The following is a 56,953-nucleotide window of genomic DNA, read 5'->3' as shown; positions in this document are numbered from 1 at the left end:
CGGTGACCCGTTCGTCGTCATCATGTACGGCAGCCCGCCGTACGACCGCAGGACAGCCGAACAGGAGCCGGACCATGAAGTACATGATGCTGATCAACGGAACCCCGGACGACAACGGAGACGCGGAGGGCTGTACCCCCGCCGACTGGATGGCCTACGACAAGGAGGTCAGGGAGGCCGGGATCCTGGTGTCCGGAGAGTCCCTGGCGGACCTGGTGACCGCGACCACGGTCCGGGTCGCCGGCGACGGGCGGCGCACGGTCACGGACGGACCGTTCGCGGAGAGCCGCGAGGTGCTCGGCGGGTTCTACGTCATCGACGTGCCGGACCTGGACGCCGCTCTCGACTGGGCGGCCCGGTGTCCCGGGGCGCGCGGCAGCGGCTCGGTCGTGGTGCGGCCGGTCGCTGACTTCGGGGCCTGACCATGCCCGACGAGGTGCCCGCCGGGCGGGAGGCCGGTGCCTGGGTGGAGTCCGTGTTCCGCGAGGAGCGCGGGCGCCTCCTGGCGTCCCTGGTGTCCCGCTTCGGCGATCTCGATCTCGCCGAGGAGGTCACCTCCGAGGCTGTCGAGGCGGCGCTCGTGCACTGGCCGGCCGAGGGTGTGCCGGCCAGGCCCGGCGCCTGGCTGCTGACCACCGCGCGCCGCAAGGCCGTGGACCGGCTGCGGCGCGACCGGGTCTATGCGGACCGGCTCGCGGTGCTGCGGGTGGAGGCGGAGCGGTCGGAGCCCGCGCCTGCGGCGGATGCGGACGGTGAGCTGCCGGACGACCGGTTGCAGCTGTTCTTCACCTGCGCGCACCCCGCGCTCGCGGAGGAGGACCGCACCGCGCTGATGCTGCGCTGCCTGGCGGGTCTGAGCACGCCCGAAGTGGCGCGGGCGTTCCTGGTGCCGGTGCCGACGATGGCGCAGCGCATCGTGCGCGCCAAGAAGAAGATCCGGGAAGCGCGGATACCGTTCCGGGTGCCGGGGGCGGACGAGCTGCCGGAGCGGCTGCCGGGTGTGCTGCAGGCGGTGTATTCGGTCTTCACCGAGGGCTATGTGGCCAGCTCGGGTCCGGATCTGCAGCGGCTCGACCTGGCGGAGGAGGCGATCCGGCTCTCCCGGATCCTGCGGCGTCTGATGCCCGGTGAACGGGAGGTGGCCGGGCTGCTGGCGCTGATGCTGCTCGTGCACGCGCGGCGGGACGCGCGCACGGGTCCGGACGGTGCGCTGGTGCTCCTGGACGACCAGGACCGTCTCCGCTGGGACCGGCCGATGATCGAGGAGGGCTCGGCCCTGGTGGTGACCGCGCTCAGCGGCGGTCCGCCGGGGCCCTACGGCGTACAGGCGGCGATCGCGGCGCTGCACGACGAGGCGCCGGACGTGGCGGGGACGGACTGGCCGCAGATCGTGGCCCTGTACGAGGTGCTCGGTACGCTCACCCCGTCGCCGGTGGTGGAGCTGAACCGGGCTGTCGCGGTGGCGATGCGGGACGGCCCGGCGGCGGGCCTCGCGCTCCTCGACGCGCTGGCCGACGCGCCGCAGCTGCGCGGCCATCACCCGTACCGGACTGCGCGGGGCGAGCTGCTCGAGCGTCTCGGCCGGTGGGCCGAGGCGGTCGCGGCGTACCGGGAAGCTCTTGAGCTGGCCGGCACGGGTCCCGAGCGTGAACAGCTGCGCAGACTGATCGCGGGAGTGCGGGCGAAGGCCGACGAGGGCCGGGAGGAGCACCGGGACGGGTGACACCGCGGCGCGCACACGTGAACGGCGGCGCGCCCAGGGCCAGTTCGCGACGGAGAGCCGGCGTACGGGCGAGCCCGCGGGGTCAGCCCTGCTGGAACAGTTCGGCCGGCAGCGGCTTGAGCAGGGCGTAGAGGTCGTCCGTGATGGGGCGGTCCCAGGCGGCGATGGTCACCAGGACCTTGTCGCTGCGGTCGAACTGGACGCAGGAGATACGGCTCTCGGAGAGCTTGATGCGCTTGACGATGAGCAGGTTGTCGCCCTGCATCACCGGGACGTCCTCGGTCTCGACGACCTCGATCTCCTCGTCGTTCTCGAGTGCCAGGAGGAGTTGGGCGACCTCGAAGGGCACCTCCCTGTCCTCGAGATCGCGGGCCGGCGAGCCCTCCGGCAGATTGCCGATGATCATCGCGGGGCCGCGGCCGCCGAAGAGGTCGTACCGCAGGAACACGCCCTGGCAGCTGCCGTCCGGCGCGGGCAGCAGACCTGCGCCGAGATTGCCGGGCCAGTCGCCGGGATCCATGGCCAGGACGTCGAAATCCGGTCCGGCGGGAGTGGCGGAGCTGCGGCGGCGGAGGAAGGACATGCGGCAATGGTACGTGCCTCGCGGGGGTTCGCCGGTCCCGGGTGCCGGGCGTCAGGCGGCTTTGTGGGCGCTGTGGGGGGCGTGCGGAGCACGGTCAGTCCCGTCGGCCGACGAGGTACTGGGTGAGGCGGGCCGAGGTCGCGAGGAGCGCGGCGGCGACCGCTGCCATGCCGGCCGCCGGGGCGAGCAGCGCGGCGGAGTCCGGCGCCTGGGACATCAGATGGAAGAGCCGGTTGACCGGCGGCAGGCCCTGGACGAACAGCAGGGCGAGGACCAGGGCGAGCGCGGTGGCCAGTGCGTATCCCTGGCGGCGGAAGAGCAGCCGGGAGCAGGGCAGTCCGATGGCGGTACCGGCGAGCGCGCAGACCAGTTGCGCCTCGGCACCGAGCAGCAGATCGGCGGAGCCGACGTCGTACGAGCCGATCCACAGGGGGAAGAGCAGGCCGGCCACGGCCAGGGCGCCGGAGGCGAGCAGGGCGGTGCACACGGTGCCGGCCAGGACGCGCGCGCCCCGGCCGGCGGCGGTCGTGACGACGGCCCGCTGGGTCGGGTCGTCGAGGCCGGCGAGGACCGAGGTGAGCCAGGTCTGGCAGACGAACAGGGCGCCGGCGGAGGCCGCGTAGGAGGGCGGCAGGGCGCCGGAGCCGTTGACCGTGAGGATGCCGATGAGTCCGGCGAAGAGCAGGACGGGGGCGAGGTAGCGCTGGCTGTGCAGCAGGGTCGCGAAGGAGTAGCGGACGAGGGCGGTCATACGGTGCGGCCTTCGGGAGGAGCCGCGGGGGAGGCGGACGCGGGGCAGGGGGTGTCCCCGCGCCCGGGTCGCGGCTGATCTGCGGCCGGCGTACTCGGCGGCGTCGCGTCCTTGCCGGTCCGCGTCACCGACGCGGCCGACCATCCGTCACGGAGTGCGGCGAACAGGACCGCGTCGGCGTCCGCACGGTCCACGGCAAGCACCAGGTCCTCGCCGCGTTCGGTCACCGACAGGACTCCGGGGGTCCGGGTCCATACCGGTGACTCGGCGTCACACGGCGAGATGTCCCGGGAGTTCAAGTCCCCAGCCCTGGAAGGACGCTGAAGGACGAGTTCGGTGAACAGGCCTGCCGCGCACGGGGGTTCGGGGTCGAGGGGTTGCAGGCGCCCGTGCGCCACCAGATGAGTGCGGGTCGCGGCGGCACTGCGCGCGGCTGCGCCGTGACCGGTGAACACGACCGAGCCGCCCGCTGCGGCGACCTCGGCCAGGATGTCGGCCAGCACTCCGTGCGCCGATGTGTCGAGGCCCGACCAGGGTTCGTCGAGCACGAGCAACTCGGGTTGCACCAGGAGGGCTTGGGCGAGTGCGACCTTTTGCGCGTTGCCTTTGGAGAGGGTGCGCAGTTCGGCGTGCGGGCCACCCGCCAGGGCGAGCCGGTCGAGCAGCGTGTCCGCCCGGCTGCGGGCATGCCGGGTCGACAGGCCGCGGATCCGGCCGAGATGGGTCAAGTACCCGCGTGCGGAGAGGCGTTCGGGCGGGCTGAAGCGGTCCGGGACGTATCCGACCAGGGTGGGGCGGCCGGTGATCGTGCCGCGCGTGGGGCGGCTGAGGCCCACGAGCAGGCGCAGCAGCGTGGATTTCCCGGAGCCGTTGCGCCCGTGGAAGGCGACGATCTCTCCGGGCGGTACGTCCACGGTGACGTCCTCGAGGACCCAGTGGCCCCGCCCGTATCGCTTGCCGACCGCCTGTGCCCGCACTGCACTCTGCCCTCTCCACCGGACTCGGCGGGCGCGCCTCGCTCCGCCGCGGCCCCGAGCACGCCCACCGGTCCCCGCGGATCAGGTGAGGTCGAACCGCCCGCTGCGTGCGCCGCGTACGAAAGCATGCCATTCCGCCGGCGAGAAGATCAGGGAAGGGCTCTGCGGGCGACCGCCGTTGCGCATGGCGATGAAGCCCTCGACGAACGCGATCTGTACGTCGCCCAGGCCCTGGCTTCCCGACTGCCAGTCCGCGTCGGTCAGATCGAGTTCCGGCTTGTCCCAGCCCGCGAACGGTTGCTGTTCAGTGGTGCTCTCGGCCACGGCCGTGCTCCTCCCGCATCGTCGTCCGCGGCCAGCCTAGCCACCGCCGCCGGTGCCGGACAGGCCGCGGACGAAGGCGGCGTGCACGGCCCGTTTCGCGCCACCGGCAGTCGAGGAGGACTCACCGCGTGGGCGGCTCGGCTCCGACCAGCCACATCGAGAAGAACTGCGCGCCGCCTCCGTACGCGTGACCGAGTGCCTTGCGTGCGCCCTCGACCTGGTGCTCGCCGGCTTGTCCGCGGACCTGAAGAGCCGCTTCCGCGAAGCGGATCATGCCGGACGCACCGATGGGGTTGGTGGACAGGACACCGCCGGAGGGGTTCACGGGCAGGTCGCCGTCGAGTTCGGTCACTCCGGACTCGGTGAGTTTCCAGCCCTCGCCCTCGGCGGCGAAGCCCAGATTCTCCAGCCACATGGGCTCGTACCAGGAGAACGGCACGTACATCTCCACGGCGTCGATCTCGGCGCGCGGATCGGTGATGCCGGCCTGCTCGTAGACGTCGGCCGCGCAGTCCCGGCCGGCCTGCGGGGACACGAAGTCCTTTCCTGCGTGGAGCGTCGGCTCACTGCGCATCGCTCCCCCGTGCACCCACGCCGGTGGCTGCGGCGAACGGTCGGCGCCGGCCCGGTCGGTGAGGATCATGGCGCAGGCGCCGTCCGACGAGGGGCAGGTCTCCGAGTAGCGGATCGGGTCCCAGAGCATGGGTGAGGCCTGGACCTTCTCCAGGGTGAGGTCGTGCTCGTGGAGGTGGGCGTAGGGATTCTTGAGGGCGTTGCGCCGGTCCTTGTAGGCGACGAGGGAGCCGATGGCGTCGGGGGCCGCGGTGCGCCGCATGTAGGCGCGGACGTGGGGGGCGAAGAAGCCGCCGGCGCCGGCGAGGAGGGGCTGCTGGAAGGGGACGGGCAGCGAGAGTCCCCACATGGCGTTGGATTCGGACTGCTTCTCGAAGGCGAGGGTGAGGACCGTGGAGTGGACGCGGGCGGCCACCAGGTTGGCGGCGACCAGGGCGGTGGAGCCGCCGACGGAGCCCGCGGTGTGCACGCGCAGCATCGGTTTTCCGACGGCGCCGAGCGCGTCAGCGAGGTAGAGCTCCGGCATCATCACGCCCTCGAAGAAGTCGGGGGCCTTGCCGATGACGACGGCGTCGATGTCGGACCAGTCGAGGCCGGCGTCGTCGAGGGCTCGCCGGGCGGCCTCCCTGACGAGCCCGGCGATGGACACGTCCTTGCGGGCGGCGACGTGCTTGGTCTGGCCGATCCCGACGACGGCCACGGGCTCCTTGTGCACGGTGCTCATACGTCCTCTCCTTCCAGGACGGCCACCAGGTTCTGCTGCAGGCAGGGTCCTGAGGTGGCGTGCGCGAGGGCGCGATCGCTCGCGCCCCGGTGGATGCGGGCGGCCGCTTCACCGAGGCGTACGAGGCCGGCGGCCATCATCGGGTTGGCGGCGAGCGGGCCACCCGACGGGTTCACGGCCACGTCGTCGCCGAGGTCGAGGGCGCGGCGCAGGACCACTTCCTGCGAGCTGAACGGCGCGTGCAACTCGGCGGTGTCGACGGGGCGTTGGAAGGCGCCTGCCCGTTGGGCGGCGAGCCGTGTCGACGGCGATTCGGTGAGGTCCCGCACGCCGATGGCGTGGGGTTCGATGCGGTGGTCGATGCCGCGGATCCAGGCCGGCCGGTCGCACAGGGCGCGTGCCCGGTCGCCGGCAGCGAGGATCACGGCCGCCGCGCCGTCGCCGATCGGGGGGCAGTCGCCGGTCCGCAACGGCTGTACGACGTAGTCGCCCTGCGGCCGGGCGCCGCGGACCTGGGCATGCGGGTTGTCGGACGCCGCGTCCCGGTTGCGGGCGGCGACCGAGGCGAGGGCCCGCTCGTCGGTGTGGCCGGCGTCGATGAGCGCCTGGGCCTGCAGCGCCGCGAGCGCGACCGGGTCGGGCCACAGGGGCGCCTGGTAGTACGGGTCGAGTTGGCGGGTGAGTACGTCACGCACGGAACCGGGTGAGGACTTGCCGTACGAGTAGACGAGTGCGGTGTCGGCCTCGCCGGTGAGGAGTTTCACCCAGGCCTCGTAGAGTGCCCAGGCCCCGTCGGTCTCGACGTGCGATTCGGAGATCGGCGGCCAGGCGCCGACCCCGTCGAGCGCCATGGTGAAGGAGAAGGCGCGGCCTGCGAGATAGTCCGAGGATCCGGAGCAGGTGAAGCCGATGTCACCGGTCTCGAGGCCGGTGGCGCCCAGGACCTCGTGCAGGACGGGCATCAGCATCTCCACCTCGGAGAGCTCGTCCGTGCTGCTGCGGTGGTCGCTCTGTGCGAACGCGACGATCGCCACGTCCCGGAGTGCACCTGTGGGGGGCATCTACAGCAGCTCCTTGTACGCGTCGTAGTCGGCATCCGGTTCGCCGGTGGGCCGGTAGTGGTCGGGGAAGCGGCTGTTCTCGGTCCAGACGGGCTCGACGCGCAGGCCCATCCGCACCTGGTCGTAGGGGATGCCGCCGATCCGGCCGTGCAGGGCGAGGCCGGCGCCGTCCAGGGCGATGTGCGCGTAGACGTAGGGCACTTCGATGTCGAGGTTCTTCGCCTTGATGTTGACGATGCAGTACGTGGTGACCGTGCCGGCCGGTCCGACCTCGACGCGCTCCGTCGTCGCCAGGCCGCAGGTGGGGCAGGCGCCTCGGGGCGGGACGTAGACCTTGGCGCAGGAGGGGCAGCGTTCGCCGACGGTGCGCCGTTCGGACAGTCCCTGCAGGTAGGCGCTCTGGGCGCGGCCGGGCGAGTAGACGTAGTCGAGCCTGGCGGGGGCGACGATGCCGGTGACGGGGTCGGCGAAGACTCCGTCGTGGTCGGGGGCGGTGACGGTGTTGTCGGACGGGTCGTCGCTGTCGGCCGGTTCGAAGCAGGCGATGTCGGTGATGGCGCCGGTGCGGTCCTCGGCCCAGCGCACGCGCACGCGTTGACCGGTGTGCACGGATTCGGGGCCCGTCACGTCGAGGGCGTGCAGCAGGGCGGTGTCGGCGCCGTCGAGGCGGACCAGGACCCAGGCGAACGGGGTGCCGAGCGGCTGGTCGCGGCGTGGTTCGGGGTTCCAGGCCCAGGTCGTGACGGTGCCGGTCGGCTCGACCTGGACCAGGTCGCGGATCTCCCCGGCGGTGACGGGGTCGTACTCGACGGGCGGCACGAGGACACGGTCGTCGCCGGTGCGCACGCCGAGCACGACGCGCTCGCGCAGTCCGGTCAGGAAGGCGCTCTGTACGGGGCCGAGGGAACGGGTGAAGGGGAACTCGAGGACCAGAGGGGCTTTGAGTACGTCGGGCACGTGCACTCCTTGAGATCGGGCGCGCGGTGGAGGTCAGGCGCGCCGGTAGACGGGTGGCCGCTTCTCGGCGAACGCCTTGGCGCCTTCCTTGGCGTCGGCGGTCGCGAACACCGGCCAGCCGCGCTCGAGTTCGGACTTCAGGCCCTCCGTCTCGGTCATCTCAGCCGTGTCGTAGACCGAGGCCTTGACCGCCTCGACGGCGAGCGGTCCGCAGGAGTTGATCCGCTCGGCCGCCTCGAGGGCCGCGTCGAGCGCGCCGCCGTCCGGGACGACCCGGCCCACCAGACCGATCGCGGCTGCCTCTGCCGCGGTGTAGGGGCGTCCGGTGAGCAGCATCTCCAGTGCGTGGGTACGGGCGATCTGCCGTGGCAGGCGGACGGTGGAACCGCCGATCGGGAAGAGGCCGCGTTTGACCTCGAAGAGTCCGAAGGTGGCGGACTCCCCCGCGATCCGGATGTCGGTGCCCTGCAGGATCTCGGTGCCGCCGGCCACGCAGTAGCCCTCGACGGCCGCGATCACGGGTTTGCGCGGGCGGTGGTGCCGCAGCATCGCCTTCCAGTGCAGGTCCGGGTCGGCCTTCATGCGGTCGCGGTACTGGTCGCCGTCCATGCTTCCGCCGGCCAGGGCCTTGAGGTCCATGCCGGCACAGAAGTCGCCGCCCGCTCCGGTGAGCACGATCGAGCGGACGGTGTCGTCGGCGTCCGCCTCGAGCCAGCCGTCGTAGAGCCCGACCAACAGGGGCAGTGAGAGTGCGTTCTTGGCCTCGGGCCTGTTCAAAGTGAGCACCAGTGTGGCGCCTTCGCGCTGCACAGTGAGGTGTTCCGTCCCACCCATTGCGGTCCTCCCGTCCTCAGACCTGGAACAGGTTGCAGTAGTGCGTCTGCCAGTTCAAGAGATTCCTGACACTTAGTCAGAAACTTTCGGCGGCGCCCTTCCCAGTTGAGGCGCGCGGCGCTCTAATGACCGCCGAGCCAGCAGTTCGCCGGGGTCAGGAGGAGCGGTGGAGTACAACCTTGCCGACCTGTTCGAGTCGGTCGTCGATGTGGTTCCGGACCGCGAGGCGCTGGTCCACATCGACCACCCGGGCACCGGTGCCGAGCGCCGCCTCACCTATGCCGAACTCGACCGTGCGGCCAACCGCATGGCCCACCACCTGATCGCCGAAGGCCTGCGCCCGGGCGAGCACTTGGGCCTGCACCTGTACAACGGCATCGAGTACCTGCAGACGGTGCTCGCCTGCCTCAAGGCCCGCCTGGTCCCGGTCAACGTCAACTACCGCTACGTGGAGGAGGAGTTGGCGTACCTCTACCGCGACGCCGACCTGGCGGCACTGGTCTTCGACGCCGAGTTCACCGCTCGGGTGGCGGCCGCACGGCCGCGTGCCGAGAAGCTGCGCCACCTGGTGCGGGTCGGCGATGCGCCTGCGGACGCGCCGGGTCTCGACGCCACGGCCTACGCGGAGGCCGAGCGGTCCGGGTCGCCCGACCGCGGGTTCCCGGAGCGTTCCCCGGACGACCAGTTCATCATCTACACCGGCGGCACCACCGGGATGCCGAAGGGCGTGATGTGGCGTCAGGAGGACCTGTTCTTCTCGGGGATGGGCGGCGGATCACCCACCGGCGAGCCGGTGAAGCGACCGGAGGAACTCGCGGAGCGGGTCGCCGCGGGCGGCGAGGGCATCACCTTCTTCCCCACTCCACCGCTGATGCACGGCACCTCCACACTCACCGCGTTCATCGGCTTCCACTTCGGCCAACGAGTGGTTGTACACCGCAAGTTCGTACCCGAGGAAGTACTGCGCACCATCGAGAAGGAGAAGGTCTCCAGCGTGTCGCTGGTCGGTGACGCGATGCTGCGCCCGCTCATCGACGCGCTCAACGGGCCGCTCGCCGGCACCGATCTCTCCGCACTGTTCAGCGTGTCCTCGTCCGGTGCGATCATGTCGGAGACGGTCCGCCGGCAGTTCCTCGACCTCGCCCCGCACGTGATGCTGCTCAACAACTTCGGGTCCTCGGAGTCCGGTTTCAACGGCACCGCCACGGACGACTCGGGCCCCGAAACCGGTTTCCGGCTGCGCGTCAACGGCCGTACCCAGGTGGTGGATCCTGCGACCTACGAGCCCGTGACACCCGGCGAACCGGGCCGCCTCGCCCAGCGTGGACACGTACCTCTCGGCTACTACAACGATCCGCGGAAGACCGCCGAGACCTTCTTCCAGCGCCGCGGCGAGCGCTGGGTGCTGCTCGGCGACATGGCGACCGTCGACGCGGACGGGATAGTGACCGTGCTCGGCCGCGGCTCGCAGTGCATCAACACCGGTGGCGAGAAGGTCTACCCGGAGGAGGTCGAGCAGGCCCTCAAGTCCCATCCCGACGTGTACGACGCTCTGGTCGCCGGCGTACCGGACCCCACCTGGGGCAGCCAGGTCGCGGCCGTGGTGCAGCTACGCCAAGGCGCCGCAGGGCTGGACCTCGACGCGGTGCAGGCACACTGCCGCACCCACGTGGCGGGCTACAAGATCCCGCGCCAGCTGGTGATCACCGAGGAGATCCAGCGCTCCCCGAGCGGAAAGGCGGACTACCGCTGGGCCCGGACGGTGGCCACGGAGGCGAGCGGCGCGGACGCATAGCCCCCACCCCTTCGGGGGCCACCCCGGTCGCGTCCGGCACAAGATCGTGCGCCGGCTCTTGACGCCCGTGCCGAGCCCTGGATTACTGAGATCCCCTACGCGCAACCGAATGATCGGTCGCCCGAAATGATCGGCAGCCGGGCGCGCGCACGGACTGCACGCGCCGGCCCCGCCGGACGCCGGTCACCGGCCCGCTCGGGGGGTGACGTACGCACGCCGGGGCCGACGGCCGGAACGGGAGTTTTCATGGCACCTCTGCTGGACGCGGCGGAACAGCTGGACCGCGGGTCCCTCGAGGACCTCCAGCTCGAGCGGCTACGGGATTCCCTGCGGCGCGCCTATGCCCATGTCCCGTTCTACCGCGAGGCGTTCGACAAGGCCGGGCTGCACCCGGACGACTGCCGTTCGCTCGCCGATCTCTCCCGCTTCCCCTTCACCACCAAGAGCGATCTGCGCGACAACTACCCCTTCGGCATGTTCGCCGTCCCCCGCGAGCAGGTGCGCCGCATCCACGCCTCCAGCGGCACCACCGGCCTGCCCACCGTGGTCGGCTACACCGAGAACGACCTCGACGTATGGGCCGACATGGTGGCGCGCTCGATCCGCGCCGCCGGCGGCCGCCCCGGCCAGATCATCCATGTCGCGTACGGATACGGCCTGTTCACCGGCGGACTCGGCGCGCACTACGGGGCCGAGCGGCTGGGCTGCACGGTCGTCCCCGCCTCCGGCGGCATGACCACCCGGCAGGTGCAGCTCATCCGGGACTTCCGCCCCGAGGTCATCATGGTCACTCCCTCGTACATGCTCACGCTCCTCGACGAGTTCGAACGTCAGGGGATCGATCCGCGCTCCACCTCGCTGCGGGTGGGCATCTTCGGTGCGGAGCCCTGGACCGAGCAGATGCGTTCCGAGATCGAGGAGCGCTTCGCCCTCGACGCCGTCGACATCTACGGGCTCTCCGAGGTGATGGGGCCTGGCGTGGCCCAGGAGTGCGTGGAGACCAAGGACGGCCTGCACATCTGGGAGGACCACTTCTACCCCGAGGTGGTGGATCCGGTCACCGGCGAGCTGCTCCCCGACGGCGAGCAGGGCGAGCTGGTCTTCACCTCGCTCACCAAGGAGGCCATGCCGGTGGTGCGTTATCGCACCCGCGATCTGACCCGGCTCCTGCCCGGTACGGCACGGGTGTTCCGGCGGATGGAGAAGGTGACCGGCCGCAGCGACGACATGGTGATCGTCCGCGGGGTCAATCTCTTCCCCACTCAGATCGAGGAGATCGTGCTGCGCACCCCGGCAGTCGCCCCGCACTTCCAGCTGCGGCTGACCCGCGAGGGCCGGATGGACGCCCTGACGGTACGAGCCGAGGCGCGCCCGGACGCCACACCCGATGACCGGGTGCAGGCCGCCCAGCGCATGGCGGCGGCGATCAAGGACGGCACCGGGGTGACGGCGGCCGTCGAGATCGTCGACCCGGAGACCCTGGAACGTTCGGTGGGCAAGATCCGCAGGATCGTCGACGAGCGGAAGCCGTAGCGCGCGCCTCCTTCTACTTCAACTTTCCTGCTGATGCTGCGCGTTGACCAGCACTTCCCCCGCCGGCGTGCGGAAGTACAGCACCGAGCGCCCGGCCCGGCTGCGCTCCGCGAGACCTGCGTCCAGGAGCACCTTCAGGTGGCGTCCGACGGATCCGAGCCCCTGGCCGGTCAGGGCGGTGAGCTGGGTGGTGCTCTTCGGCGAGTCGAGCAGCATCAGGACCGCGGCACGGGAGGGGCCGAGCAGCCGGCCGAGCGCCTGCGGGACGGTCGTACGTCCTGCGTCGGAGAGCGTCCCGGCGCAGGCGTACACCACGGCGTACCGGTGCGGTTCCTCCCAGGCCACCCAGCCGCGCCGCACGGTGACCGGAGTGACCGGTACGAACATCAGCTGCGCGCCGTCGAGGCGGCGCGGCGGATGGTCGTAGGCGTTGATACGCAGCCGGCTGTCGCCCATCCACCGCATGTCGGGCCGTAGACCGTCGAGTGCTCCGGCCCAACCGCCACGGCCGAGGCGGGCGGTGCGGGCAGCTATGTCCGCCTCGATGACGCGGCGCCGACGCGGCCAGTCGGGGCGCACGGCGTTGACCCACACCCAGTCCAGGATCCGCGCCGCACGTTCCGGCAGATCGTCGGCGCTGCGCAAGGGCTCCGGCAACGGGCCGCCCTGGGACACCACGAGGTCGGCGCGGGCCGCCTCCGGTGGCGTGCCGGCGATCGCGGCCAGCTCGTCCTCGAAGTCCGCCTCGCCCACACCGGCCGGCGTGGGGGTCAGGAAGTCGGCGTTCCAGTCGCGCCCGAGACCGACGGCGACCAGGCGCGCCGCCACCGGATCCGCGGCGAGCCGGGCCCGGTAGGCAGCCAAGTGCCTTGCCAGCCAGGCGCGTTCACCAGGATGCGCGGCCTGGGCATGGTCCAGGGACTTCAGGGCCGCGGTCGTCTCGGCGAGCGGCGACACCGCGAAACGGCTGCCCGCGAGTGTGTCCGTACTGACCTGCCACCAACCCATGTTTTCGCCTCCCCGCGAAACATTAGCGCGGCGGCCGAAGCCCACGGAACGTGGGCGGATGCCCGCCTACCGCGATCTCGTTCACGTACCCGGTTTCGTGCCGCTGTTCGCGGTGTCGTCCGCGCACGTCGCCGCGCACACGGTGACCGGACTCGCGCTCGCCACCCTCGTCTTCCGGGCGACCGGCTCACCGCTTCTGTCGGCGCTCGCCATGTTCGGTCCGTCGCTCGCCCAACTCGCCGGCGCCACACTGCTCCTGTCCGCCGCGGACCGACTGCCGCCACGGGCCGCACTGACCGGCATGGGACTCCTCTTCGCCCTGGGCACAGCGGCACAGGCATTGCCCGGCCTGTCCGTCGGAGCGTCCTTCTCGGTCCTCATGACCCTCGGACTGATCGGCTCGGTGGGCGGCGGCGTACGGTACGGGCTGCTCAACGAGATCCTGACGGCGGACAGTTACCTCACCGGACGCTCCCTGGTGAACATGTCGGCGGGCGCGATGCAGATCCTCGGATTCGCCGTCGGCGGCGCCTTGGTGGCCGCCCTGTCACCCCGCGGCACGCTGCTCGTCGGTGCGGCGCTCTATCTCCTGTCGGCGGCGGTGGCACGCTTCGGCCTGCGCAGCCGGCCACCGCGCGCGTCCGGCCGCCCGTCCGTGCGGGAGACCTGGCGCAGCAACCGCCTGCTGTGGTCGTCCCGTTCACGCCGCTACGCCTTTCTCGCCCTGTGGTTGCCGAACGGCCTGGTCGTCGGCTGCGAATCGCTGTACGTGTCGTACGCACCCGACCACGCGGGCCTGCTGTTCGCCTGCGGCGCGCTCGGCATGCTTACCGGTGACCTGCTCGCGGGGCGGCTCCTGCCGCCTCGGCTGCGTTCCCGGCTCGGCAGTCCGCTGGCCCTGCTGCTCGCCGTACCGCATCTGCTGTTCTTCTTCGGACCGCCGCTGCCTCTCGCACTCGCCGCGGTGACCATGGCGACCGTCGGCTACGGCGCGACCCTCCTCTTCCAGGAACGGCTTCTCGCCCTCACACCGCACCAACTCAGCGGCCATGCGCTGGGGTTGCACTCCTCCGGGATGCTCAGCATGCAGGGGGTCGCGGCGGCGGTCGCCGGCGGACTGGCGCAACTCACCTCTCCGGCCACGGGAATCGGCCTCATGGCCGCCGTGTCGGTACTCGTCACCCTGATCCTGTGGCCCGGCCTGCGTGACCGGCCGACGGCGCGGGTCTTCGCTGCGTGAGACGGGCCGTCCGCGCGACCCGGGCCGTCACTCCCCGGCGAACCGATCCCGCAGCTCTCGCTTGAGGATCTTGCCGCTGGCGTTGCGGGGCAGTTCGTCGACGAAGAGGATCCGCTTGGGTGCCTTGAAGTGGGCGAGCCGCTCCCGGGCGTGGGCGACGAGTTCGGCCTCGGTGACCTCGCCCTTGGGGACCACGACCGCGGTCACCGCCTCGATCCAGCGCTCGTCCGGCAGCCCGACGACCGCCGTCTCGGCAACTCCCGGATGCCCGTACAGGGCGTCCTCGACCTCGCGCGACGCCACCAGCACACCGCCGGAGTTGATGACGTCCTTCACCCGGTCGACGACGGTGAAGTACCCTTCCGCGTCCCGGACCGCCAGGTCGCCGGAGTGGAACCAGCCGTCGCGGAAGGCCTCTTCGGCCTCCTCGGGCTTGTCCCAGTACCCCTCGCACAGCTGGGGCGAGCGGTAGACGACCTCGCCCGGGGTGCCGTCCTCGACGTCCTTGCCGGCATCGTCGACGACCTTGGCCTCGACGAAGAGGACGGGCCGTCCGCAGGAATCCATGCGGCCGGCGTGTTCGTCCGGGCCGAGGACGGTGGCGAGCGGGCCGATCTCGCTCTGTCCGAAGCAGTTGTAGAAGGCGAGCCGCGGCAGGCGCCCGACCAGGCGTTCCAGCACCGGTACCGGCATGATCGAGGCGCCGTAGTAGGCCTTGCGCAGACCCGAGAGGTCACGGTCGGCGAACTCGGGATGCCGGGAGAGGCCGATCCACACGGTGGGCGGTGCGAAGAGGCTGTCGGCCTCACCGGCCTCCACCAGATCGAAGATCCGTACGGCGTCCGGTGCGTCGAGGATCGTGTTCCGCGCGCCGATCGCCAGGTACGGCACCAGGAAGACGTGCATCTGGGCCGAGTGGTACAGCGGCAGCGAGTGCACGGGGCGGTCGTCGGAGCGCAGGTCGAGGGCGTGGATCGCGCTCAAGTACTCGTGCACCAGGGCCCGGTGGGTCATCATCGCGCCCTTGGGTCGCGCCGTGGTGCCCGATGTGTAGAGCAGCTGTACGAGGTCCTCCGGGCGCGCCTCCGGTCCGTCGAAGGGTTCGGTGGTCCTCAGCCGGGCGAGCAGCGAGCTGTCGGCGTCGTGCAGCGCGAGCGTCCGGATGCCCTGCGGCAGGCGGTCGGCGACGGCCGCGTCGGTCAGCACGAGGGTGCTCCCGGACTGCCCGACGATGTACGCCAAGTCCTCACCGCTGAGGTTGTGGTTGACCGGCACATGGATCAGCCCGGCGCGGGCGCAGGCGAGGAACCCGATCAGGTACGCATCGGAGTTGTGGCCGTACGACGCCACGCGGTCACCGGGCTCGAGTCCTTCGTCCCTCAGCACCCGGGCGGCCCGGGACACCGCGTCGTCGAGCTGGGCGTACGTCCAGCTCCGCTCGCCGTACCGCACTGCGACCGCATCCGGTGTCCGCCGGGCGCTGCGCCGCAGCATCCCGTCGACCGTGCTCCTGCCTCCACCAGTCATGCCGCGATCCTGTCCGCACTCCCCGGGCCGGTCAAGACATGCGCGCCGGGGCCGCGGCGCTGCGAACAGGCGTACCCTCGAGTGCATGGAGTGCCTTACCGCGACGGCGTGCTTCGCCGCGCAGCGCGACCGCCACTGACGGCCGGCAGCAGCGTCCGCCGGCAGCAGCGCACGCACCTTCCCCAGGACCGAGAGGCACCTCCATGCACATCCGACGTTACGCTCACGACGATCTGGCGCGTCTCACCGAGCTGACCATCGACACGTTCCGCCCGTTCTACGAGGACACGTTCAAAACCCTGCTCGGCGAGGCCATCTTCGCCAACCAGCACGGCAGTTGGCGCGACGACTACCGCGAGCAGGTCGCCGGCCTGCACGATCCCGAGCAGCACCGTCACGTCGCCGTCGCCGAGACCGGCGGCATGATCGCCGGCTATGTCGCCTGGAGCGTCGACCCGGCACGGGAGAACGGCACCGTCACGATCCTCGCCGTCGATGCGGCACACCGGCGGGCGCGGGCGGGGACGGCCCTGTGCCGGCACGCGTTCGACGAGATGCGGCGGGCCGGTGCACGCGTCGCCGAGATCGGCACCGGCGGTGACGCTTTCCACGCCCCGGCACGCGCGCTCTACGAGCAACTCGGCTGTACGCCCCTCCCGGTGACCGTGTACTACCGCGAACTGTGACGCGCCGCCGAAGCGGCCGCGGAGCACGCTGAGGAGGGGCGCACAGAAGGGTGCGCATGGACGCGGACAGATGACATACCGCTTGGTATGCTCAACCGCCCCTACCGACCCATGAGTTGGGAGGATCCATGCGCACCCGCACATTCGATGCCCTCCGCACGTCCGGCAGGACGAGCCGGCGGCGCAGCCTCGGGCGGCTCGCCGCAGCCGCCGTCGCACTGATCACCGTCACCGCCACCCTCGCACCGACCGCCACGGCCAAGCCGCACCCGGATCAGCAGGCCTCGAACGGCCGCCTGTCCGCGACGATCCGCTACACCGAGTACGGAATTCCGCACATTCTCGCCAAGGACTACGCAGGTCTGGGATTCGGCAACGGCTGGGCGCAGGCCGAGGATCAGGTCTGTGTGCTCGCCGACGGCTTCGTGACCGTACGCGGTGAGCGGTCACGCCACTTCGGCGCCGAGGGCAAGACGGACGGGTCGCTGTCGTCGGCGTCCGACAACCTCGCGAGCGACCTCTACTTCCGCGGGGTCCGCGACTCGAAGACGGTCGAGAAGCTTCAGAAGGTGCCGGAGCCGCGCGGGACGAGCCGCGAGGTCAAGGAGATGATGCGCGGCTGGGCGGCCGGATACAACGCCTGGCTGAAGCAGAACCCGATCACCGATCCCGCCTGCAAGGGCGCGGACTGGGTTCGCCCGGTGCGGACCATCGACGTCGCGGCGCGCGGCTACGCGGTCGCCGTCCTCGGCGGGCAGGGGCGCGGCGTCGACGGCATCACGGCCGCCCAGCCGCCCGGAGCCGCCTCCGAGGGGCGCGGCGGCCGGCAGCCGGCCGATCCGGGCGAGGCGGCACGTGAGCTGTTCTCCACGGAAGACGCCGACATGGGTTCCAACGCGGTCGCGTTCGGCGGTGAGACGACGGCGAACGGCCGCGGTCTGCTGCTCGGCAATCCGCATTATCCGTGGCAGGGCGGACGGCGCTTCTGGCAGTCGCAGCAGACGATCCCGGGCGAGCTGAACGTCGCGGGCGGTTCCCTGCTCGGCACAACCAATATCTCGATCGGCCACAACGCCCACGTCGCCTGGAGCCACACGGTGGCCACCGGCGTCACCATGAACCTGCACCAACTCAGCCTCGATCCAGCGGACCCCACCACCTATCTGGTCGACGGCGAGCCGGAGAAGATGACCGAACGCACCGTCACCGTGCCGGTCAAGGGCGGCGAGGACGTCACCCGTACCCAGTGGTGGACCCGCTACGGACCGGTCGTCAACGGCCTGGGGTCCGAGCTGCCGCTCCCTTGGACGGCGGACACGGCGTACGCCCTGAACGACCCCAATGCGACGAACATGCGGGCCTCGCAGACCGCTCTCGGCTTCAGCAAGGCCCGCAGTACCGCCGGGGTCGAGCGGGCCCTCGACGAGACGCAGGGGCTCCCGTGGGTGAACACGATCGCGGCCGACTCGCGTGGGCACAGCCTGTTCGCCCAGCACCAGGTACTCCCGAGGATCACCGACGAGCTGGCCGAGCGGTGCTCGACTCCGCTCGGCGAGGTGACCTATCCGTCGTCGGGACTCGCGGTCCTGGACGGTTCGCGTACGGACTGCGCGCTCGGCAGCGACAAGGACGCTCTGCAGCCGGGGATCTTGGGACCCGACCGGATGCCGGTACTGCGGGACGCGCCCTACGCGGAGAACTCCAACGACAGTGCCTGGCTGGCGAACGCTGACCTGCCTCTGACGGGCTATGAGCGGGTGTTCGGCGATCAGGGCACCGAGCGCACGCTGCGCACCCGGGGCGCGGCGGGGGACGTGTCCGCGCTGGCGGACCGGGGACGGCTCACCGTGCGGGATCTGCAGCACCAGCAGTTCGCCAACCGTGTGCCGGCCGGGGATCTCGCCGCGGCCGACGTGGCGCGGGCATGCGCGGAGCTGCCCGGCGGTGAGGCGAGGGGCAGTGACGGCAAGGCCGTGGACGTCCGCCCGGCCTGTGCGGTGATCGCGCAGTGGGACCGCACGATGAACACCGACAGTCGCGGCGCTCTGCTGTACGACCGCTTCTGGCGGTCGCTCGCCGCCTCGGTCCCGGAGGCCGAACGGTGGAAGGTGCCGTTCTCCGCGGACGATCCGGTCGGCACTCCGCACACCCTGAACACGTCCGCCCCGGGCTTCGCCACGTCCCTTGCGGACGCGGTGACGGAGCTCGAGGCGGCAGGTATCGACCTGGTCGCGCGCCTCGGCGACCACCAGTCGGTGCCACGCGGCGGCGAACGGGTGCCGGTCGGTGGCGGAACCGAATCGCTCGGTGTGTGGAACAAGTCCGAGCCCGTCTGGGACCCGTCGGGCGGCGGGTACACGGACGTCGAGCACGGCTCCAGTTACATCCAGGCGGTCGGCTGGGACGGCGGTCGCTGTCCGGTGGCCCGGACGCTGCTGACGTACTCGCAGTCGCAGAACCCGCGGTCCCCGCACTCGGCGGACCAGACACGGCTGTACTCCGACGAGCGCTGGGTGAAGTCCCGGTTCTGCGAGAAGGACATCCTGCGGTCGCCCGAACTGCGGGTGGCGCGGGTACGCGAGCGCTGAAGTACGGCCACGGCCCCGGTCCGCCGTTCCTGCGGACCGGGGCCGTGGGGTGCCGTTCGCCGGCCCTCCGGGCGTGCCCCGAAGACGGGTCGCCCGGGTGTCAGGGGCTGACTGCCAGGAACACGAACGATGCGAACAGCACGAGGTGAACTCCGCCCTGCAGCACCGTCGCGCGCCCGGGCACGACGGTGAGCGAACTGACCATCACGGTGAGCGCGAGCAGCACCATGTGGGTCGGGCCGAGGCCCAGTTCCAGCGGGCCGGACAGCCAGATGGAGGCGATCGCGATGGCCGGGATGGTCAGGCCGATGCTGGCGATCGCCGAGCCGTGCGCGAGGTTGAGGCTGATCTGGACCCGGTCGCGGCGGGCGGAGCGCAGCGCGGCCAGGGTCTCCGGGAGCAGCACGAGCAGGGCGATGATGACACCCACGACGGCGTGCGGGAGCCCGGCCGACTTCACTCCCGATTCGATGGTGGGCGAGACGCCCTTGGCGTTGCCGACCACCGAGATCAGCGCGATCAGCAGGAAGCCGAGGCTGATCCAGGCCTCGCGCGCGGACGGCGGGGTCGCGTGCGACTCGGCGTCGACCACTTCGCCGTCCCGGGTGACCGGCAGGAAGTAGTCACGGTGCCGCACGGTCTGCATGGCTACGAAGAGTCCGTACAGCGCCAGGGACACGACCGCGGCGAAGACGAGCTGCGGGCCGGTGAACTCCGGGCCCGGCCTGCTGGTGGTGAAGGTCGGCAGGACCAGGCTCAGCGTCGCCAGAGTGGCGACGGTGGCGAGCGCGGCGACGGTTCCCTCGGTGTTGAAGTTGGCCACGCCGTTGCGTTTGGCGCCGACCAGGAGCGCGAGGCCGACGATGCCGTTGCAGGTGATCATGACTGCGGCGAAGACGGTGTCGCGCGCGAGGGTCGCGGACTTGTCGCCGCCGTCGGCCATCAGAGTGACGATGAGCGCGACCTCGATGACGGTCACGGCCACCGCGAGGACCAGGGATCCGAACGGTTCACCGACCCGGTGGGCGACCACCTCGGCGTGATGCACCGCCGCCAGGACCGCACCGGCGAGGCACAGTGCGACGCCCACGACCACGACGCCCGACAGGTCACGGCCCCAGGTGACGGCCAGCACCGCCATGGCGATCAGCGGGACCGCCATGGTGGCGATGTTGGTGAACGCGCTCGGTTTTGCTGCCATGGGAGAACGCTCGCAGGTCAGCCGCTGCCTCGCTCGCTCAACCCGTATTTTTCTGCCTCCCGAGACTAACGTCACCTCCTGCGCCTCACCTGGCGAAGTCCGCCTCGTGCGGGATCGTCGTCACCTCGCGGGATCCACGCCGTACGGGACCGTCGTCAGCCGACGCATGGGAGTGCACGGCGGGCTCGCCTCATACGGGCCGCTCCTGGCCCTCCCAGTACGGTTCGCGCAGTCGGCGCTTGTAGAGCTTGCCGTTCGGGTCGCGCGGCATGGTCTCGACGAAGTCGACGCTCTTCGGGCACTTGTAGCCGGCGAGTCGCTCGGTGCAGTGGGCGAGTATGCGGTCGGCGAGGTCCTCCCCCGCCGGGTGGCCGGGCGCGGCCTCCACGACCGCCTTGACCTGCTCGCCCCAGTCGGCGTGCGGGATGCCGAAGGCGGCCGCGTCGGCGACGGCCGGGTGGGAGAGCAGGGCGGACTCGATCTCGGCGGGGTAGATGTTGACGCCGCCCGAGATGATCATGTCGATCTTGCGGTCGCGCAGGAAGAGGAATCCGTCCTCGTCGAGCACGCCGAGGTCACCCACGGTGAAGAATTCGCCGATGCGGTTCTTCGCGGTCTTCGCCTCGTCCTTGTGGTAGCTGAAGCCGCCGGTGGACATCTTCATGTAGACGGTGCCGAGTTCGCCGGGCGGCAGCCGGTTGCCGTCGTCGTCGAAGACGGCGAGTTCGCTGATCGGCCAGGCCTTGCCGACGGTGCCGGGCTTCTTCAGCCAGTCCTCGGCGGTGGCGAAGGCGCCGCCGCCCTCGCTGGCCGCGTAGTACTCCTCGACGCAGTTACCCCACCAGTCGATCATCGACCGCTTCACGTGTTCGGGGCACGGGGCGGCGCCGTGGATCGCGTGCCGCATGGCCGACACGTCGTAGGAGGCACGCACCTCGTCGGGCAGCGCGAGGAGGCGGTGGAACTGGGTGGGCACCATGTGCGTGTGGGTGCACCGGTGGGTGGCCATGAGCCGGAGCATGTCCTCCGGCTGCCAGCGGTCCATCAGCACGATGCGGTGGCCGATGTGCAGTGCGGCTCCCGCGAACTGGAGTACCGCTGTGTGGTAGAGCGGCGAGCACACGAGATGGACGTTGTCGTCGAAGGGGCGGATGCCGAAGATGCCGAGGAATCCGCCGAGATGGCTCTCCTCCGGGGGCTTCCCGGAGAGCGGTCGGCGGATTCCTCGGGGGCGTCCTGTGGTGCCGGAGGTGTAGTTCATGACCCAGCCGAGCGTGCGGCCGTCCGGCGCCGACTCCGGTTGCCCGTCGAGCAGTTCGGCGTACGGGCGGAACCCGTCCACGGTGCTGCCGCTGCCGACGGCGAACCGGCCCTCGGACGCCAGACCCGCCTCGTCGGCGGCCGCCCTTGCCGCGTCGGCGAATCGCTCGTGCGTGATCAGCACCTTGGCGCCCGAGTCGGCGACGATCCAGGCGATCTCGGGGCCCACCAGATGGTGGTTCACGGGAACCAGGTACAGGCCTGCCTGGGTGGCGGCCAGGTAGGCGGTGAAGAACTCCACGCCGTTCGGCAGGACCACCGCGAAGGCGTCGCCCCGGCGCAGTCCGGCCGCGTGCAGTCCGTGCACGAGGCGGTTGGTGGCCGCGTGCAGCCGTCCTGCCGTCCAGCTTTCGCCGTCGGGTGCGACCAGGACGTCGCGGTCCGGGTCCGCGGTGGCCTGCGCCCAGAATCCGTTGGGTGCTTGGGACATGTGTGCGCTCCTTGTACGGCGTCGCGTCCGCGGCCGGGGGCCGCGCCGTCCGGGTGTCACCCGCCCGGTCCTGATCCGGCGGGCTGATGGGAGTTGACGGGCCGGCCTGTCGGATCGGCCCGCGGCGCAGCGGCTCAGGCCCGTCCCGCGATGCGGCGGAGGCGGTCGACGGCCCGTTCGAAGCCTGCGGTGAGGTCGTCGACCACCTGCTGCACGCTGCGTTCGCTGTTCATCCGGCCGACGATCTGGCCGACCGGTGTGCCGAGCAGCGGATCGATCTCGTACTTCTGGATACGGGACACGGCCTCCGCGACCAACAGGCCCTGCAGGGGCATCGGCAGGGTTCCGGGTCCGGCCGGATCGTCCCAGGCGTCGGTCCATTCGGTGCGCAGCTGGCGGGCGGGTTTGCCGGTGAGTGCGCGAGAGCGCACGGTGTCGCCCGAGCCTGCGGCGAGCAGCTTCTCGGTGAGCGCCCTCGAGTGCAGGTCGGCCTCGGTGGTGGTCAGCCAGATGGACCCGGTCCACACCCCCTGGGCACCGAGGGCCAGGGCGGCTGCCACCTGCTCGCCGCTGCCGATTCCGCCGGCGGCGAGCACCGGCAGCGGAGCGACCGCCTCCACGGCGTCGGGGGTCAGCACCATGGAGGCGATCTCTCCGGTGTGGCCGCCCGCCTCGTAGCCCTGGGCCACCACGATGTCGATTCCCGCGTCCGCGTGCTTGCGTGCGTGCCGGGCACTGCCGGCCAGGGCGGCGACCAGGACGTCGTGCTCGTGCGCGCGGGCTACGACGTCGGCGGGCGGTGAACCCAGCGCGTTGGCAAGGAGCTTGATCGGGTAGTCGAAGGCGACGTCGAGCTGATTGCGGGCGACCTCCTCCATCCAGCCGGTGATGCGCCAGCCGGACGCCTCGCCCGCGTCGAGTTCCGGCACGCCGTGCTTGGCGAGCGTCCCCGCGACGAACTGCCGGTGGCTGTCGGGGATCATCGCCTCGACGTCCGCCTCCGTGACGCCTTCCACTTTCTTGGCGGGCATCACGACGTCCAGTCCGTACGGCTTGCCGTCGGTGTGCCGTTCCATCCAGTCGAGGTCGCGCTGCAGCTCGTCGGGCGCTGTGTAGCGGACCGCACCGAGCACGCCGAGGCCACCGGCCCGGGTGATCGCCGCGGCGACGGCGGGGAACGGCGTGAAGCCGAAGAGCGCGTGCTCGATTCCCAGTTTTCTGCTCAGCTCCGTCTGCATGGGCGCAGGATGCCGCAGTCCCCCGGACGAGGGAAGAGATTCTCTGATGGATCGTCAGATTCTTTACCCGGCCCGCGTGTTCGCGTATCGGCGACCCACAGGGTTGACAGGGCACCAGCTCGGCAAGAAAGTTTCATCTGCTCGGCCACACCGCGAAAGATACTTTCAGCAGCGCTGCACGCGAGGTACGGGGAGGGCTCGTCATGACCGAGGCTACGGCGGACGCGGACGGCAGAGGACTCAGCCGCCGCCAACTGGGTTCAGGTGTCCTCGCCCTCGGAGGCGCCGTGGCACTCGTACCGTTTCCCGCGGGGCCCGCAGCGGCCGCGGGATCCGACTCTCCGGGCCACCCCACCCTGCGCCGCGGCTCCCCCGAGCGTGCCGGTCTGCTGCCGGGCCAGCTGCGCCAACTCGTGGTGGATGCGGAGCGGTTCCTCGCCCCCTCCCCCGAGCACCCCTGGTACGCGGGCGCCGTACTCCTCGCCGGACGCGGCGGCACGGTCGCCCTGCACCGGCCGATCGGCAAGGCGGTGCGCTACTCCGCGTACGACGAAACCACCGACACCGGCGTGGAGTTGCCGGCCGGCGAGCAGATCGACACCACCGAGGACACGGTGTACGACCTGGCGTCCGTGTCCAAGCTCTTCACTTCGATCCTCGCCGTCCAGCAGATCGAGCGCGGCGCGCTGGACCTCGAGGCCGCGGTCGCCGCGTATCTGCCGGACTTCGGCGGAGCCGGAAAGCAGGACGTGACCGTACGTCAACTCCTCACCCACACGTCGGGGTTCAGGGAATGGAAGGCGTTGTACCAGGAGCCCACGCAGGAGGGCAGGCTCCAGCTCATCTGGGACGAGGCACCGGTCAACCCGCCGGGCAGTACGTATCTCTACTCCGACCTCAACCTGATCTCGCTGCAGTTGGTCCTCGAGAAGATCACCGGTCAACGGCTCGACACCCAGCTGCGCGAGGAGATCACCGCGCCGCTCGGCATGCGGCGCACCCGGTTCAACCCTCCGGCCTCCTGGAAACCGGGGATCGCGGCAACGGAAGACTGCCGGCAGCCCTGGTCGGGCCTGGAGCGCGGGCTCGTCTGGGGCGAGGTGCACGACGAGAACGCCTACGCGTTCGGCGGCGTGGCGGGCCACGCCGGCGTCTTCTCCTGCGCCTGGGACCTCGCGGTACTCGGCCGGACGCTCCTCAACGGCGGATCGTACGGCCGTGCCCGGATCCTGAGCGCGCAGTCGGTGGAGCTGATGTTCACCGACTTCAACACGGACTTCCCCGGCGACGCGCACGGTCTCGGCTTCGAGCTCTACCAGCACTGGTACATGGGTGCGATGGCCACACCGCGTACGGCGGGACACACCGGCTTCACCGGCACCTGCCTGGTGCTCGATCCGACCACCGACTCGTTCCTCGTCGTACTCGGCAACTCCGTTCACCCGGTGCGCAGTTGGCGTTCCGGGTCGGCCCCCAGAGTGGCCGCGGCGAACAATCTGGCGCGGGCGGTGCCGGTGCGACCGACGCACGGGCACACAGCCTGGTACTCCGGGATGGCCGGCACCACGGACGCCACACTCACCCTGCCGGCCGTCCTGCCGGTCACCGAACGGGCCCGGCTGACCTGCCAGTTGTGGTGGGACACCGAACCGGAGTCCGACGCGCTGCACCTGGAGGCGTCCGCCGACGAGGGCAGCACCTGGCAGGCCGTCGCCTTCCGTACGGTCCGCCCCTCTCGCCCCGCGCAGGAACACCCGGACGGCACGGCGAGCGGCTGGTCGGGCCGCGAGTGGCACCGGGTCACCGCCCGCCTGGCCGCCTTCCGGGGCCGCGAGGTCCGGCTGCGCTGGCGCTACCGCACGGACGAGCTCTACGTCGGCCGGGGCGCGTACGTGGACGGTCTGCGGGTGAAGGACGGCTCCCGCACGCTCTTCGACGAGTCACGGCCCGGGGACGGGCGCCGGATCAGCGCCTCGGGTTGGGTCGCCTCGCGCAACTGACGCCGTCAGTACTGCTGTTGGCCCTGGCCTGGGCCGTAGCCCTGGTCGTAGCCCTGGTCGTAGCCCTGGTCGTAGCCCTGACCATGTGCCTGGTCCTGACCGGGTACAGGCGGCTGACCGTACGGCTGCTGCTGCCCGGGGACCTGCTGCGCGTACGGGGCCTGCTGACCGCCATAGGGCTGCTGCTGCGGTGCCGGCTGCTGGCCGTAAGGCTGCTGAGGCGGCGGAGCTGGCTGGCCGTAAGGCTGCTGCGGCGGAGCAGCGTAGGGCTGAGCCGGCTGACCGTACGGAGCACCGGGCTGCGGCTGCTGCCCGTAAGGCTGGTGCTGCCCGTAGGACTGCTGGGGCGCGGGGGCCTGCGGAGCGTGGGGCGGAGCCTGCTGCGGGTAGCCGTAGCCCGCGTCGGGCTGAGGGTAGGCGTAGGCCGGCCCGCCCTGCGGGGCCCCTCCGTACGCGGGGCCGGCAGGCTGCGGCGGCACCCCGCCGAACGGATTGCCGTGGCCGGGCAGCGAACCGCCCGGCGGCACGTACCGCACCCGGCCGGTCTCGTCGGTGACCGGCGCATACCCGGCGGCACCCAACCGGGCGGCGAACTTGGCATTGCGCTTGCGGGTCCAGAAGAACCCGGCGCCGAGCAGGGCGAGCAGACCGAGCCAGGAGGCCGCGATGACCGTGACATAGGTACCGGAGGAGCCCACCGCACCGATCGCGGCGCCCACCGTGATGCCGAGCCCACCCATCAGCATGCGCTTCTCGGCGCCCTTGCCGGTCAGGTCGAAGTTGATCCGCGCCTTGAGCAGGTCGATGGCCGCCTGATCCTCGGGAGGCCGAGGGCCGCCGTTGCCCGCCTGCGGATACTGCGCCCAGGACTGCGCCGCACGCTGCTGCCCCTGGGGGGTGACATCGGGCACCAGGAGGAGCTTCAGACCGTTGTTCTGCGGGCCGCCGTCCTGCTGTACGTCCGCGTACTGGTAGCCGTAGTTCTCGGCCAGGAAGGCGAGGCCCGCGAGCTTCTTGACCGAGGCCATGGGGCTGGCGACCACCACGGGCTCGCCGCTCGCCATCAGCTCGAACATCTGACGTACCTGCCGGTCACTCATGACCGCCCCTCCCGTAGGCCGACCGTGTCCCTGCTGACACCCGAGCCGGTACTGACGCGTCCGTCAGCGCGGGCCACCCTTTCACATCCGCCTGTGCGGCCTCCCGCCGTCCGCCCGGCCGGTCCCCCTTCGAGGCCCGGGCGCAGCTATCTGCCGAGCACCGCCATGGCCGCGTTGTGCCCGGGAATCCCGCTCACGCCGCCCCCGCGCACCGCTCCCGCCCCACACAGCACCACATTGGCGTGCGCGGTCTCCACGCCCCAACGGCCGGTGCTCTCCTGGGCGTACGGGAAGGCCAGGTCACCGTGGAAGATGTTGCCGCCGGGCAGCCGCAGATCGCGTTCCAGGTCCAGCGGCGTGCGCGCCTCGATGCAGGGTCTGCCCTGCGCGTCGGTGGCCAGACAGTCCGCGAGCGGTTCGTCGAGGTGGGACTCCAGCTGCGCGAGGGTGGCGGCGAGCAGGGTGTCGCGCACCTGGTCGTGCCCCTCGTGCGGGAACAGCCGGGCCGGCGTGTGCAGGCCGAAGAGGGTGAGGGTGTGCCAGCCGTCCTGCGCTGGTTCCGGGCCGAGGATGGACGGGTCGGTGAGCGAGTGGCAGTAGATCTCGCTGGGCGGGGCGGCGGGGAGTTCACCGCGGGCTGCCTGGTCGTGGGCAGCGGCCAACTCGGCGTATCCCTCGGCGACATGGAAGGTGCCGGCGAAGGCCTCCCGCGGGTCGGTCGCGCGGTCGCGGAGCCTCGGGAGGCGCCGCAGCACCATGTTCACCTTCAGCTGGGCGCCTTCGGCGGGCGGGCGGGGTGGATCGTCGCCCAGCAGCCGGGCCAGTTCGCGGGGTGAGGCGTTCACCAGGACGTGGCGTGCCTCGACGGTGCCTTCGGAGTCCTCGGTCCGGTAGGTGATTTCCGCGCGCCGCCCGTCGGTCTCGACACGGACCGCCTCGTGCCCGGTCGCCAGTACCGCACCCGCGTCCCGGGCCGCCCCGGCGAGCGCGTCGGTGAGCGCGCCCATACCTCCGACCGGGACGTCCCAGTCGCCCGAGCCGCCGCCGATCACGTGGTAGAGGAAGCAGCGGTTCTGCCGCAGCGAGGGGTCGTCCGCGCCGGCGAAGGTGCCGATCAGCCCGTCGGTCAGGACCACCCCGCGGACCAGGTCGTCGTCGAAGTACCGTTCGACGACCTGCCCGAGCGGCTCCTCGAACAGGGACCTCCACGCCTCCTCGTCCTCGACTGCGGTCCGCAGTTCCTGCCGGGTCGGCAGGGGTTTTGTGAGTGTCGGGAAGACGCGCCGTGCGACCTGTCCGGTCATGCCGTAGAACCGCTGCCAGGCCTCGAACTCGCGGTCCGAGCCGGTCAGTCGGCGAAACGCCTCCCGGTTGCGCCGCTCCCCCTTGGTCACCAGGAGCCCGGTGGCCCGCCCGTCCCGCACGGCCGGGGTGTACGAGGACACGTCGCGGCCGCGCACCGCGAAGGTCAGCCCGAGGTCCCGAACGATCTTCTTGGGCAGCAGGCTGACCAGGTACGAGTAGCGCGACAGCCGCGCGTCCACCCCGTCGAAGGCGTACGAGGAGACTGCCGCACCGCCCGTGTGGCCGAGGCGTTCCAGGACGAGTACGGAGCGGCCCTCACGGGCCAGATAGGCGGCGGCGACCAGTCCGTTGTGCCCCCCGCCGACGATGACGGCGTCGTAGGAGGCGTGTGCGGGTGCAGGCATGGCTCTTGGTAACACGTCCCGCGCCGCGCGGCCATGAGTGCGCGGCCACCCCGCGATGCGTCCGCGCCCTCGGGGCGCTACGTCCCGCCACCGCGCTGCTGCCGCAGGGCGGCGACGCGTCGGTACAGGTCGACGGCCTCGGCGCTGCGGCCGAGCTGTTCCAGGCAGTGCGCCTCGTCGTTGCGGCTGGCCAGGGCGTCGGGGTGCTCGGGGCCGAGTACGCGGTCGCGCGCGACGGCGACCTGCCGGTATGCGGCGAGGGCGTCGGACCAGCGTCCGAGCCAGCCGAGGCCGACGGCCACTTCGCGGCGGCTGACCAGGGTTTCCGGGTGCTCGGGGCCGAGCACCCGGCCGCGGATCGCCGCGACGTTGCGTGCCTCGTCCAGGGCCTCTTCCCATCGGCCGAGCCGGCCCAGATTCACTCCGAGGCCGTGGCGGGCGCGGAGTGTCTCGGGGGCGTCGGGGCCGTGCACCCGTGTCCGGTCCTCCACGAGCTCCCGGTAGAGGGCCAGCGCCTCGGCGCTGCGGCCGAGACGGCCGAGGCTGATCCCGACCTCGTAGCGGGCGGCGAGGCTGTCCGGGTGGTCGCGCCCGAGGGACCGCACGCGGGCATCGGCTACCTCCCGGTAGGTCTGCAGTGCCTCGTTCCACCGGCCCAGCTGGCCGCGCGCGTACGCCACCTCGTAGCGGGTGACGAGGGTGTCGGGGTGGGTCTCGCCGAGGACCCGGGCGCGGGCGGCGGCGACATCGACCGCCATCCGGTGCGAGTCCTCGAGGCGGCCGAGGCGGCTGAGGTTGAACGCCAGGTTGTGCCGGCAGCGCAGGGTGTCGGGATGGTCGGCGCCCATCGCGCGCTCCCGCGAGGCGAGCACGTCGGTGTACATCTGGTGCGCCTCGAAGTGGCGGCCGAGCTGGCCGAGCACGTACGCCATCTCCTGTCGTGCGGCGAGGGTGTCGGCGTGCTCCGCACCGAGTGCGCGCTCGCGGCCCTCGGCGACCTTCGTGTATTCGCGCAGCGCGTCCGCTGCGCGGCCGGTGCGGCTGAGCGTGAAGCCGACCTCGTAGCGGCTGGCGAGGGTGTCCGGGTGGTCGGGGCCGAGTACGTGCTCCCGTTCGGCGGCGACGGCACGGTGCACTTCACCGGCTTCCTCCCAGCGGCCGAGCCGGCCCAGGCTGAGTCCGGCGCTGTGCCGGCTGGTGAGCACGGCGAGCAACTCGGGTGCCGGGGTGGGCCGTCGGGGCTCGGAGAGCACGGCGCCCGGACGGCCCGGGGCCCGCGGAATCCACTCGCCGGTCAGCCCCGCCGAGGTGTCGGGAGGGGGTGCGTGTGCGGCGGACGCCGCGCCCGCCTTACGGCCGGTGGTCATGCCGCGGGTCCAGGAGGGCAACCGCGGATCACCGGCGGCGGACGGTGCGGGCGCGGTGCCCACGGGCGCGTGAGGGGCGACGCCCGAGCGGGCGCGCGCCACCCGGTGAGCGAGTTCGCGGGCGTCGCCGGGGCGGCCGTCAGGAGACTTGGCGAGCAGGTCGAGGACGATCTGCTCCATGAACTCGGGGAGTTCGGGCCGGTGCGTTCGGGGCGGCTCCGGCGCCGTGTCGCGGTGACCCACGAGTACGGACCAGGCGTCCTCCAGGTCGAACGGCGGCACCCCGGTCGCGATCTCGTACAGCACACAGCCGAGCGAGTACAGGTCGCTGCGGTGGTCGACCTGGCTGCCGCCGATCTGCTCGGGCGACATGTAGTGCGGGGTTCCCATGGCGATGCCGGTGCCGGTGAGCTTGGAGGTGAGGCCGATGTCGTGGCCGAGCCGGGCGATGCCGAAGTCGCAGATCTTCACCGTGCCGTCGGTGAGCCGCATGATGTTGGCCGGCTTCAAGTCACGGTGCACAATGCCCTGTTCATGGGTGTATGCGAGGGCGTAGGCGACCTGTTCAGTGATGTCCACTATGCGGTCGACGGACAGGGGATGCTGCTTGTTGTCCTCCAGGAGCTGGCTGAGATTGCGGCCTTCGAGCAGCTCCATCACCAGGTAGAGCAGGCCCTCGTGCTCCCCGAAGTCGTGGACGACGGTGATTCCGCGGTGCTGCAGGGCCGCGGCGACCCGGGCCTCGCGGCGGAACCTCTCGCGCAGCACCTTGGTGAACGAGGCTTCCTGTTCCGGACCGAGCGGCTTGAGGCACTTCACGGCCACCTGGCGGCCGAGCGATTCGTCGCGCGCCCGCCACACCTCACCCATGCCACCGCGCCCGATCAGGTCGAGCAGCCGGTACCGGCCCTGGATCAGCCTGGTGTCCGCCATCTCGTGCTGTCGCCCCCGTCGCGTAGCTGCGCCCTCCCCGGCCCGTCCAGTATGGCCGCAGGGTCCTGGAGTTTGTACGGGGCCGGGCGGCTGCCCGGCCCGAGTCGTGCCATGGCGCGCAGAATGTGCTTCGGCGGCAACTGCCAGCGCACTCTGTCGGGCACGGTCCGCAGGATGTTACCGGCCGCCCTGAGCCTCCGGTCGACCCTCCCCACGGGCGGCGCCGCACGCCCGTACAGGTCATGGGCGTAAGGCGGCAGGGCGTCGTAGGCGAGGTGGGCGACCTGGCGCCAGAGCAGTTCGCGGGCCGGCACCAGAAGCGGTTTCACGGGCGGCCTGCACAGGAAGTCGTCCACGTCGCGGGCCTCGGGCCCCGCGGCGAGTTCGGGCCGCACCGACCGGAAGTACGCGGCGAGTTGGTTCCGGTTCGCGGGCACGGCGCAGGGGTCCAGACCGACCAGGCGGGCGCTCTCGCGATGTTCGTCGATGTACTGGTCGGCGTGCGCGTCCGTCATGCGCAGACCCGATCTGCGGACCACCTCGAGATAGGAGTCGATCTCGGCGCAGTGCACCCACAGAAGCAGTTCCGGTTCGTCGACTCCGTACGTCTCGCCGGAGTCGGGGTCGGTTGCGGTGAGGAAACCGTGAATCTTCCGTACCCGGGCACCGGCCCGTTCCGCGGCCTCGGTCGTTCCGTAACTGGTGGTGCCGACGAAACCCGCGGTGCGCATGAGCCGGCCCCAGGCGTCCTTGCGGAAGTCGGAGTTCTGCATGACTCCGCGCACCGCGCGCGGGTGGAGCGCCTGCAGATACAGCGCACGTACGCCCGCGACCCACATCATCGGGTCGCTGTGCACCTGCCAGGTCACCGACCTGGGTCCGAAGAGCCCGGGATCCGCCTCACCCATGAGCCAACCTCCTGTTGGCAGCGTACGCAGCCACCGGCGGCACGTCTGCACCGCACGGAGGCGGCACTCTCCTGCCACGCGGCCGCCGCCACCGTTCCCACGGCTGCGCCCGCGCCGCGTGGGCAGAGCGACAGTCGTCAACCGGTTCGCACCGCGGCGAGCGGCACGGCGACAGGGCGACAGGGCGACAGGGCGACAGGAAGCAAACGGGCTGGAACTGCGACCGGGCCGGCCGCCGAGTCAGGCCGAGCGGAGGCAGAAGGGATGTCCGGCCGGGCTGGCGTAGACCCGGGATCCCTGCTGACCGGCAAGGGTGACGTCGTCCGCCGGCAGCAGCCGTCGGCCGCCGGCATCCCGTACCCGCTCGTCCGCGGCCGCCGGATCACTCGTGGCGAGATCGAAGTGCATCTGCTGCGGAGCGCCGTCGGGCCACTGCGGCGCGACGTGCCCGGGGGCGTGCTGGATCACGATCGCGGGCAGGCCGTCGGCCTGCACGAAGTGGTGTGTCGCCGTCTTCGCGGTCGAGCCGCCGACCAGCCGGCTCCAGAACGCGCTCTCGCTCTCCAGATCCGCGGCGTCCAGGATCAGGGACAGGAGGTTGAACCGCATGGTGATGCTCCGCTTCGGGTGGGTGGGGCGGTGGATTTCGTGCGGGTGGGGCGGTGGATTTCGTATGGACCGGGAGGTGGTTCAAACGGTCGGGATGATGCCGCCGTCGACCCGGAACTGAGAGCCGGTGAGCCATTTCGCGCGACCGGATGCGAGGAACGCGATCATCTCCGCCACGTCCTCGGGATCGCCGGGTCGCCCCATCGGCAACTGCAGGTGATCCACGATCCGTTGCTCGATGTCGTCGACGCCGACGCCCTGGCTCTCGGCCATCTCCCGCAGGTGGGCGGAGGCTCCCTGAGTGACGACGAACCCCGGCAGCACGCACACCACACGTACGCCGTGCCGGCCCGTCGCCGTCGCCAGCTCCCGGCTGTAGGCGTTGAGCGCCGCCTTCGACGCCGCGTACGACGCCTCGGCGGGCTGGGGCAGCCGGCTGGCGATGGACGAGACGTGCACCACGACGCCGGACCCCCGCTCGACCATGCCCGGGACCAGAGCGCGGTCGAGGCGGACCGCGGCCAGCAGGTTCATCTCCAGATCGGCGAGCCAGGACGCGTCCGACCGCTCCAGCGTCGGCACCGGTCCGCTCGCGGCCCCCGCGTTGTTCACCAGGACATCGACTCCCCCGACACCGTCCCGTACGCGCTGCCCGAGTTCCCGCACCCCTTCCTCCGACCGCAGGTCGGCGGGGATGAACGTGGCAGGCATGTCCTCCGGCGGCGCGCTGCGTGATGCCGTCAGCACGGTCGCCCCGGCGGCGGCGAAGCGACGGGCCGTCGCCTCGCCCAGGCCTCGACTGCCACCGGTCACCAGCACTCGCAGACCCTGGAGTCCGTCGTCCGGAACTGTCATGGGTGTACCCCTCCGCTAAAGTGAACCCGACTCCGGAAACCGTACACCTAAACGGAATCAGACTCACCTTAGGAGATCCGTTGCCCTCACCACGTCCCTTGCGCGCCGACGCGCGCCGCAACCGCGAAGCGCTGCTGACCGCGGCACGGGAGGCGTTCCTCGTCGCCGAAGACGCCCACGTGGAGGAGATCGCCCGTCGGGCCGGCGTAGCTGTGGGCACCCTCTACCGCCACTTCGAGACGCGTGAGGCGCTCGTCGCAGCCGTCTACCGCCAGGAGGTCGCCGAACTCTGCGAGGCGCCCGCCGAACTGCTCGCCCAGCACTCCCCGGACGAGGCGCTGCGCACGTTCCTGCTGCTGCTCGTGGAGCACGCGTCGGTCGGCAGAGGGATGGGGGAGGTACTCGAGAGCATCATGGCGACCGACTCGCCGGTCTTCGAGGACACCCGCAACGAGATGGCCCTCGCCCTGGAGGAACTCCTGACCGCAGGCGCCGAGGCCGGCGTCGTACGCAGCGGCGTCAGCGGGCGCATCGTCCTGCGCGCCCTGGGCGGCATCTGCGGGCTGCGCGCCGACGGCTGGAAGGACGATGCGAAGGAAATCGTCACGATCCTGTACGACGGGTTGCGCTACGGGGCAACGAGGCGCGGCTGACGGCCGGTTGGAGAAGGACGCCAGGCATGCGCAGGTGATTCGATCGCCGTGGGATCCCCGCACCGCTACCCGCCATCCCGGGCAACTCCGCGCGCCGCACACACGGGAGAAGCCGTTGCCCGCCGTCGAGGCCTCGTGAGAGCATCACGATTTGTTTCAACGGTCCGTATCCTTCGTTCGCGCTTCGAGACGCGAACGAACGCGTGCGGACCTTTGGCATGTCCCACGGTTTTGGGTATTCCATCAGGATCTGCGAACGACAGGTAGCGCTTGATGCACGGAACAGAGTCGGCCGAGGCCCGCATCGAGGATGCGGACAATCTCTTGGTCGCGCCTTCGGAATTCCATGAGCACGAGCTGGCCAGGGAATTCTTCGGAGCCCTCATCACGCCGGAGGAGCTGACCGCCTTCCCGTACGACCTCACCCGGAAGACCGTCTACCTGGGTGGCGACATATCCGGGGTCAGCGACCGCCAACTGCGTGCGGCAGCGCGGGTGTTCGTCATCGACGAGCTGTCACACGGTTACGGCGAGGACGCCGGCCGGCCTTGGAGCCGTGTCGGTCCCGGACGGCTTCCGCTTCGCGTTCACGGCCTCGGCGTGTACTACCGCCGGTTCTTCGATCCCGGGGACGATCACTTCGGACGGATCCGGGCGGAGCACACGTTCCAGTCCCTGACGGAGTCCACCAAGCCCGGAACGGCTCACCGCAGTGGCGTCTATCTGACGCCCGTCACACGCAACGATGACGCACTGCGTTTCCGCCTGCTCCGGTGCTCCACGAACCTCTCGGGGCCGACGGAGAACTTCGGCCCGACCGACTCGCACCTCGTCGATGCTCTCAACCGCGAGGCCGCCACTGTATTCCGGGACCAGGCACCGCTGAATCACGTCCTCGCGCAGATCTACCACAACACCCTTGCCACACCCGAGCGCAAGCAGTCCAAGGCCAAGATCTCGGCCCATGCAGACAAGACCAAGGACATGCCCGCAGGCGGCATCATGGCCTTCTGCACCTTCTACGAAGGACTCGACAAACTAAATCCCCTGGCCGACGACCCCTTCGACTACGGCGTGAAACGTACGAGCGGCCTCACCCAACTCCAGTTCCGCCTCAAGGAACCGGCCGCGCACCACGAAGGGGACGCGCTCCCCGAACAGTTCACCCTGACCCTCCACCCCGGCTCGGTGTTCTTCATGCCGCTGTCCACCAACCGCCTGTACACGCACGCGGTCCGGCCCTCGACTCTGGGCCCCGAGGTCCTGCCGACCCGCCTGGGATACGTGGTGCGCTGCTCGAAGGCCGAGGCCGTGCACAAGAACGGCGCCACGTTCCTCGAAGTGGCCGGAGTTCCAGTGAAGTTGGAGCCACCCACACCGTCCGGGACGGACGAACTGCGCAGGCTGTACGCCGAGGAGAACCGGACCTCGTCCTTCATCGATTACGGCGAGGATCTCCTTTTCAGCATGAACTCGGGGGACTACCTTGCCCCGCGAGTCTGAAATCGCCGCCGAAGTCCTGTCGTGCGGCTTGCCGACAGAGGTCGATCTCTTCGATGAGCTGTCCGCTTCGGTTCGCTGGGAGGACGTGGGAAAGGGGCGTCAGGGCGCCGTACTCACCAAGGTCGACGCGACGGGCCGCGCACCTCTCGTACGCACCACGAGTCGGTACAGCAACCCGACGCAGCGCTTCGGTGCGGTGCACGAACGGCTGGCTCGGCAGGTTCAGGACTGCGCGGCCACACCGGTCGGCTTCAACAACGCCCTCATCGAGCGCTACACGAACGCCTACCGCACCATGGGCGGCCATTCCGACCAAGCCCTCGATCTGGCCGACGGGTCGTTCATCGCCCTCTTCTCCTGCTACCGATCTCCCGAGGCGAACCCGCCGCGGAAGCTGGTCTTCGAGTCGAAGGTTTCTCGTGGCGAGACGTTCGAGGTCCCTCTCACTCACCACAGCGTCGTCACATTCTCCGTCGACTCCAATCGGCGCCTCAGGCACCGGATCCTGCTGGACGCGTCCCCGGGAGCGGCGGACAATCAATGGCTGGGCGTGACCTTTCGTACCTCGAAGACGCTCGTCCGATACCGGGATGGACACGCATTCCTCCCGCAGGGCTCGCGCCTCACCGCGGCCGACGAAGAACAGCAGCGAGAATTCTACGGACTGCGGCGCCGGGAGAACCACGAGACGGACTTCACCTATCCCCCACTGCAATACACCGTCAGCGAGAGCGATTTGATGCCTCCCGTCTGACCGGCACACTCGCGCTGGACGCACTCCACAACGCCGCCCACCCCCTGCCGCGCGGCCGGCGAATCCCGGAACGCACCGGCCCGGCGGCGAGCCGACCGTCAAGGCTCCCGTTCCGGCTCGAGGACCAATCCCGGGCAGGTGGCCGCCACCACAGGCTGTGATGGCACTTCAGCGGCGCACGCGGGGCATGCCGAGGCCGATCCAGGAGATGATCTCCCGCTGGATCTCGTTGTTGCCGCCGCCGAAGGTGAAGATCACGGCGCTCCGGTAGCCGCGTTCCAGTTCCCCGCCGAGTACGGCGCCGGCCGAGCCCTCCTTGAGGGGGCCCGCGGCGGCCACGATCTCCAGGAGCCAGGCGTAGGCGTCGCGGCGGGCCTCGGAGCCGTAGACCTTGACGGCGGAGGCGTCCTGCGGGGTGAGGGTGCCGTTCTGGACGGCGTTCACCATCTGCCAGTTGAGGAGTTTCATCGCGTCGAGGCGGGCATGGGTGCGGGCGAGGCGCTGCTTGACCCAGCCGAGGTCGATGACGCGGCGGCCGTCGGTCAGTTTGGTGCCGGCCGCCCAGCGCTGCGTGTCGTGCAGGGCGCGGATCGCCATGGTGCCGTGTGCGGCGAGGGTGACGCGCTCGTGATTGAGCTGGTTGGTGATCAGGCGCCAGCCCTTGTTCTCCTCGCCGACACGGCGGGAGACGGGGACGCGGACGTTCTCGTAGTAGCTGGCGGTGGTGTCGTGGGAGGCGAGGGTGTTGATCAGGGTGCAGGAGTAGCCGGGGTCGTCGGTCGGCACGAGCAGCATGGTGATGCCCTTGTGAGGCGGGGCGTCCGGGTCGGTGCGCACGGCGAGCCAGACCCAGTCCGCGGTGTCGCCGTTGGTGGTCCAGATCTTCTGGCCGTTCACCACGTAGTGGCCGGTCTCCGCATCGCCCTCGCGTACGGCGCGGGTCTTCAGGGCGGCGAGGTCGGTGCCCGCGTCGGGTTCGCTGTAGCCGATGGCGAAGTCGATCTCTCCGGCGAGGATGCGCGGCAGGAAGTACGCCTTCTGCTCGTCGGTGCCGAACTGCATGATCGTCGGCCCGACCGTGTTGAGCGCCATCAGCGGCAGTGGGACGACGGCCTGAGCGGCCTCGTCGAAGAAGATGAACTGCTCGACGGGGCCGAGGCCGCGGCCGCCGTACTCCTGCGGCCAGCCGACCCCGAGCCAGCCGTCGGAGCCGAGGCGCCGGATCGTCTCCCGGTAGAAACGCTTCTGTTCCGCAGGGTCGGCGGCGGGCGCGGCAGGCCCGGATCCGTCGGCGGCGCGGTCGGGCATGACCTCGGCGAAGTACGCACGCAGCTCCGTGCGCAACTGCTGCTGTTCCGGCGTGTATTCGAGGTGCACGGCCCCTCCAGAAGTGTCGCGGTCCTGCGGCGGCGCACACAGTAGAACGTGTTCCACCAAACCGGAAGGGGCGCGGCGCGTCACCGGGCGGGGAGTGCGTTTCGTTCAGTCCCAGACCAGGTTGAGTGTGCGCTCGAAGTTGATGTACCCGGCGCGGGCGAAGGCCTTCGCCATGGGGACGTTGCCGAGGTCCGTCGATGCCCGGATCCGGTCGACACCCTCGGCGGCAAGGACCCGGGTGCCTTCGGCGAGGATCTCGTCGATGTAACCGTGACCGCGGTGGGCGGGCAGCACACCGATGTACGCGATGATCGGGTTGTAGCTGTTGCGGGCCGGCACGACGAAGCCCACCGGACCGCCGCCGTCGGGGAGTTCGGCGATGCGCCACCAGTCCTGCGGGCTCTTGAATCCGGCGAACTCGTCGTCGTAGTGCCGCTCGGCCACCTCGCGCGGCGTTCGCCCTGCTGCCAGTTCCGCCTGGCCGTGGGCGTCGAGTGTGCCCGCAAGGACGGGCTCCATGAGGGCGAGCAGGTCCTCGCGGTCGGCCACCGGCCGGAAGGTGAGGCGCTCGGCGGTGTCCGGGAGCGGGGTCGCCGGGGTCGCCGGGACCGTCGGGGTCGCCGGGGTCGCCGGGGTCGCCGGGGTCGCCGGGGTCCACTGCAGCCGTAGCCGCTCGACGAGGAGTCGCGCGCCCGTGCCCTCCAGAACGCGAGTACGGGACTCGACCACCTCGCGGGCCGCCGGGTCTTCGCGCCAGTCGGGCGGGACGAAGCGGCCGCACTCCGGGAGTTCGGCGCCGTCCGGGAAGACGGCTGCCGTGGCGGCCCTGAAGAGCCGTAGGCCGATCTCGTCGCGGAGATCGCGGGGCAGGCTGTCGTCGACGTCGAAAAAGTCGAACTGCAGCGGGACTTGGCCGCCCGGCGTGGTCCACCAGGAGAGCCGGGCGAGGAGACGGTCACCGTCCAGAGCCACCCAGGTCCACTCGGGGCGCCTGCGACCCTCGGCGAAGTCGTCGGCCAGTTCGTGGTCGAGGACGTAGGACAGGCGGCAGAAGAGGTCGATCTCCTCCGGGCCGCTCAGAGAGCGGTAGTTCACCGATATCGGCGTCAAGGAAACTCCAGTGCGCGGTGGCGTGGTGCGGTGTGGTGGACCTTGTCATGTCGTACTGGCCGGGCATGCCGGATGTCCAGCGACATCGGGCCGGGCGGGCTCTCCGTGCACACCTCTTGAGCCCTTGCTCGGCGGCACCCTAGGATCCCGGTCAGCGCTTGAAACGATTCACAGATCGCGGCGGCTGCTCACGGGCGCGCCGCCGTCCGGATCCCGGCGTGCGTCCAACCCGCCCTGCAACAGCCCTCGTTCGCCAGTTCAAGGAGCGCATCGATGAGCACCGAGCACGCGAACCACGACGGCCCCGACGGCGCCGCGCCGGACGGATCCGGTCACCGGCCCTGGAACCGGAGAGCCTTCCTCAGAACCTCCGCCGCCGGCGCCGGAGCCGGCTTCATCGCACTCAACCCGGCCCCCGCGACCGCGGCCCCCGACGGCCGGGCAGAACGACCGACGAGGAGCGGCGTGCTGAAGATCGAGCGCACCACTGTCGAGTACGCGACCACCCTGCTCGGCACCGACGTGGCGAAACCACGCCTCGCCTGGGAACTGTCCGCGCCCGGCAACGGCGCCCGGCAGAGCGCCTACCAGGTACGGGTCTCCACCGAGCCGCCGGGCGACGGCGGGCGCCCGCTGTGGGACTCGGGCCGGGTCGAGTCGGCCGACACCTTCGGCGTGCCGTACGCGGGACCGGCCCTGAAGCCGCGCACCCGCTACCACTGGCAGGTCCGGGTCTGGGACGGCGACGGCAAGCCGTCCGAGTGGAGCACCGCGCGCTGGTGGGAGACGGCGCTGAGCAAGGACGACTGGCAGGGCCACTGGATCGGCGCACCCGCCGCCCCCGAGCCGCCCGGCTTCGAGGGGGCCTCGTGGATCTGGTCGCCCGGCGCCACACCACAGGACGCGCCCGCAGGCACCCGCTGGTTCCGCGGTCACCTCGAACTGCCGCAGGGCGCCGAGGTGTCCAAGGCCGAGCTCGTCGCGACCGCCGACGACGACTTCACGCTGTACCTCGACGGCGCGGAGGTGTTGCACGCACCCGAGCAGACCGACGGCTGGCGCACCGGGCGGTACGCCGACGTGACCGAGCAGGTCCGCGGGTCCGGCGCCGGGATCGTGCTCGCGGCCAGGGCCACCAACCGGGGCACGGCCGAGGTCGACCCGGGCGGACTGCTCGTACGGCTGGTGGTGCAGAGCTCGGACGGTGAGCACACCTGCGTGACCGGGGCCGGCTGGCGTTCGGCCGAGGAGGAGCAACAGGGCTGGCAGAAGGCGGACTTCGACGATTCCGGCTGGCCGGAGGCCGAGGTACTGGTGCCGTTCGGCGAGGGCCCGTGGGGTGACGACGCCAAGGCCACCGGGGACGAGCTGCCGGCGCCACTGCTGCGGCGGGAGTTCACCGTGGGCAAGCCGATCACCCGCGCACGCCTCTACATCAGCGGACTCGCGTACTACGAGGCGGAGTTGAACGGCCGACGAGTCGGCCGCCAGGTCCTCGATCCCGGCTTCACCGACTACGACAAGACCGTCCTGTACGCGGTGCACGACGTGACCGATCTCGTCCGCCGGGGCCGTAACGCGATCGGCGTGACCCTGGGCCGCGGCTTCTACGCCATGACCACGTCCAACGTCTGGAACTGGCACAAGCCGCCGTGGCACGGCGAACCCCGACTGCTCGGCCAGCTGGAGATCGACCACCCCGACGGCACGCGCAGCACGGTGTCGTCCGACGGCTCCTGGCGGATGGCCGAAGGGCCGACACTCTCCAACTCCCAGTACGCGGGCGAGACGTACGACGCCCGGAAGAATCCGCGGGGCTGGACGGAGCCGGGCTTCGACGACGGCGACTGGGAGCGCCCCGAACGCCAGGACGCCCCGAAGGGCAGCCTGCGGGCGCAGCCGCTCGAGTCCATCGAGATCACGGACACGGTTCGGCCGGTCGCGGTGACGGCGCACGGCGACGACTGGATCGTCGACATGGGCCGCACGATGGCCGGCTGGACGCGGCTCAAGGTGCGGGCGAAGGCAGGGACGACCGTCCGGCTTGTGCACGGCGAGAAGCTCAAGGACGACGGCAGTGTGCACGCCGAGACGGAGCATGTGCCGGGACGTTTCCAGACGGACGAATACGTCTGTGCGGGCGACGGTGACGAGGTGTGGGAGCCCAAGTTCTCGTACAAGGGCTTCCGTTACGTGCAGGTCAGCGGCCTGCCCGAGAAGCCCGAACCGGAACAGGTACTCGGTCGGCTCGTGCACTCCACGGTCGAGGACACCGGCAGTTTCCGGTGCTCGGAGCCGCAGTACGAGCAGTTCGAGAAGGCCATGCGGCGCACCGTCCTGAACAATCTGCACGGATACCCGACGGACACGCCGATGTTCGAGAAGAACGGCTGGACCGGCGACGCCCAGGTGGGCGCACCCACCATGATGTACGCACTCGGCATGCACCGGTTCCTCGGCAAATGGCTCGACGACCTGGCGGACAGTCAGAACGACCGGGGTCAGCCGCCGGTGATCGTGCCGAGCGGCGGCTGGGGCTACAAGGAGCTGGCACCCACGCCCGAGTGGACCACCGTGTATCCGTTCCTGGTGCGCGAGATGTACCGGGTGTACGGCGACGAGCGTGTGGTGCGCTCCCATCTGCCCGCCGTGATCCGCTACTTGGACTACGAGATCGACCGCCTCGAGGACGGACTCGCGGTCACCGCGCTCGGCGACTGGCTGCCGCCGGGCCACCCCAGCGGTATCCCGCCCGAGGACACGCGACTGACCGCCACGGCCTACCTCCACCGCGCGCTCACCGACACCGCGGACATGGCCGATCTGGTCGGCGAGGCCAGCGTGCGCGACCGCTACCGCGACACCGCCGAGAAGCTCAAGGAGGCATTCAACAAGGAGTTCCTCGGCCCGGACGGCCACTACCGCACGGCGAAGGAGAAGGAGTACCGGCAGACCAACAACTGCCTGCCGCTGGCCTTCGGCCTGGTACCGGCAGGCGCACGGGCGAGCGCCGCCGCCTCACTGGTGGCCGACATCGAGAAGCGCGGCAACCACCTGAACACCGGCTGCCTCGGCACCAGCGTGCTGCTGCGCGCGCTGAGCGCCGCCGGCCACCCCGAAGTGGCCCACGCCGTCGCGACCCAGACGACGTACCCGAGTTGGGGCTACTGGTTCGAGAACGGCGCCGACACGATGTGGGAGATGTGGGAGCTGGAATCCCGCTCCCGCGACCACTACTTCATGGGCACGGTCGCCCAGTGGCTGTACGAGAACGTGGCCGGGCTCAGGCCCGGGGACGCGGGGTACCGCACCTTCGTCGTGCGTCCCGACGCCAGGGCCGGGGTCAACTGGGCGCGCACCGAGTTGCACAGTGTGCGGGGGCCGGCCGAGGTCGCCTGGTCGCGGATCGACAAAGCGGTACGGCTGACCGTACGGGTGCCGGTGGGCTCGACGGCCGAGGTGCATGTGCCCGCCGCGTCCAAGTCGGCGGCCGAGGCACCACGAGGTGCGAAGTTCGTCCGCACCGAGCCGGGGCACGTCGTCTACCAGGTGGGGCACGGACGTTGGGAGTTCAGCGGGCGTCCCTGACCGGTGGGTCGCGGGGCTGCTGCCCGTTCAGGTGCCGGCCGTGGTCTTCGCGGCCGCGCGCCTGAGCAGCAGGCCCGCCGCGCCGGCGGTGAAGTACACGAGGATCGCGTAGACCGCGCTGGGTACGGCGATCTCCGCGCTGTCGAGCAGCGTGGGGCTCAGTGCGATGGTCATGGCCAGGGAGGTGTTGTGCATGCCGATCTCCATGCACACGGCGACACCCTGGGCATGGCCGCCGCTGGCGATCCGAGCGGCCAGGTAGCCGGTGGCGAGCGAGACGACACTGAACAGCGTGGCCACCAGGCCGACTTCGGCCAGGTACTCCCCCACGTTGCCACGCTCGGACACCAGCGCCGCGACGATCACCGCTGCCAGGATCACCAGGCTGAGCAACTTCACCGGCCGTTCCGCACGCCGGGCGAGTTCGAGGCGTCGGGCCCTTGCGTACATGCCGAGGGCGACGGGGATCAGGACGAGCGCGAACACCTGCAGTGTCTTGGTGAATTGGAGCCCCACCTGGCCTCCGTCGCCGGGTTCGAAGTAGTCGATCGCGAGGTTGACCACGAGCGGCAGGGTGAACACGGCGAGCACCGAGTTGATTGCGGTGAGCGTGATGTTGAGGGCTACGTCACCGCCGAAGAGGTGGCTGTAGACGTTCGCCATGGTGCCGCCCGGCGAGGCGGCGAGCAGCAGCATGCCGACCGCCGGCGCCGCCGCGAGACCGAAGGCGAGAATCAGTCCGAAGCAGACAGCCGGCAGCAGCACCAGCTGACAGCCGAGCGCGACCAACACGGTGCGCGGATACGCCGCAACCCGCCGGAAGTCGTCAGCCGTGAGACTCAGACCGAGCCCGAACATGATCACGGCAAGCACGAGCGGCACCAGGACGGTCACCAGGGGAGAGTCCACCGGCACAGCGTGGAGCTACCGGGGCACGGAGTCCATACCCGTGACCCGGAGCGCTATGACTTGGCCGAGGGCCCCATGACGGCACGTGCGACGAGGTCATGGATCAAGAACTCCCCGGGCTTGCGGTTCTCTTGGAGCCGGGCGAGGTCGCCGGGGCCGAACCAGTCGTAGGCAGAGTGCTTGGTCCACTCAAGCCTGGGATTCTCCAGGTCACCGTCGACCTCGACGAGGTAATCGGCCTCGTGACGGAGTCCACCGCCATCGTCGCCCGTCCAGGTCGTGATGCCGAGGAATCGCCGCACATGGGTCAGGCGCCAGCCGGTCTCCTCCTCGACTTCACGGGCGAGAGCTTCGAGGAGTGACTCCCCGGCCTCGAGGTGACCGCCCACGATGTCCCAGGAATCAGGAAACAGACGTCGGTCCGAGCTTCGTCTCTGCGCGAAGGCTTCGCCATCGCGGTTGAGGATGACGGCGCCGACCGCCCAGACCTCGCCCGGTCCGGGAACGGGCACATGGACGCAGACGTCGGCGGTGAACGACCGGCGGGGATCTGGCATGAAAGGGAGCGTAGACGAACCGATTCGGCCGAGGAGTTCGCGGCGCCGGAACTCCTCGCGTGCGCACGAACCGCCGTCGCTCACGGGCACCGTCAACATGCTCCGCAGTGTTGGACCCGGCTTCTAGCCGGCCGTGTCGGAGCCGTCGGTCTGGAGCCTCTTCTCGAACCAGGCCACGTCCCAGTAGCGGCCGAACTTTCGGCCCACCTCGGTGAACACGCCCCTGGGCTCGAAGCCGAAGCGTTCGTGGATCCGGTAGGAGGCCTCGTTCGGGACCGTGATCGCGGCGTAGGCGCGGTGCACGTCCTCCTCGGCGAGTGCCTCGAACAGCGCCTCGTAAAGCCGGGTGCCGAGGCCCCGGCCGCCGGCGTCCGGCGCGAGGTAGACGCTCGTCTCGACCGACGTGAGATAGGCCTGCTTGGGCCGGAACGGGCTGCTCGTCGCGTAGCCGAGTGCCCGGCCGTCGACGTCCGCGACGAGCAGGCGGTGCGGACCGTGCTCCGGATGGGCGTCGAGCCAGGCCTTGCGCTCGTCGACCGTGAACGGTTCGAGGTCGAAGGTGATCGGGGTCCCGGTCACGTAGTGGTTGTAGATCCGGGTCAGTTCCTCGAGGTCTCCCCCGGTCCCGGGCCTGATCTCCACTGCCTCGGCGTGGTCCTGCATGCGCTGCCTCCTTGTCCGGAGCGCACGCTAACCGGGGTGCGTTACACGCGTGTTTCCGCAGCTCACCGTGCCTGGATCAGCCACTACTCGCCAGGGTCAGGTGGACGTCCTTCTCGCCGTCCCCGGAGGCCGTCGCCTCGCCCCGGATCGCGAAGGCGGCGGCGAGCGCCTCGTGCAGTCGGTCGACGGCCGCGTAGCCGCCCTGGATGTCGGCAGTGACCTCGCCGCCGAGGGGCGCTGCCGGGGCCATGCCACGCTCTCGTGAGGTGTCGTACGTCGTCGTCCAGACGCTCGGGTGCCCGGCGGAGTCCTCCTTCGGCGCCTGGTCGGCTCCTCGGTCGCAGTGGAAGGCGTCGCCCAGGACCGCGAAGACCGTGCGGGCGTCGTCCCTGGTGCAGTCGCTCAGTTCCACCACGACGTCCGCCGTGGCCCTGTTCTGCGCATTCACCGTTCGTCGCTCCTCTCGGCGGCCGTCAGGCCACCGGCTGCGGTGCCGCGGGCCCGACGGCGGGTCTCGGCCGTCCTGGTGGGGTCGCCCGACCGTCGCTGACGTCTCCAGGGTCCCGCGCGACGGCCGCCTCGGCGAACGGGGACGGCTGCCGCCTTGCGTCCCCGTTCGGGCGGCGGGAGGGTCGGGAGCGTAGGGAAGGGTTCCCGAGGAGGACGAGTGCCATGGCCATCGCGACCGTCGATCCCACCACCGGCGAGACCCTCAGGACCTTCGAGGCCCTCGGGCCTCAGGAGATCGAGTCGCGGCTCGCTGCCGCTGCTGCCGCCTTCGGCCGTCACCGCCTCACGTCGTTCGCCGACCGTGGGGCGCTCCTCGAGCGGGCCGCCGAACTGCTCGAGGCGGACGAGGACGCGATCGCGCGCACCATGACGACGGAGATGGGCAAGCCGGTGGTCGCCGCACGCGCCGAGGCGGCGAAGTGCGTCAAGACGATGCGCTGGTACGCGCAGCACGCCGAGGAGCTGCTGGCCGACGAGATCCCGGCGGACGAGGACGTACGGGACTCGGGTGCGGTGCGGGCCGCGGTGCACTACCGGCCGCTGGGCGTGATCCTCGCCGTGATGCCCTGGAACTTCCCGCTGTGGCAGGTCGTGCGGTTCGCCGCGCCGGCCTTGATGGCGGGCAACACCTGTCTGCTCAAGCATGCGTCGAACGTCCCCCAGACCGCGCTCTACCTGCAGGAACTCTTCCTGCGTGCCGGGTACCCCGATGGCTGCTTCCAGACTCTCCTGATCGGCTCGGGCGCGGTGGAGGACGTACTGCGCGACCGGCGGGTGGCCGCGGCGACGCTGACGGGCAGCGAGCCGGCGGGCCGTGCGGTGGCGTCCGTGGCCGGCGACGAGATCAAGAAGACGGTGCTCGAACTCGGCGGCAGCGACCCGTTCGTGGTGATGCCCTCGGCGAACGTGGCGCGGGCGGCGACCACGGCCGTGACCGCCCGGGTCCAGAACAACGGCCAGTCCTGTATCGCCGCCAAGCGGTTTCTTGTACACGCCGATGTGTACGAGGAGTTCGAGGAGCGCTTCGTGGTCGGTATGCGGGCGCTGACCGTCGGCGATCCGATGGAGGAGAACACCGATGTCGGTCCGCTCTCCTCCGAGCAGGGGCGCACGGATCTGGAGGAGCTGGTCGACGACGCGGTGCGACGGGGAGCGAGCACGCTGTGCGGCGGGCAGCGCCCCAAGGACCGCGACCGGGGCTGGTTCTACGAGCCGACGATCCTGGCCGGGATCACCGAAGCCATGCGCATCCACCGCGAGGAGGCGTTCGGTCCGGTGGCCACGCTGTACCGGGTGGAGAGCCTGGACGAGGCGGTCGAACTCGCCAACGACACGTCCTTCGGCCTGAGTTCGAATGTGTGGACCGACGACGACGCCGACGTCCGGCGCTTCGTACGGGATCTGGAGGCGGGCGGCATCTTCTTCAACGGCATGACGGCCTCGCACCCGGGTCTCCCCTTCGGCGGCGTGAAGCGGTCGGGGTACGGGCGCGAACTGGCGGGGCACGGCATCCGCGAGTTCTGCAACGCGACCACGCTGTCCTACCGCGACGCCTGATTCCGCTGCTCGACGTCGCCTGCGCGCACCGCGGTTTGTCACCGCGGTGACAACGTGGCCTTCGGGGTTTGTTCGCGAACGATGGGCCCCGGCGCCTCGGCGACGGTATGTTCACCGGACCTGTGTCCCTCGCGCAGATGGAGCAAGTCATGGTGAATGGTTCTCCGTTGCTCGTGGGCGACGGACCGCAGGGCGGCCGGCCGGAACCGGCGCGCGCCGCACCGGGTCCCGTGCCGGGCGGGCTGCACGAGCAACTGCGCCCCTTCATGCCCGACATCACCACGGAGGTCGTCCGGGCGATCCGTACGGAGATACCCGAGTACGCGCGGCCGATGGACGACACGTACATGCATGTGGTGAACCGTGGGGTGGAGCAGGCACTCACCGGCTTCCTCGCCCGGCTCGGGGGCGCGGGCGCGGACTGGGAGCCGGTGCGGGCGACCTATCAGCACATCGGCCGCGGCGAGGCCGACGAGGGACGCAGTCTCGACACCTTCCAGGCCGCACTGCGGCTCGGCGCCCGAGTGACGTGGAGACGGGTCAGCGCGCTCGTCGAGGCCGAGCAGCTGCCGCGTCAGGTGCTCGCGCCGTTCGGGGAGGCGCTCTTTCTGCATCTGGACGAGATGGCCGCGGCGACCACGGCCGGGTACACCGAGGCGCGGCTGCACGCCGCGGGTGAACTGCAGCAGCGGCGTTCCCGTCTCATCGATCTGCTGACCACGGATCCGCCGGTGTCGGCGGAGGCCATCTCCGATCTGGCGAGTGCGGCGCAGTGGCCGCTGCCACGGGAGTTGGCGGTGGTGGTGACCGATCACGCGCTGCACCCGAAGTCGGGGCGTCCCATCGTGCCGCCGGAGTTCCTGACCCGGTTCGACGAGCAGCCCGGCCGGATCGTGGTCCCCGACCCGGACGGGCCCGGGCGGGCACGTGCGATCGCCGGGGCGCTGCCGGGGATGCGCGCCGTCATCGGGCCCACGGTCCCGCTGCGTGAAGGCGCCCGTTCACTGCGCTGGGCGCTGGACGGGCTGGAGTTGTCCCGGCGCGGGGTGCTGCCCGACACCGAGATCGTCTCCTGCTCCGACCATCTCTCGACGCTGCTGCTCTTCCAGGACGAGGCGTTGATCGACGCGCTCGCGCAGCGCCGTCTACGTCCGCTGCGCCATGTGCGCTCCCCGCAGCGCGAGCGCTTGGCGGAGACGCTGTTGTGCTGGCTGCAGAGCGGGCACAACGCCAGCGAGGTGGCGAGCCGGCTCGCCGTGCACCCCCAGACGGTCCGCTACCGACTGCGTCAGCTGGACGAGGTGTTCGGGCCCGCGCTGCACGATCCTGCGGCCCAGTTCGATATGCAACTGGCCCTGCACGCGAGGAGTTTGCGCCCGTCGGGGCTGTGAGTGCGGGGCGTACTCCCTGCGGTCCCGGATCGCGCTCCACGCCGTACGCGCGCCATCGCCCCCGGCCCCTCACCCGCACGCGAACCCGCTCAGCCGGCCGCAGCCACACGTCCGGACGATCGCGCCGCGACCATACCGCTGAGCAGGACGGCGCGCCGGCGAGTGAAGATGCGCGGCAGCCTCACCGTGAATGCGTTCAGGCGGCCCGACTGCACGCTGGGCCTGCGGCCGCGGTCGAGTGCCCGCATGGCGGTGGCGACCACCTGCTCGGGTGTCTGAAAGCTGCCCCGGTAGGTCCCGCCGCCCAGATCGTCGAAGAACTCGGTGCGGGTGAGGCCAGGGGCGAGGGAGAGTACGCGCAGGCCGGTGCCGCGTGACTCGTACCAGAGCGCCTCGGTGAAGCTGAGGACGAACGCCTTGCAGGCGGCATAGACGGCCATCGCGGGGGCGGGGGTGTAGGCGGCCATGCTCGCGAGGTTGACGAGGATGCCCCGTCCCGAGGTCCGGAGCGGCTCTATGAACGCTCGGGTGACGTCCACGAGGTTGGCGACGTCCACGGCTATCTCGTCGGCGAGGCGGTCGGGATCCTCCTGGTGAAAGGCGCCGTCGGTGCCGAACCCGGCGTTGTTCACCAGGCCGTCGACGGTGATGCCCCGCCGGGTCAGATCGGCGGCAAGGCGCGGGCCCGCACCCGGCTCACTCAAATCCAGCGATATCGCCGTGGCGCTCACACCGTGCCGTGCCCGCAGTTCGGAGGCGAGCGCCTCCAAGCGGTCGCGCCGGCGCGCGACGAGGACGACAGCGGACCCGCGGCGGGCGAGCTCGCGGGCGAAGGCCGCACCGATGCCGGAGCTGGCGCCGGTGACGATCGTGGTCTGGCCGGAGAAATCGATCGGAATCATGCCTGCACCCTATGCCGCATCTTGCACTCGGTGCAATATGTAGCGCCTGGTGCAGGATTGTAGGCTGCGTGCATGGCCGACACCCCCACGCTCCGAGAGCGTGCGCGCCGCGCGGCACGCGCCGAGATCGCCGCCACCGCCATCGGGCTCTTCGCGGAGCACGGATTCGACGCCACGACGGTCGACCAGATCACCGCGGCGGTCGGCATCTCCCGCCGGTCCTTCTTCCACTACTTCGGAAGCAAGGAGGACCTCGTCCTGGGCGACATCGACGCGCTGGGCGAGTCGGTACGAGCCGCGCTCGAGGCCCGGCCCGAAGACGAGTCGGCCTGGGAAGCCATCCGGGGAGCCTTGCTGGTCCTCCGTGAGGCCGGGGGCAGCCGGGCGGAGCAACTCACTCTCGCCGCCCTCCACCACGAGGCACCCTCACTGCGCGCCCGCCATCTGGAGAAGCACCTGCGCTGGCAGGAACTCCTCGCGCCCGAGATCCAACGCCGCCTGGGCCTGCCCGCGTCCCCGGAGGCCGACCCCAGGGCCAAGGCTTTCGTCGCGGCCGCCCTGGCCTGCGTCGACGCGGCCACCGACGCCTGGTACCGGTCCGGCGGGGCGGACGATCCCGAGCGCCTCTTCGACGAGGCGGTCGCAGCGCTGCGCAGCTAGGGCTCGTCCGCAGCGTCCTGCACGGACAACGGACGGACCTCGGAGCCGAACAGTTCGACCGCAGCTCGCGCCACCTGGCGCCATTCCCTCGATAATGACCTCGGGTTCGCAGACCCAGCCCGCAGGCCCCACTGCCAATCCCTGGAGGTACCCGTGAAGATGCTGATCAACGTGGCCGAGACCGTGGTCGCCGACGCGCTGCGCGGCATGGCGGCCGCGCATCCGGAGCTCACGGTGGACGTCGAGAACCGGGTGATCGTCCGCCGCGACGCACCCGTTGCCGACAAGGTGGCGCTGGTGTCGGGCGGCGGTTCGGGGCACGAGCCGTTGCACGGCGGGTTCGTCGGCCCCGGGATGCTGTCCGCCGCGTGTCCGGGTGAGGTGTTCACCTCCCCCGTGCCGGACCAGATGGTGCGGGCCGCGGCGGCCGTGGACAGCGGCCGTGGCGTGCTGTTCGTGGTGAAGAACTACACCGGTGACGTACTGAACTTCGACATGGCCGCCGAACTCGCCGAGGACGAGGGCATCCAGGTGGCCAAGGTCCTGGTCAACGACGACGTGGCGGTCACCGACAGCCTCTACACGGCGGGCCGGCGCGGCACCGGGGCCACGCTCTTCGTGGAGAAGCTGGCCGGCGCCGCTGCGGACGAGGGCATGCCCCTGGAGCGGGTCGAGGCCGTCGCGCACCGGGTCAACGACCGGGCACGGAGCTTCGGTGTGGCGCTGAGCCCCTGCTCCACTCCCGCCAAGGGCGGGCCGACCTTCGACCTCCCGGACGGAGAGCTGGAACTGGGCGTGGGCATCCACGGCGAGCCGGGGCGCGAGCGGCGTTCGATGATGACCTCGCGCGAGATCGCCGACTTCGCGGTGGACGCGGTGCTCGAAGACCTGCAGCCCCGCAATCCCGTACTGCTCCTGGTGAACGGCATGGGAGCGACACCCCTGCTCGAGCTGTACGGCTTCCACGCCGAGGTGCAGCGCGTCCTCACCGAGCGGAACGTGACCGTCGCCCGGGTGCTCGTCGGCAACTACGTGACGTCGCTCGACATGGCGGGCGCCTCGGTGACCCTCTGCGAGGCGGACGAGGAGTTGCTGCGCCTGTGGGACGCACCCGTGCGCACCACCGCGCTGCGCTGGGGCGTCTGAGCGGCCCGCAGGACATGGGCCGCTCTACTCTGGGAGCCCGTACGCGATCTAGGAGGACTCGTGCTCGACGCCGGATTCTTCCGCCGCTGGCTGACGGCCGCGGCGGCCACCGTGGACCGTGAGGCGGAACGGCTCACGGACCTCGACTCGCCGATCGGCGATGCGGACCACGGCAGCAATCTGCAGCGCGGTTTCCGCGCGGTGGTGGCGACTCTGGAGAAGGAGGCGCCCGCCACCCCGGGGGCCGTACTCACCGCGGCCGGGCGCCAGTTGATCTCGACGGTGGGCGGCGCTTCGGGTCCGCTGTACGGGACGCTGCTGCGGCGCACCGGCAAGGCGTTGGGCGAGGCGGAAGAGGTGTCGGAGCAGGACTTCGCGGCGGCGCTGCGCGAGGGCGTGGAGGCGGTCGCGCGTCTGGGCGGCGCGGCGGTGGGCGACAAGACCATGCTGGACGCGCTCGTACCTGCCGCGGACGCGCTCGACGAATCCTTCGAGGCGGCGGCCGAGGCGGCCGAGGAGGGCGCCCTGTCCACGGTGCCGCTGCAGGCCCGCAAGGGCAGGGCGAGTTATCTGGGCGAGCGCAGCATCGGGCACCAGGATCCGGGCGCGACCTCCTCCGCCCTGCTCGTCGCGGCACTCGCGAAGGCGGCGGGCGGCAGCCATGAGTGAGGCGGGCGAGGCGAGCGTGGCGGTGCCCGGCACGGTGGGCATCGTCCTGGTCTCGCACAGCGGACCCGTGGCCACCTCGGTCGCCGACCTCGCCGTGGGCCTCGCGGGCGGCGGCTCGACCGCGCCCGTGCTGCCGGCGGGCGGCACGGAGGACGGTGGGCTCGGTACCAGTTCGGAGTTGATCACCTCCGCGGCCCGTGCGGTGGACGGTGGCGCGGGAGTTGCGGTCCTGGTCGACCTCGGCAGCGCGGTACTGACGGTGAAGGCGCTGCTCGCCGAGGGGGACGAGCTCCCGGACGGGACACGCCTGGTGGACGCACCGTTCGTGGAGGGCGCGGTGGCCGCGCTCGTCACGGCCTCGACCGGCGCCGGCCTCGACGCGGTCGAGTCCGCGGCCCGTGAGGCGTACGACTACCGCAAGACCGGCTGAGGACGGCACTGGGTACGAGGCACGGTGCCCGGGGCGGGCTCAACTCCCCCGGGCACCGTGCCCCTTGGTCCGTCAGGCGCCCGGCGCCCGTACGCCCCGGAACGACGGCTTGCGGCTGAGGGTGAAGCCCAGCCTCTCGTACACACGTATCGCGCCCGCGTTGTCCGCCCCGGTGTGCAGGAGCGGGATCTCGCCGCGCTCCCGCACGCCCGCGGACACCGCGAGCACGAGGCGGGCGGCCAGGCCCTGGCCGCGGTACGCCGGGTCCGTGCAGACCGCGCTGATCTCCGTCCAGCCCGCGGGCCGCAGCCGCTCCCCCGCCATCGCGACGAGCACGCCCTCGCGCCGGATGCCCAGATATGTGCCGAGCTCCACGGTGCGCGGCAGGAACGGACCGGGCCGCGTACGGGCCACCAGGTCGAGCATCTCCGGCACGTCGGCGGGTCCGAGCTCGACGGCCTCCTCGTCGGGCTCGCCCCGTACCGTCTCGCCGAGCAGCTGGACGCCGTCGATCCGGAAGACGCTCTCCCAGCCCTCGGGGAGCGTGCCCTCCAGTCCGGCGAACGTCGCCTCGCCTCCGGGCCCGACCAGCGCCGCCAGGTCCGCCCAGTCTGCGGGTTCCGGGTCGTCGGGCAGGGCGGCCCATCCGGCGACCTCCGGCGGATAGCGCAGCGCCCGCCCCCGGGTCTCGGCGAAGTGGGCGTGCGGGCCGGTCAGTGCGGCGCGCACCGGGTTCGCCAGCGGGCCGGTGTCCGCCACCTGCTTCGCGGGTTCACGGACCGGCTGCCCGCCGCTCGGGCCGCCGCGCTCGGGGGCGACGTCGGGGTGCGGGGCGTACGGGGTGTGCATGTGTGCTGGTACTCCTTCTCCGGCCGGCCGGCGGGCCCGGGCGTACGGGGCGCCGGCAGGTGCAAGGAAGATCGCGGGTCCGGTATTCCCGGACGCGGATGTCACCGGCGGGTGGCGACCAGGAGCCTGCAGCGTGGGCTGCCGTCCGGTCGGCGGCCGAGCTCGTCGAGGGCGTACAGCGCGGAGCTGAAGCCCGTCCGGGTCAGTTCGGCGCGCACGTCGGTGAGCCCGAAGCCGCGGTAGTACATGACGAACGGCGGCCGCCACACGGCGTTGCGCGCCCGCATCGCGGTGTCGAAGCCGAGCATCGCGAGGTGGCCCCGGCTGCCGGGCCTGGCGGGCGCGACCAGCGGGAAGGCGAAGCTTCCGCCGGGACGCAGCACCGCGTGGACCTGCTCGAAGAGCCGGGGCCGCTGCTCGGGCAGGAAGTGTCCGAACGCCCCGAAGCTCACGACCAGGTCGAAGACCGGGCCGAACGGCAGGGCGAGGGCGTCACCGCGCACCCAGTCGGCCGGAGTGTCGCCGGGCGCGGGCCGATGCTCCTGGCGGCCTGCGGCGAGCATCCCGGCGCTGAAGTCGACGCCGACGGCTCGGTCCCGGCAGACCTCGCCGAGCACCTCGAGGCCCGCCCCCGTCCCGCAGCACAGATCGAGGCCCGTACGGAACGGACCGATGGTGCGCAGGACGCGGGTCACCGGACCGAGTACGCCGCCGGGTGTGCGGAACGGCGTGCGGTCGAACTTCGGCGCGAGCAGGTCGTAGCCGTGCTCCACGGAGGACAGTGCCTGCACGGCGAGTTCACGGAGGGTGGGACCTTGGGGCGAGAACATCGCGGCCAGCATACGATCACCGGCCGGCTCCGGATGCCGCCGTAGGTCCTTCGTCCCGGTGGGCTCCGGGACGAAGGACGGCAGTGCCGTTCCTCAGGCGAGCGGCAGTTCAGCGGTGCCGCGGCCCGTCGCGGGGATGCCGGCCGGACGCGCCAGGTGGAACTCCGCGTGGCCGAGCTCCGCGGTGGCGCGCAGTACCCCGCCGTCGCGCACGACCCGGTACGTGGCCGCCGGAGCACCGGCACGGTTGGTGACGGTGACCGTGGTGTCGCGGACGTCGGCTCCCGCGACGAGGGTGAGGCCCTCGGACCAGTCGCCGTCGGGACGCCGGTCGTCCCCGGTCAGCGGCAGAACGGCGCCGGGGCGGACGTACAGCGGCAGACTGTCGAAGCCGTGGTGTTCCCGCAGCCAGCGCCCGCCCTCGACGGTGTCCCCGGTCAGCAGGTGGGTCCAGGTGCCCTCGGGCAGATAGAACTCCACGTCGCCGCCGGCCGAGAAGACGGGGGCGACCAGGAGGTCCGGGCCGAGCATGTACTGCCGGTCGAGGGTGCGGCATGCGGGGTCGCCGGGGAAGTCGAGCAGCAGGGGCCGCATCAGGGGTACGCCTGTGCGGTGGGCCTCGGCGGCGGCGCCGTAGAGGTAGGGCATGAGGCGGTGCTTGAGCAGCGTGAACTGCCGTGCCACATCGACCGCTTCGTCGCCGAACTCCCACGGCACGCGGTACGACGAGGAGCCGTGCAGGCGGCTGTGCGAGGAGAGCAGTCCGAAGGCGAGCCAGCGCTTGAAGACGGCCGGGTCGGGGGTGCCTTCGAAGCCGCCGATGTCGTGCGACCAGAAGCCGAATCCGGACAGCGACAGGGACAGTCCACCGCGCAGCGATTCGGCCATGGCCGCGAAGGACGACCAGCAGTCGCCGCCCCAGTGCACCGGGAACTGCTGGCCGCCGGCGGTCGCCGAGCGTGCGAAGAGTACGGCCTCGCCCCTGCCGCGCTCCCGCTCGAGGAGTTCGAAGACGGCTTCGTTGTAGAGGTGCGCGTAGTAGTTGTGCATCCGCTCGGGGTCGGAGCCGTCGTGCCAGACGACGTCGGTCGGGATGCGTTCGCCGAAGTCCGTCTTGAAGCAGTCGACGCCCTGGTCGAGCAGGCCCTTGAGCTTGTCCTGGTACCAGGCGCGGGCCTCGGGGTCGGTGAAGTCGACCAGTGCCATGCCGGCCTGCCACAGGTCCCACTGCCAGATGTCACCGTCGGCGGTCTTCACCAGGTAGCCGCGTTCGGCTCCCTCGTCGAAGAGCGCGGACTTCTGCGCGATGTACGGGTTGATCCACACCGAGATCTTCAGGCCGCGTTCCTTGAGGCGGGCCAGCATCCCTTCGGGGTCGGGGAAGACCGCCGGGTCCCACTCGAAGTCCGACCACTGGTACTCGCGCATCCAGAAGCAGTCGAAGTGGAAGACGGACAGCGGGATTCCGCGCTCGGACATGCCGTCCACGAAGGAGGAGACGGTCGCCTCGTCGTACTGGGTGGTGAAGGAGGTCGTCAGCCACAGTCCGAACGACCAGGCGGGCGGCAGCGCCGGGCGGCCGGTCAGCGCGGTGTAGCGGCGCAGTACGTCCTTGGGCTCGGGTCCGGCCACCACGTAGTACTCGAGGGTCTGGTCCTCGACGCTGAACTGCAGCTCGCCGACGGATTCGGAACCGACCTCGTAGGAGACCTTTCCGGGGTGGCGGACGAAGACGCCGTAGGCGCCGGTGGGAGTGACGTGCAGGCTGAACGGCACGTTCTTGTAGGCCTGTTCGCTGCTGGTGCCGCCGTCGGCCTGCCAGATGTCGACGGTCTGGCCGTTCTTCACGAACGGGGTGAAGCGCTCGCCCAGTCCGTACACCTGGCCGCCGACGCCCAGGGCCAGCTGGGCCGCCATGTGGTGGGCGCCGTCGGGGGTGGTGACGAAGGCGGTGCCCTTGCGGCCGGCGGAGGTGACCTCGCGGCCGTCCCGGTCGGTGAAGGAGAGCGTCCAGGGAGCGGCGGAGTCGACGGTGACGGCGAGTGCGCCGCTGTCCAGCGTGACGCGGGTGCCGTCGGTGTCGATCCTGCCCACGCCCTCGGTGGCGCCCGGCAGTTCGAAGTCGGGGCCGGGGTTGCGGCGGCCCGCGTGGTGGGTGACGCGGACGCCGATGACACCCTCGGCGGGCGCGTGGCAGTCGACGGTGAGGAGGGGGGCGTTGAGGGTGTCGCCGCGGCGTTCCACGCGCTTGACGGCCGCGTAGGCGGTGAAGCGGTCGTCGTGGACGCGGATGTCGCGGGCTTCGGTGGCGTAGGAGGCCTGGACGCCGTCGCGCATCAGCCAGTAGCCGTCGGTGAACTTCAAGGGTCTTACCTCTGCGGGTGGTTCGGGGCGCTGGGTGAGCGCTCGGGTGGCGCTTCGCGGTGGGGTTCAGTCGAGCAGGGCGGGTGTGGCGCGGGTGAGGACGGTGCCCAGGCGTTCCCAGGTCTCGTCGTCGCGCGGCAGCGCGGGCAGCAGTGGGCCCTGTGCGGTGGCCCAGCCTGCGGCGGCCGCGACCGGTTCCTCGCCGGTGGCGGCACCGAGGGCGAGGGCGGCGGCGCCGAGGGCGACGAGTTCGCCGGACTCGGGCAGGATCACCGGGCGGCCGGACAGTCTGCGTACGGTCTCGAGCCAGGTGCGGCCGCGGGCTCCGCCGCCCACCAGGCGCAGCGGCCGGTCGGCTGCGGCCGGGTCCGCCGGGTCGACACCGCAGGCTTCTAGTACGGCGTCGAGCGCGCGCAGTGCGGTGAACGCGGCGCCTTCGTAAGCGGCGCCGAGCACCTGTTGCGGCGTGGTGGCGTGCCGGAGGCCGGTCAGCAGTCCGGCGGCGTGCGGCAGGTCAGGGGTGCGTTCGCCGTCGAGGTAGGGCAGCAGGACGGTCTCGCCACCGGGGGTCGCGTCGTCGCGGTCGAGGCCGAGCAGCACTGCGATCCGGTCGACGGCGAGCGTGCAGTTGAGGGTGCACGCGAGCGGCAGGTAGGTGCCGTCGGCGGCGGCGAACCCGGCCAGTGCCGGATCGTCGGGCCGGCGCAGTCCGCCCGCGAAGACGGTGCCGGAGGTGCCGAGGCTGAGTGCCGCGTGGTCCAGGAGGCCCGCGCCGCCGAGGCCGAGTCCGACCGCGGCGGCCATGTTGTCGCCGGTGCCTGCGGCGACCGCGACACCTTCGGGCAGGCCGAGCTCTTCGGCGGCCGCGGCGGTGAGGGTGCCGACGCGGGTGCCGCCGGTCGGGGCGACGGCGGGGAGCAGGCGGGCGGGCAGGTCGAGCAGCGCGAGCAGTTCGTCGTCGTAGGCGCCGGTGGCGGTGGAGTACCAGCAGGTGCCGGAGGCGTCTCCCGGGTCGGTGACGGCGGAGCCGCAGAGTCGCTCGGTGAGGAAGTCGTGCGGGAGGCGCACGGCGGCCGCGGAGCGGACGGTGTCGGGGTCGTTGGCGCGCAGCCACTGCCACTTGGTGGCCGTCATCGACGGGACCGGGACGGATCCGGTACGTGCCGTCCAGGCGCGCGGGCCGCCGAGGGCCTCGGTGAGTTCGGCGGCCTGCGGTGCGGAGCGGGTGTCGTTCCACAGCAGGGCGCCGCGCAGCGGCCGGCCTCGGCCGTCGAGGACGACGAGGCCGTGCTGCTGGCCGGCGACGCCGATGCCGGTGACCGCGGAGGCGGGTACGTCCGCGTCCTTCAGGGCCCCGGCGAGTGCGTCGCGCAGGGCCGACCACCAGGCCTCGGGGTCGCTCTCGCGCGCTCCGTCGGTGCCGGTCACTTCGTGCGGGGCGCGCCCGACGGCGAGCAGCCGTCCGGTGGCGCCGTCGACGACGGCCGCCTTGGTCGACTGGGTGGAGCTGTCCACGCCGATGACGACGCTGCTCGGGGGCATCGCTGACCTCGATTCCTGCCGGAGCTTCCTGCCGAACGATTTTGATCGTACACAAAACAAATCCGGGCCGGCAGGGGCGATTTCGATCCGCCGGGCACCCTTTGGCGGACGCGGCAGATGCGTACTACGAAGCGCTACCGCATGGTTACGTTTTCGGGTCTGGCGTGCGACGCGGGAATCACGTATTAGTCATGTGACTGAACAAAAGAGCGGGACGCAGTCACCCCCGCTCCCCGTCCGCACGCATCAGTAAGGGGCCGCACGATGACAGATCGCTTCACACCCACCCCGCAGGACAGGTTCACCTTCGGTCTGTGGACGGTTGGTTGGCGCGGTAATGATCCGTTCGGTGAGGCGACGAGGCGGGCGTTGGATCCGGTGGAGTCGGTTGAGCGGCTTGCGGAGCTGGGTGCGTACGGGGTGACGTTCCATGAT

The 56,953-nt window shown here is 71.1% G+C and carries 48 protein-coding genes and 1 pseudogene; 19 read left to right on the top strand and 30 right to left on the bottom strand.

Going from position 1 to position 56,953, the window contains the following annotated elements:
• The first annotated feature begins 74 nt into the window (after positions 1-74).
• Complete coding sequence (locus DSC45_RS20175; RefSeq protein WP_119292952.1) at positions 75-422, top strand: YciI family protein; 348 nt, start codon at positions 75-77, stop codon at positions 420-422.
• Positions 423-424: 2 nt separating this feature from the next.
• A complete protein-coding gene (locus tag DSC45_RS20170) occupies positions 425-1,723 on the top strand; it encodes an RNA polymerase sigma factor (protein WP_119292950.1) in 1,299 nt (432 codons plus the stop codon).
• A gap of 82 nt (positions 1,724-1,805) precedes the next feature.
• Here DSC45_RS20170 and DSC45_RS20165 read toward each other — a convergent pair whose 3' ends face one another.
• From DSC45_RS20165 to DSC45_RS20130, 8 genes are all read right to left on the bottom strand, one after another.
• Positions 1,806-2,306: a hypothetical protein gene (locus tag DSC45_RS20165; RefSeq protein WP_119292948.1), complete on the bottom strand. Its 501-nt coding sequence runs from the start codon at positions 2,304-2,306 to the stop codon at positions 1,806-1,808.
• 94 nt (positions 2,307-2,400) lie between these two features.
• Complete coding sequence (locus tag DSC45_RS20160) at positions 2,401-3,057, bottom strand: hypothetical protein (RefSeq protein WP_119292946.1); 657 nt, start codon at positions 3,055-3,057, stop codon at positions 2,401-2,403.
• Positions 3,054-4,034, bottom strand: a complete 981-nt coding sequence (locus DSC45_RS20155) for an ABC transporter ATP-binding protein (protein WP_119292944.1) — start codon at positions 4,032-4,034, stop codon at positions 3,054-3,056. Before DSC45_RS20155 ends, DSC45_RS20160 begins: the two co-directional genes overlap by 4 nt.
• An 81-nt stretch (positions 4,035-4,115) precedes the next feature.
• Entirely contained in the window at positions 4,116-4,358 is a 243-nt protein-coding gene (locus tag DSC45_RS20150; RefSeq protein WP_119292942.1) for a DUF397 domain-containing protein, read from the bottom strand.
• A gap of 121 nt (positions 4,359-4,479) precedes the next feature.
• Positions 4,480-5,646 carry a thiolase domain-containing protein gene (locus DSC45_RS20145; RefSeq protein WP_119293265.1) on the bottom strand — a complete coding sequence of 389 codons (1,167 nt, stop codon included), beginning with the start codon at positions 5,644-5,646 and terminating at the stop codon, positions 4,480-4,482.
• 5 nt (positions 5,647-5,651) lie between these two features.
• Positions 5,652-6,716 carry a thiolase domain-containing protein gene (locus DSC45_RS20140; RefSeq protein ID WP_119292940.1) on the bottom strand — a complete coding sequence of 355 codons (1,065 nt, stop codon included), beginning with the start codon at positions 6,714-6,716 and terminating at the stop codon, positions 5,652-5,654.
• Entirely contained in the window at positions 6,717-7,673 is a 957-nt protein-coding gene (locus DSC45_RS20135) for a Zn-ribbon domain-containing OB-fold protein (RefSeq protein WP_119292938.1), read from the bottom strand. It lies immediately after the preceding gene.
• A 33-nt stretch (positions 7,674-7,706) separates the two neighbouring features.
• Positions 7,707-8,507: a crotonase/enoyl-CoA hydratase family protein gene (locus DSC45_RS20130; RefSeq protein ID WP_119292936.1), complete on the bottom strand. Its 801-nt coding sequence runs from the start codon at positions 8,505-8,507 to the stop codon at positions 7,707-7,709.
• Between the two features lie 166 nt (positions 8,508-8,673).
• Between DSC45_RS20130 and DSC45_RS20125 the strand changes: the two genes are divergently transcribed.
• Together DSC45_RS20125 and paaK are read left to right on the top strand one after the other, a co-directional pair.
• Positions 8,674-10,302: an acyl-CoA synthetase gene (locus DSC45_RS20125; RefSeq protein WP_119292934.1), complete on the top strand. Its 1,629-nt coding sequence runs from the start codon at positions 8,674-8,676 to the stop codon at positions 10,300-10,302.
• Positions 10,303-10,548: 246 nt separating this feature from the next.
• Positions 10,549-11,835: a phenylacetate--CoA ligase PaaK gene (gene paaK, locus DSC45_RS20120; protein ID WP_119292932.1), complete on the top strand. Its 1,287-nt coding sequence runs from the start codon at positions 10,549-10,551 to the stop codon at positions 11,833-11,835.
• A gap of 18 nt (positions 11,836-11,853) precedes the next feature.
• Here the strand turns inward: paaK and DSC45_RS20115 are convergent, their stop codons facing one another.
• The gene (locus DSC45_RS20115) at positions 11,854-12,843 is read right to left on the bottom strand and encodes a winged helix-turn-helix domain-containing protein (RefSeq protein WP_119292930.1); all 990 of its coding nucleotides are present in this window, start codon (positions 12,841-12,843) and stop codon (positions 11,854-11,856) included.
• A 58-nt stretch (positions 12,844-12,901) separates the two neighbouring features.
• Here DSC45_RS20115 and DSC45_RS20110 point away from each other — a divergent pair, with 58 nt between their 5' ends.
• The gene (locus tag DSC45_RS20110; RefSeq protein WP_119292928.1) at positions 12,902-14,083 is read left to right on the top strand and encodes an MFS transporter; all 1,182 of its coding nucleotides are present in this window, start codon (positions 12,902-12,904) and stop codon (positions 14,081-14,083) included.
• Positions 14,084-14,110: 27 nt separating this feature from the next.
• Here the strand turns inward: DSC45_RS20110 and DSC45_RS20105 are convergent, their stop codons facing one another.
• Complete coding sequence (locus DSC45_RS20105; protein ID WP_119292926.1) at positions 14,111-15,610, bottom strand: acyl-CoA synthetase; 1,500 nt, start codon at positions 15,608-15,610, stop codon at positions 14,111-14,113.
• 203 nt (positions 15,611-15,813) lie between these two features.
• On the opposite strand from DSC45_RS20105, the gene DSC45_RS20100 reads away from it, so the two are divergent.
• Entirely contained in the window at positions 15,814-16,296 is a 483-nt protein-coding gene (locus DSC45_RS20100) for a GNAT family N-acetyltransferase (protein WP_119292924.1), read from the top strand.
• Positions 16,297-16,424: 128 nt separating this feature from the next.
• The gene (locus DSC45_RS20095; RefSeq protein WP_119292922.1) at positions 16,425-18,884 is read left to right on the top strand and encodes a penicillin acylase family protein; all 2,460 of its coding nucleotides are present in this window, start codon (positions 16,425-16,427) and stop codon (positions 18,882-18,884) included.
• Between the two features lie 100 nt (positions 18,885-18,984).
• Here the strand turns inward: DSC45_RS20095 and DSC45_RS20090 are convergent, their stop codons facing one another.
• From DSC45_RS20090 to DSC45_RS20080, 3 genes are all read right to left on the bottom strand, one after another.
• Positions 18,985-20,085 carry a calcium:cation antiporter gene (locus DSC45_RS20090; protein WP_119292920.1) on the bottom strand — a complete coding sequence of 367 codons (1,101 nt, stop codon included), beginning with the start codon at positions 20,083-20,085 and terminating at the stop codon, positions 18,985-18,987.
• 190 nt (positions 20,086-20,275) lie between these two features.
• Entirely contained in the window at positions 20,276-21,835 is a 1,560-nt protein-coding gene (locus DSC45_RS20085; RefSeq protein ID WP_119292918.1) for an acyl-CoA synthetase, read from the bottom strand.
• A 134-nt stretch (positions 21,836-21,969) separates the two neighbouring features.
• Positions 21,970-23,073, bottom strand: coding sequence for an NAD(P)H-dependent flavin oxidoreductase (locus DSC45_RS20080; RefSeq protein ID WP_119292916.1), 1,104 nt, complete (start codon positions 23,071-23,073; stop codon positions 21,970-21,972).
• 203 nt (positions 23,074-23,276) lie between these two features.
• Between DSC45_RS20080 and DSC45_RS20075 the strand changes: the two genes are divergently transcribed.
• A complete protein-coding gene (locus DSC45_RS20075; RefSeq protein ID WP_119292914.1) occupies positions 23,277-25,073 on the top strand; it encodes a serine hydrolase domain-containing protein in 1,797 nt (598 codons plus the stop codon).
• Positions 25,074-25,078: 5 nt separating this feature from the next.
• Here DSC45_RS20075 and DSC45_RS20070 read toward each other — a convergent pair whose 3' ends face one another.
• From DSC45_RS20070 to DSC45_RS20045, 6 genes are all read right to left on the bottom strand, one after another.
• On the bottom strand, positions 25,079-26,173 hold the full coding sequence (locus tag DSC45_RS20070; protein WP_119292912.1) for a hypothetical protein: 1,095 nt from the start codon (positions 26,171-26,173) through the stop codon (positions 25,079-25,081).
• 146 nt (positions 26,174-26,319) lie between these two features.
• The gene (locus tag DSC45_RS20065) at positions 26,320-27,882 is read right to left on the bottom strand and encodes a phytoene desaturase family protein (RefSeq protein WP_119292910.1); all 1,563 of its coding nucleotides are present in this window, start codon (positions 27,880-27,882) and stop codon (positions 26,320-26,322) included.
• Positions 27,883-27,959: 77 nt separating this feature from the next.
• Positions 27,960-30,182 (bottom strand): serine/threonine-protein kinase, encoded by a 2,223-nt coding sequence (locus DSC45_RS20060; protein ID WP_119292908.1) that lies wholly within the window; start codon positions 30,180-30,182, stop codon positions 27,960-27,962.
• A complete protein-coding gene (locus DSC45_RS20055) occupies positions 30,164-31,090 on the bottom strand; it encodes an oxygenase MpaB family protein (RefSeq protein WP_119292906.1) in 927 nt (308 codons plus the stop codon). Before DSC45_RS20055 ends, DSC45_RS20060 begins: the two co-directional genes overlap by 19 nt.
• A gap of 240 nt (positions 31,091-31,330) precedes the next feature.
• Complete coding sequence (locus DSC45_RS20050) at positions 31,331-31,699, bottom strand: VOC family protein (protein WP_119292904.1); 369 nt, start codon at positions 31,697-31,699, stop codon at positions 31,331-31,333.
• 81 nt (positions 31,700-31,780) lie between these two features.
• Positions 31,781-32,554 carry an oxidoreductase gene (locus tag DSC45_RS20045; RefSeq protein WP_119292902.1) on the bottom strand — a complete coding sequence of 258 codons (774 nt, stop codon included), beginning with the start codon at positions 32,552-32,554 and terminating at the stop codon, positions 31,781-31,783.
• Positions 32,555-32,634: 80 nt separating this feature from the next.
• Between DSC45_RS20045 and DSC45_RS20040 the strand changes: the two genes are divergently transcribed.
• The 3 genes from DSC45_RS20040 to DSC45_RS20030 all read left to right on the top strand — a co-directional run bounded on the left by DSC45_RS20040 (position 32,635) and on the right by DSC45_RS20030 (position 35,464).
• Positions 32,635-33,207, top strand: a complete 573-nt coding sequence (locus DSC45_RS20040; RefSeq protein ID WP_119292901.1) for a TetR/AcrR family transcriptional regulator — start codon at positions 32,635-32,637, stop codon at positions 33,205-33,207.
• A 273-nt stretch (positions 33,208-33,480) separates the two neighbouring features.
• On the top strand, positions 33,481-34,710 hold the full coding sequence (locus DSC45_RS20035) for a hypothetical protein (protein WP_205571378.1): 1,230 nt from the start codon (positions 33,481-33,483) through the stop codon (positions 34,708-34,710).
• Entirely contained in the window at positions 34,694-35,464 is a 771-nt protein-coding gene (locus DSC45_RS20030; protein WP_119292897.1) for an alpha-ketoglutarate-dependent dioxygenase AlkB family protein, read from the top strand. Before DSC45_RS20035 ends, DSC45_RS20030 begins: the two co-directional genes overlap by 17 nt.
• 168 nt (positions 35,465-35,632) lie before the next feature.
• Here DSC45_RS20030 and DSC45_RS20025 read toward each other — a convergent pair whose 3' ends face one another.
• Together DSC45_RS20025 and DSC45_RS20020 are read right to left on the bottom strand one after the other, a co-directional pair.
• Entirely contained in the window at positions 35,633-36,841 is a 1,209-nt protein-coding gene (locus DSC45_RS20025; RefSeq protein WP_119292895.1) for an acyl-CoA dehydrogenase family protein, read from the bottom strand.
• A gap of 105 nt (positions 36,842-36,946) precedes the next feature.
• Positions 36,947-37,951 carry a GNAT family N-acetyltransferase gene (locus DSC45_RS20020; protein WP_240434745.1) on the bottom strand — a complete coding sequence of 335 codons (1,005 nt, stop codon included), beginning with the start codon at positions 37,949-37,951 and terminating at the stop codon, positions 36,947-36,949.
• 273 nt (positions 37,952-38,224) lie between these two features.
• Between DSC45_RS20020 and DSC45_RS20015 the strand changes: the two genes are divergently transcribed.
• Positions 38,225-41,539: a family 78 glycoside hydrolase catalytic domain gene (locus DSC45_RS20015; protein ID WP_119292891.1), complete on the top strand. Its 3,315-nt coding sequence runs from the start codon at positions 38,225-38,227 to the stop codon at positions 41,537-41,539.
• 27 nt (positions 41,540-41,566) lie between these two features.
• On the opposite strand, the gene DSC45_RS20010 is transcribed toward DSC45_RS20015, so the two are convergent.
• The 4 genes from DSC45_RS20010 to DSC45_RS19995 form a co-directional block, all read right to left on the bottom strand.
• Positions 41,567-42,448: a bile acid:sodium symporter family protein gene (locus DSC45_RS20010; protein ID WP_119293263.1), complete on the bottom strand. Its 882-nt coding sequence runs from the start codon at positions 42,446-42,448 to the stop codon at positions 41,567-41,569.
• A 53-nt stretch (positions 42,449-42,501) separates the two neighbouring features.
• Positions 42,502-43,005 (bottom strand): NUDIX hydrolase, encoded by a 504-nt coding sequence (locus tag DSC45_RS20005; protein WP_119293261.1) that lies wholly within the window; start codon positions 43,003-43,005, stop codon positions 42,502-42,504.
• A gap of 123 nt (positions 43,006-43,128) precedes the next feature.
• Positions 43,129-43,668 carry a GNAT family N-acetyltransferase gene (locus DSC45_RS20000; protein ID WP_119292889.1) on the bottom strand — a complete coding sequence of 180 codons (540 nt, stop codon included), beginning with the start codon at positions 43,666-43,668 and terminating at the stop codon, positions 43,129-43,131.
• 76 nt (positions 43,669-43,744) lie between these two features.
• The gene (locus DSC45_RS19995) at positions 43,745-44,116 is read right to left on the bottom strand and encodes a hypothetical protein (protein ID WP_119292887.1); all 372 of its coding nucleotides are present in this window, start codon (positions 44,114-44,116) and stop codon (positions 43,745-43,747) included.
• Positions 44,117-44,340: 224 nt separating this feature from the next.
• On the opposite strand from DSC45_RS19995, the gene DSC45_RS19990 reads away from it, so the two are divergent.
• Complete coding sequence (locus tag DSC45_RS19990; RefSeq protein WP_119292885.1) at positions 44,341-45,735, top strand: NADP-dependent succinic semialdehyde dehydrogenase; 1,395 nt, start codon at positions 44,341-44,343, stop codon at positions 45,733-45,735.
• 149 nt (positions 45,736-45,884) lie between these two features.
• Positions 45,885-47,126, top strand: a complete 1,242-nt coding sequence (locus tag DSC45_RS19985) for a PucR family transcriptional regulator (protein ID WP_119293259.1) — start codon at positions 45,885-45,887, stop codon at positions 47,124-47,126.
• Positions 47,127-47,215: 89 nt separating this feature from the next.
• On the opposite strand, the gene DSC45_RS19980 is transcribed toward DSC45_RS19985, so the two are convergent.
• Complete coding sequence (locus tag DSC45_RS19980) at positions 47,216-48,028, bottom strand: SDR family NAD(P)-dependent oxidoreductase (RefSeq protein ID WP_119292883.1); 813 nt, start codon at positions 48,026-48,028, stop codon at positions 47,216-47,218.
• 72 nt (positions 48,029-48,100) lie between these two features.
• On the opposite strand from DSC45_RS19980, the gene DSC45_RS19975 reads away from it, so the two are divergent.
• The 4 genes from DSC45_RS19975 (at position 48,101) to DSC45_RS19960 (ending at position 50,933) form a co-directional block, all read left to right on the top strand.
• Positions 48,101-48,688, top strand: coding sequence for a TetR/AcrR family transcriptional regulator (locus DSC45_RS19975; protein ID WP_119292881.1), 588 nt, complete (start codon positions 48,101-48,103; stop codon positions 48,686-48,688).
• 153 nt (positions 48,689-48,841) lie between these two features.
• On the top strand, positions 48,842-49,834 hold the full coding sequence (dhaK, locus tag DSC45_RS19970; RefSeq protein ID WP_119292879.1) for a dihydroxyacetone kinase subunit DhaK: 993 nt from the start codon (positions 48,842-48,844) through the stop codon (positions 49,832-49,834).
• A 60-nt stretch (positions 49,835-49,894) separates the two neighbouring features.
• Positions 49,895-50,503: a dihydroxyacetone kinase subunit DhaL gene (dhaL, locus tag DSC45_RS19965; RefSeq protein ID WP_119292877.1), complete on the top strand. Its 609-nt coding sequence runs from the start codon at positions 49,895-49,897 to the stop codon at positions 50,501-50,503.
• A complete protein-coding gene (locus DSC45_RS19960) occupies positions 50,496-50,933 on the top strand; it encodes a PTS-dependent dihydroxyacetone kinase phosphotransferase subunit DhaM (protein ID WP_119292875.1) in 438 nt (145 codons plus the stop codon). Before dhaL ends, DSC45_RS19960 begins: the two co-directional genes overlap by 8 nt.
• A 72-nt stretch (positions 50,934-51,005) precedes the next feature.
• Here the strand turns inward: DSC45_RS19960 and DSC45_RS19955 are convergent, their stop codons facing one another.
• The 4 genes from DSC45_RS19955 to xylB all read right to left on the bottom strand — a co-directional run bounded on the left by DSC45_RS19955 (position 51,006) and on the right by xylB (position 56,518).
• The gene (locus tag DSC45_RS19955) at positions 51,006-51,782 is read right to left on the bottom strand and encodes a GNAT family N-acetyltransferase (protein ID WP_119292873.1); all 777 of its coding nucleotides are present in this window, start codon (positions 51,780-51,782) and stop codon (positions 51,006-51,008) included.
• A 101-nt stretch (positions 51,783-51,883) separates the two neighbouring features.
• Positions 51,884-52,612: a class I SAM-dependent methyltransferase gene (locus DSC45_RS19950; RefSeq protein WP_119293257.1), complete on the bottom strand. Its 729-nt coding sequence runs from the start codon at positions 52,610-52,612 to the stop codon at positions 51,884-51,886.
• A 93-nt stretch (positions 52,613-52,705) separates the two neighbouring features.
• Positions 52,706-54,976: an alpha-xylosidase gene (gene yicI / locus DSC45_RS19945; RefSeq protein ID WP_119292871.1), complete on the bottom strand. Its 2,271-nt coding sequence runs from the start codon at positions 54,974-54,976 to the stop codon at positions 52,706-52,708.
• Between the two features lie 66 nt (positions 54,977-55,042).
• Entirely contained in the window at positions 55,043-56,518 is a 1,476-nt protein-coding gene (xylB, locus tag DSC45_RS19940; RefSeq protein ID WP_119292870.1) for a xylulokinase, read from the bottom strand.
• A gap of 264 nt (positions 56,519-56,782) precedes the next feature.
• On the opposite strand from xylB, the pseudogene DSC45_RS36445 reads away from it, so the two are divergent.
• Positions 56,783-56,953: pseudogene (locus DSC45_RS36445) on the top strand (xylose isomerase); the annotation flags it as partial.

It is taken from the genome of Streptomyces sp. YIM 130001 (genome assembly GCF_003574445.1).
Classification (GTDB): Bacteria; Actinomycetota; Actinomycetes; order Streptomycetales; family Streptomycetaceae; genus Streptomyces.
Note: the sequence above shows the minus strand (reverse complement) of the source record. Positions and strands in the feature narration are given on the sequence as shown.

Bases quoted from the DNA above. Each gene is read 5' to 3' on its own strand.
- DSC45_RS20005 (WP_119293261.1), bottom strand. From the start codon at position 43,005: ATGCCAGATCCCCGCCGGTCGTTCACCGCCGACGTCTGCGTCCATGTG.
- DSC45_RS20060 (WP_119292908.1), bottom strand. From the start codon at position 30,182: ATGGCGGACACCAGGCTGATCCAGGGCCGGTACCGGCTGCTCGACCTG.
- DSC45_RS20065 (WP_119292910.1), bottom strand. From the start codon at position 27,882: ATGCCTGCACCCGCACACGCCTCCTACGACGCCGTCATCGTCGGCGGG.
- DSC45_RS20085 (WP_119292918.1), bottom strand. From the start codon at position 21,835: ATGTCCCAAGCACCCAACGGATTCTGGGCGCAGGCCACCGCGGACCCG.
- DSC45_RS19990 (WP_119292885.1), top strand. From the start codon at position 44,341: ATGGCCATCGCGACCGTCGATCCCACCACCGGCGAGACCCTCAGGACC.
- DSC45_RS20045 (WP_119292902.1), bottom strand. From the start codon at position 32,554: ATGACAGTTCCGGACGACGGACTCCAGGGTCTGCGAGTGCTGGTGACC.
- DSC45_RS19985 (WP_119293259.1), top strand. From the start codon at position 45,885: ATGGTGAATGGTTCTCCGTTGCTCGTGGGCGACGGACCGCAGGGCGGC.
- DSC45_RS20035 (WP_205571378.1), top strand. From the start codon at position 33,481: ATGCACGGAACAGAGTCGGCCGAGGCCCGCATCGAGGATGCGGACAAT.
- DSC45_RS20160 (WP_119292946.1), bottom strand. From the start codon at position 3,057: ATGACCGCCCTCGTCCGCTACTCCTTCGCGACCCTGCTGCACAGCCAG.
- DSC45_RS20175 (WP_119292952.1), top strand. From the start codon at position 75: ATGAAGTACATGATGCTGATCAACGGAACCCCGGACGACAACGGAGAC.
- DSC45_RS20140 (WP_119292940.1), bottom strand. From the start codon at position 6,716: ATGCCCCCCACAGGTGCACTCCGGGACGTGGCGATCGTCGCGTTCGCA.
- DSC45_RS19975 (WP_119292881.1), top strand. From the start codon at position 48,101: ATGGCCGACACCCCCACGCTCCGAGAGCGTGCGCGCCGCGCGGCACGC.
- DSC45_RS20080 (WP_119292916.1), bottom strand. From the start codon at position 23,073: ATGCAGACGGAGCTGAGCAGAAAACTGGGAATCGAGCACGCGCTCTTC.
- DSC45_RS20055 (WP_119292906.1), bottom strand. From the start codon at position 31,090: ATGGGTGAGGCGGATCCCGGGCTCTTCGGACCCAGGTCGGTGACCTGG.
- DSC45_RS19955 (WP_119292873.1), bottom strand. From the start codon at position 51,782: ATGCACACCCCGTACGCCCCGCACCCCGACGTCGCCCCCGAGCGCGGC.
- DSC45_RS19980 (WP_119292883.1), bottom strand. From the start codon at position 48,028: ATGATTCCGATCGATTTCTCCGGCCAGACCACGATCGTCACCGGCGCC.
- DSC45_RS20110 (WP_119292928.1), top strand. From the start codon at position 12,902: ATGCCCGCCTACCGCGATCTCGTTCACGTACCCGGTTTCGTGCCGCTG.
- paaK (WP_119292932.1), top strand. From the start codon at position 10,549: ATGGCACCTCTGCTGGACGCGGCGGAACAGCTGGACCGCGGGTCCCTC.
- DSC45_RS20090 (WP_119292920.1), bottom strand. From the start codon at position 20,085: ATGGCAGCAAAACCGAGCGCGTTCACCAACATCGCCACCATGGCGGTC.
- DSC45_RS20130 (WP_119292936.1), bottom strand. From the start codon at position 8,507: ATGGGTGGGACGGAACACCTCACTGTGCAGCGCGAAGGCGCCACACTG.
- DSC45_RS20050 (WP_119292904.1), bottom strand. From the start codon at position 31,699: ATGCGGTTCAACCTCCTGTCCCTGATCCTGGACGCCGCGGATCTGGAG.
- xylB (WP_119292870.1), bottom strand. From the start codon at position 56,518: ATGCCCCCGAGCAGCGTCGTCATCGGCGTGGACAGCTCCACCCAGTCG.
- DSC45_RS20015 (WP_119292891.1), top strand. From the start codon at position 38,225: ATGAGCACCGAGCACGCGAACCACGACGGCCCCGACGGCGCCGCGCCG.
- DSC45_RS20165 (WP_119292948.1), bottom strand. From the start codon at position 2,306: ATGTCCTTCCTCCGCCGCCGCAGCTCCGCCACTCCCGCCGGACCGGAT.
- DSC45_RS19960 (WP_119292875.1), top strand. From the start codon at position 50,496: ATGAGTGAGGCGGGCGAGGCGAGCGTGGCGGTGCCCGGCACGGTGGGC.
- DSC45_RS20170 (WP_119292950.1), top strand. From the start codon at position 425: ATGCCCGACGAGGTGCCCGCCGGGCGGGAGGCCGGTGCCTGGGTGGAG.
- DSC45_RS20100 (WP_119292924.1), top strand. From the start codon at position 15,814: ATGCACATCCGACGTTACGCTCACGACGATCTGGCGCGTCTCACCGAG.
- DSC45_RS19950 (WP_119293257.1), bottom strand. From the start codon at position 52,612: ATGTTCTCGCCCCAAGGTCCCACCCTCCGTGAACTCGCCGTGCAGGCA.
- DSC45_RS20000 (WP_119292889.1), bottom strand. From the start codon at position 43,668: ATGCAGGACCACGCCGAGGCAGTGGAGATCAGGCCCGGGACCGGGGGA.
- DSC45_RS20070 (WP_119292912.1), bottom strand. From the start codon at position 26,173: ATGAGTGACCGGCAGGTACGTCAGATGTTCGAGCTGATGGCGAGCGGC.
- DSC45_RS20095 (WP_119292922.1), top strand. From the start codon at position 16,425: ATGCGCACCCGCACATTCGATGCCCTCCGCACGTCCGGCAGGACGAGC.
- DSC45_RS20075 (WP_119292914.1), top strand. From the start codon at position 23,277: ATGACCGAGGCTACGGCGGACGCGGACGGCAGAGGACTCAGCCGCCGC.
- DSC45_RS20115 (WP_119292930.1), bottom strand. From the start codon at position 12,843: ATGGGTTGGTGGCAGGTCAGTACGGACACACTCGCGGGCAGCCGTTTC.
- DSC45_RS20105 (WP_119292926.1), bottom strand. From the start codon at position 15,610: ATGACTGGTGGAGGCAGGAGCACGGTCGACGGGATGCTGCGGCGCAGC.